The sequence below is a fragment of the Ammoniphilus oxalaticus genome (genome assembly GCF_003609605.1).
Lineage (GTDB): Bacteria > Bacillota > Bacilli > Aneurinibacillales > RAOX-1 > Ammoniphilus > Ammoniphilus oxalaticus.
This window is the reverse complement of the sequence record NZ_MCHY01000011.1, coordinates 55,801-113,471: the sequence shown is the minus strand read 5'-3', so window position 1 is coordinate 113,471 and position 57,671 is coordinate 55,801. Positions and strand designations below refer to the sequence as shown.

General features: G+C 44.4%; 59 protein-coding genes, 1 pseudogene and 3 riboswitches (2 of these 63 only partly in view). Of the genes and pseudogenes, 48 read left to right on the top strand and 12 right to left on the bottom strand.

Annotated elements, in window-relative coordinates:
* The 3 genes in view from pxpB to BEP19_RS15745 are tightly spaced (each overlapping or abutting the next) and all read left to right on the top strand, a layout consistent with a single transcriptional unit that may run on beyond the window.
* On the top strand, positions 1-249 hold the 3' end of the coding sequence (pxpB, locus tag BEP19_RS15755; RefSeq protein WP_120190892.1) for a 5-oxoprolinase subunit PxpB. 489 nt of this gene lie to the left of the window's left edge; only the last 249 of its 738 coding nucleotides appear in the window; its start codon lies beyond the left edge, outside the window; its stop codon occupies positions 247-249.
* Positions 246-1,256 carry a 5-oxoprolinase subunit C family protein gene (locus BEP19_RS15750; protein ID WP_120190891.1) on the top strand — a complete coding sequence of 337 codons (1,011 nt, stop codon included), beginning with the start codon at positions 246-248 and terminating at the stop codon, positions 1,254-1,256. Before pxpB ends, BEP19_RS15750 begins: the two co-directional genes overlap by 4 nt.
* Complete coding sequence (locus tag BEP19_RS15745; RefSeq protein ID WP_120190890.1) at positions 1,249-2,007, top strand: LamB/YcsF family protein; 759 nt, start codon at positions 1,249-1,251, stop codon at positions 2,005-2,007. Before BEP19_RS15750 ends, BEP19_RS15745 begins: the two co-directional genes overlap by 8 nt.
* A gap of 62 nt (positions 2,008-2,069) precedes the next feature.
* Here the strand turns inward: BEP19_RS15745 and acnA are convergent, their stop codons facing one another.
* On the bottom strand, positions 2,070-4,772 hold the full coding sequence (gene acnA / locus BEP19_RS15740; protein WP_120190889.1) for an aconitate hydratase AcnA: 2,703 nt from the start codon (positions 4,770-4,772) through the stop codon (positions 2,070-2,072).
* Between the two features lie 250 nt (positions 4,773-5,022).
* Here acnA and BEP19_RS15735 point away from each other — a divergent pair, with 250 nt between their 5' ends.
* Positions 5,023-5,775, top strand: a complete 753-nt coding sequence (locus BEP19_RS15735; protein WP_120190888.1) for an IclR family transcriptional regulator — start codon at positions 5,023-5,025, stop codon at positions 5,773-5,775.
* Between the two features lie 98 nt (positions 5,776-5,873).
* Complete coding sequence (locus BEP19_RS15730; protein ID WP_170145402.1) at positions 5,874-6,356, top strand: MerR family transcriptional regulator; 483 nt, start codon at positions 5,874-5,876, stop codon at positions 6,354-6,356.
* A gap of 575 nt (positions 6,357-6,931) precedes the next feature.
* Here the strand turns inward: BEP19_RS15730 and BEP19_RS18295 are convergent.
* Positions 6,932-7,202: pseudogene (locus BEP19_RS18295) on the bottom strand (transposase); the annotation flags it as partial.
* Positions 7,203-7,470: 268 nt separating this feature from the next.
* A riboswitch (SAM riboswitch) is annotated at positions 7,471-7,581 on the top strand.
* 165 nt (positions 7,582-7,746) lie between these two features.
* Here BEP19_RS18295 and metH point away from each other — a divergent pair.
* From metH to BEP19_RS15665, 12 genes are all read left to right on the top strand, one after another.
* Complete coding sequence (gene metH, locus BEP19_RS15720) at positions 7,747-11,166, top strand: methionine synthase (protein WP_425452795.1); 3,420 nt, start codon at positions 7,747-7,749, stop codon at positions 11,164-11,166.
* A 173-nt stretch (positions 11,167-11,339) separates the two neighbouring features.
* Positions 11,340-12,371 (top strand): GTP 3',8-cyclase MoaA, encoded by a 1,032-nt coding sequence (gene moaA, locus BEP19_RS15715; RefSeq protein WP_425452792.1) that lies wholly within the window; start codon positions 11,340-11,342, stop codon positions 12,369-12,371.
* Entirely contained in the window at positions 12,371-12,730 is a 360-nt protein-coding gene (locus tag BEP19_RS15710; RefSeq protein WP_120190883.1) for a DUF1294 domain-containing protein, read from the top strand. Before moaA ends, BEP19_RS15710 begins: the two co-directional genes overlap by 1 nt.
* Before the next feature lie 96 nt (positions 12,731-12,826).
* A riboswitch (TPP riboswitch) is annotated at positions 12,827-12,940 on the top strand.
* A 73-nt stretch (positions 12,941-13,013) separates the two neighbouring features.
* A complete protein-coding gene (tenI, locus tag BEP19_RS15705; protein WP_120190882.1) occupies positions 13,014-13,625 on the top strand; it encodes a thiazole tautomerase TenI in 612 nt (203 codons plus the stop codon).
* A gap of 146 nt (positions 13,626-13,771) precedes the next feature.
* Complete coding sequence (gene thiS, locus BEP19_RS15700) at positions 13,772-13,975, top strand: sulfur carrier protein ThiS (protein WP_120190881.1); 204 nt, start codon at positions 13,772-13,774, stop codon at positions 13,973-13,975.
* A gap of 2 nt (positions 13,976-13,977) precedes the next feature.
* On the top strand, positions 13,978-14,745 hold the full coding sequence (locus BEP19_RS15695; RefSeq protein WP_120190880.1) for a thiazole synthase: 768 nt from the start codon (positions 13,978-13,980) through the stop codon (positions 14,743-14,745).
* Positions 14,742-15,758 (top strand): thiazole biosynthesis adenylyltransferase ThiF, encoded by a 1,017-nt coding sequence (locus BEP19_RS15690; protein WP_120190879.1) that lies wholly within the window; start codon positions 14,742-14,744, stop codon positions 15,756-15,758. The genes BEP19_RS15695 and BEP19_RS15690 overlap by 4 nt, the downstream gene beginning before the upstream one ends.
* Positions 15,759-15,790: 32 nt before the next feature.
* A riboswitch (TPP riboswitch) is annotated at positions 15,791-15,893 on the top strand.
* A 238-nt stretch (positions 15,894-16,131) separates the two neighbouring features.
* Positions 16,132-16,839 carry a thiaminase II gene (gene tenA, locus BEP19_RS15685; RefSeq protein ID WP_120190878.1) on the top strand — a complete coding sequence of 236 codons (708 nt, stop codon included), beginning with the start codon at positions 16,132-16,134 and terminating at the stop codon, positions 16,837-16,839.
* Positions 16,814-17,584: an ABC transporter ATP-binding protein gene (locus BEP19_RS15680; RefSeq protein ID WP_120190877.1), complete on the top strand. Its 771-nt coding sequence runs from the start codon at positions 16,814-16,816 to the stop codon at positions 17,582-17,584. The genes tenA and BEP19_RS15680 overlap by 26 nt, the downstream gene beginning before the upstream one ends.
* Positions 17,574-18,326: an ABC transporter permease gene (locus tag BEP19_RS15675; protein ID WP_120190876.1), complete on the top strand. Its 753-nt coding sequence runs from the start codon at positions 17,574-17,576 to the stop codon at positions 18,324-18,326. Before BEP19_RS15680 ends, BEP19_RS15675 begins: the two co-directional genes overlap by 11 nt.
* Before the next feature lie 21 nt (positions 18,327-18,347).
* Positions 18,348-19,367, top strand: a complete 1,020-nt coding sequence (locus BEP19_RS15670) for an ABC transporter substrate-binding protein (protein WP_120190875.1) — start codon at positions 18,348-18,350, stop codon at positions 19,365-19,367.
* Positions 19,368-19,439: 72 nt separating this feature from the next.
* Entirely contained in the window at positions 19,440-20,069 is a 630-nt protein-coding gene (locus BEP19_RS15665; protein WP_245983642.1) for an NUDIX hydrolase, read from the top strand.
* Positions 20,070-20,165: 96 nt separating this feature from the next.
* Here BEP19_RS15665 and BEP19_RS15660 read toward each other — a convergent pair whose 3' ends face one another.
* On the bottom strand, positions 20,166-20,498 hold the full coding sequence (locus BEP19_RS15660) for an ASCH domain-containing protein (RefSeq protein ID WP_120190874.1): 333 nt from the start codon (positions 20,496-20,498) through the stop codon (positions 20,166-20,168).
* A 99-nt stretch (positions 20,499-20,597) separates the two neighbouring features.
* Between BEP19_RS15660 and pepF the strand changes: the two genes are divergently transcribed.
* The 6 genes from pepF to BEP19_RS15630 all read left to right on the top strand — a co-directional run bounded on the left by pepF (position 20,598) and on the right by BEP19_RS15630 (position 27,121).
* Entirely contained in the window at positions 20,598-22,466 is a 1,869-nt protein-coding gene (gene pepF, locus BEP19_RS15655; RefSeq protein ID WP_120190873.1) for an oligoendopeptidase F, read from the top strand.
* Positions 22,467-22,595: 129 nt separating this feature from the next.
* Positions 22,596-23,813, top strand: coding sequence for an MFS transporter (locus BEP19_RS15650; RefSeq protein ID WP_120190872.1), 1,218 nt, complete (start codon positions 22,596-22,598; stop codon positions 23,811-23,813).
* A 126-nt stretch (positions 23,814-23,939) separates the two neighbouring features.
* Positions 23,940-25,061 (top strand): alanine dehydrogenase, encoded by a 1,122-nt coding sequence (ald, locus tag BEP19_RS15645; protein ID WP_120190871.1) that lies wholly within the window; start codon positions 23,940-23,942, stop codon positions 25,059-25,061.
* A 70-nt stretch (positions 25,062-25,131) separates the two neighbouring features.
* Positions 25,132-25,788: a YigZ family protein gene (locus BEP19_RS15640; RefSeq protein ID WP_120190870.1), complete on the top strand. Its 657-nt coding sequence runs from the start codon at positions 25,132-25,134 to the stop codon at positions 25,786-25,788.
* A gap of 118 nt (positions 25,789-25,906) precedes the next feature.
* Positions 25,907-26,059, top strand: coding sequence for a DUF2759 family protein (locus BEP19_RS15635; RefSeq protein ID WP_120190869.1), 153 nt, complete (start codon positions 25,907-25,909; stop codon positions 26,057-26,059).
* A 123-nt stretch (positions 26,060-26,182) separates the two neighbouring features.
* A complete protein-coding gene (locus BEP19_RS15630; protein ID WP_120190991.1) occupies positions 26,183-27,121 on the top strand; it encodes a 4-hydroxy-3-methylbut-2-enyl diphosphate reductase in 939 nt (312 codons plus the stop codon).
* 39 nt (positions 27,122-27,160) lie between these two features.
* Here the strand turns inward: BEP19_RS15630 and BEP19_RS15625 are convergent, their stop codons facing one another.
* Positions 27,161-27,478 carry a cupredoxin domain-containing protein gene (locus BEP19_RS15625; RefSeq protein WP_281269311.1) on the bottom strand — a complete coding sequence of 106 codons (318 nt, stop codon included), beginning with the start codon at positions 27,476-27,478 and terminating at the stop codon, positions 27,161-27,163.
* A 61-nt stretch (positions 27,479-27,539) separates the two neighbouring features.
* Positions 27,540-27,854 carry a DUF1811 family protein gene (locus BEP19_RS15620; RefSeq protein ID WP_120190867.1) on the bottom strand — a complete coding sequence of 105 codons (315 nt, stop codon included), beginning with the start codon at positions 27,852-27,854 and terminating at the stop codon, positions 27,540-27,542.
* 149 nt (positions 27,855-28,003) lie between these two features.
* Between BEP19_RS15620 and BEP19_RS15615 the strand changes: the two genes are divergently transcribed.
* Positions 28,004-28,291, top strand: coding sequence for a DUF2573 family protein (locus tag BEP19_RS15615; RefSeq protein WP_120190866.1), 288 nt, complete (start codon positions 28,004-28,006; stop codon positions 28,289-28,291).
* 42 nt (positions 28,292-28,333) lie between these two features.
* On the opposite strand, the gene BEP19_RS15610 is transcribed toward BEP19_RS15615, so the two are convergent.
* The 6 genes from BEP19_RS15610 to proB form a co-directional block, all read right to left on the bottom strand.
* A complete protein-coding gene (locus BEP19_RS15610) occupies positions 28,334-28,675 on the bottom strand; it encodes a spore coat protein (protein ID WP_120190865.1) in 342 nt (113 codons plus the stop codon).
* A gap of 37 nt (positions 28,676-28,712) precedes the next feature.
* Positions 28,713-29,003: a hypothetical protein gene (locus BEP19_RS15605; protein ID WP_245983639.1), complete on the bottom strand. Its 291-nt coding sequence runs from the start codon at positions 29,001-29,003 to the stop codon at positions 28,713-28,715.
* A 112-nt stretch (positions 29,004-29,115) separates the two neighbouring features.
* Positions 29,116-29,946 (bottom strand): Asp23/Gls24 family envelope stress response protein, encoded by an 831-nt coding sequence (locus BEP19_RS15600; RefSeq protein WP_120190864.1) that lies wholly within the window; start codon positions 29,944-29,946, stop codon positions 29,116-29,118.
* A 49-nt stretch (positions 29,947-29,995) separates the two neighbouring features.
* Complete coding sequence (proC, locus tag BEP19_RS15595; protein ID WP_120190863.1) at positions 29,996-30,835, bottom strand: pyrroline-5-carboxylate reductase; 840 nt, start codon at positions 30,833-30,835, stop codon at positions 29,996-29,998.
* Positions 30,836-30,855: 20 nt separating this feature from the next.
* Positions 30,856-32,103: a glutamate-5-semialdehyde dehydrogenase gene (locus BEP19_RS15590; protein ID WP_120190862.1), complete on the bottom strand. Its 1,248-nt coding sequence runs from the start codon at positions 32,101-32,103 to the stop codon at positions 30,856-30,858.
* A 2-nt stretch (positions 32,104-32,105) separates the two neighbouring features.
* Positions 32,106-33,245, bottom strand: a complete 1,140-nt coding sequence (gene proB, locus BEP19_RS15585; RefSeq protein WP_281269308.1) for a glutamate 5-kinase — start codon at positions 33,243-33,245, stop codon at positions 32,106-32,108.
* A 502-nt stretch (positions 33,246-33,747) separates the two neighbouring features.
* Between proB and cyoE the strand changes: the two genes are divergently transcribed.
* The 22 genes from cyoE (at position 33,748) to yunB (ending at position 55,289) form a co-directional block, all read left to right on the top strand.
* Positions 33,748-34,698, top strand: coding sequence for a heme o synthase (cyoE, locus tag BEP19_RS15580; RefSeq protein ID WP_120190861.1), 951 nt, complete (start codon positions 33,748-33,750; stop codon positions 34,696-34,698).
* Positions 34,699-34,950: 252 nt separating this feature from the next.
* The gene (locus BEP19_RS15575) at positions 34,951-36,120 is read left to right on the top strand and encodes an MFS transporter (RefSeq protein WP_120190860.1); all 1,170 of its coding nucleotides are present in this window, start codon (positions 34,951-34,953) and stop codon (positions 36,118-36,120) included.
* Entirely contained in the window at positions 36,117-36,848 is a 732-nt protein-coding gene (locus tag BEP19_RS15570; protein ID WP_120190859.1) for an amino acid ABC transporter ATP-binding protein, read from the top strand. Before BEP19_RS15575 ends, BEP19_RS15570 begins: the two co-directional genes overlap by 4 nt.
* A 78-nt stretch (positions 36,849-36,926) precedes the next feature.
* The gene (locus BEP19_RS15565; RefSeq protein ID WP_120190858.1) at positions 36,927-37,718 is read left to right on the top strand and encodes a DUF2797 domain-containing protein; all 792 of its coding nucleotides are present in this window, start codon (positions 36,927-36,929) and stop codon (positions 37,716-37,718) included.
* 78 nt (positions 37,719-37,796) lie between these two features.
* Positions 37,797-38,177 (top strand): glycine cleavage system protein GcvH, encoded by a 381-nt coding sequence (gene gcvH / locus BEP19_RS15560; protein ID WP_120190857.1) that lies wholly within the window; start codon positions 37,797-37,799, stop codon positions 38,175-38,177.
* 248 nt (positions 38,178-38,425) lie between these two features.
* Positions 38,426-38,845, top strand: coding sequence for a hypothetical protein (locus tag BEP19_RS15555; RefSeq protein ID WP_120190856.1), 420 nt, complete (start codon positions 38,426-38,428; stop codon positions 38,843-38,845).
* 175 nt (positions 38,846-39,020) lie between these two features.
* Positions 39,021-39,827: an RNA polymerase sigma-I factor gene (gene sigI, locus BEP19_RS15550; RefSeq protein ID WP_245983637.1), complete on the top strand. Its 807-nt coding sequence runs from the start codon at positions 39,021-39,023 to the stop codon at positions 39,825-39,827.
* Complete coding sequence (locus tag BEP19_RS15545; RefSeq protein WP_120190854.1) at positions 39,796-41,214, top strand: anti-sigma factor domain-containing protein; 1,419 nt, start codon at positions 39,796-39,798, stop codon at positions 41,212-41,214. The genes sigI and BEP19_RS15545 overlap by 32 nt, the downstream gene beginning before the upstream one ends.
* A 258-nt stretch (positions 41,215-41,472) precedes the next feature.
* Positions 41,473-43,068: a phosphoenolpyruvate carboxykinase (ATP) gene (pckA, locus tag BEP19_RS15540; protein ID WP_120190853.1), complete on the top strand. Its 1,596-nt coding sequence runs from the start codon at positions 41,473-41,475 to the stop codon at positions 43,066-43,068.
* A 291-nt stretch (positions 43,069-43,359) separates the two neighbouring features.
* On the top strand, positions 43,360-44,148 hold the full coding sequence (gene sufC / locus BEP19_RS15535) for a Fe-S cluster assembly ATPase SufC (RefSeq protein WP_120190988.1): 789 nt from the start codon (positions 43,360-43,362) through the stop codon (positions 44,146-44,148).
* Positions 44,149-44,160: 12 nt separating this feature from the next.
* A complete protein-coding gene (sufD, locus tag BEP19_RS15530; RefSeq protein WP_120190852.1) occupies positions 44,161-45,462 on the top strand; it encodes a Fe-S cluster assembly protein SufD in 1,302 nt (433 codons plus the stop codon).
* Complete coding sequence (locus BEP19_RS15525) at positions 45,459-46,688, top strand: cysteine desulfurase (RefSeq protein ID WP_120190851.1); 1,230 nt, start codon at positions 45,459-45,461, stop codon at positions 46,686-46,688. The genes sufD and BEP19_RS15525 overlap by 4 nt, the downstream gene beginning before the upstream one ends.
* On the top strand, positions 46,675-47,109 hold the full coding sequence (sufU, locus tag BEP19_RS15520) for a Fe-S cluster assembly sulfur transfer protein SufU (protein ID WP_120190850.1): 435 nt from the start codon (positions 46,675-46,677) through the stop codon (positions 47,107-47,109). The genes BEP19_RS15525 and sufU overlap by 14 nt, the downstream gene beginning before the upstream one ends.
* A gap of 66 nt (positions 47,110-47,175) precedes the next feature.
* Positions 47,176-48,573, top strand: coding sequence for a Fe-S cluster assembly protein SufB (gene sufB, locus BEP19_RS15515; protein WP_120190849.1), 1,398 nt, complete (start codon positions 47,176-47,178; stop codon positions 48,571-48,573).
* A gap of 481 nt (positions 48,574-49,054) precedes the next feature.
* Positions 49,055-50,491 carry a bifunctional metallophosphatase/5'-nucleotidase gene (locus BEP19_RS15510; protein ID WP_245983652.1) on the top strand — a complete coding sequence of 479 codons (1,437 nt, stop codon included), beginning with the start codon at positions 49,055-49,057 and terminating at the stop codon, positions 50,489-50,491.
* A gap of 26 nt (positions 50,492-50,517) precedes the next feature.
* Positions 50,518-50,772 carry a DUF6154 family protein gene (locus tag BEP19_RS15505; protein WP_120190847.1) on the top strand — a complete coding sequence of 85 codons (255 nt, stop codon included), beginning with the start codon at positions 50,518-50,520 and terminating at the stop codon, positions 50,770-50,772.
* 73 nt (positions 50,773-50,845) lie between these two features.
* Positions 50,846-51,148, top strand: coding sequence for a YunC family protein (locus BEP19_RS15500; protein ID WP_120190846.1), 303 nt, complete (start codon positions 50,846-50,848; stop codon positions 51,146-51,148).
* Positions 51,149-51,441: 293 nt separating this feature from the next.
* Positions 51,442-51,906, top strand: a complete 465-nt coding sequence (locus tag BEP19_RS15495; RefSeq protein WP_211329366.1) for a flavodoxin — start codon at positions 51,442-51,444, stop codon at positions 51,904-51,906.
* A 186-nt stretch (positions 51,907-52,092) separates the two neighbouring features.
* A complete protein-coding gene (locus tag BEP19_RS15490) occupies positions 52,093-52,869 on the top strand; it encodes an IucA/IucC family C-terminal-domain containing protein (RefSeq protein WP_147393813.1) in 777 nt (258 codons plus the stop codon).
* Positions 52,870-53,850, top strand: a complete 981-nt coding sequence (locus BEP19_RS15485) for a thymidylate synthase (RefSeq protein WP_120190844.1) — start codon at positions 52,870-52,872, stop codon at positions 53,848-53,850.
* Positions 53,851-53,931: 81 nt separating this feature from the next.
* The gene (locus BEP19_RS15480; protein ID WP_120190843.1) at positions 53,932-54,426 is read left to right on the top strand and encodes a dihydrofolate reductase; all 495 of its coding nucleotides are present in this window, start codon (positions 53,932-53,934) and stop codon (positions 54,424-54,426) included.
* Positions 54,427-54,554: 128 nt separating this feature from the next.
* The gene (gene yunB / locus BEP19_RS15475) at positions 54,555-55,289 is read left to right on the top strand and encodes a sporulation protein YunB (RefSeq protein ID WP_120190842.1); all 735 of its coding nucleotides are present in this window, start codon (positions 54,555-54,557) and stop codon (positions 55,287-55,289) included.
* A gap of 10 nt (positions 55,290-55,299) precedes the next feature.
* On the opposite strand, the gene BEP19_RS15470 is transcribed toward yunB, so the two are convergent.
* Positions 55,300-56,313 (bottom strand): M23 family metallopeptidase, encoded by a 1,014-nt coding sequence (locus BEP19_RS15470; RefSeq protein WP_120190841.1) that lies wholly within the window; start codon positions 56,311-56,313, stop codon positions 55,300-55,302.
* Positions 56,314-56,482: 169 nt separating this feature from the next.
* Between BEP19_RS15470 and lipA the strand changes: the two genes are divergently transcribed.
* Positions 56,483-57,349 carry a lipoyl synthase gene (gene lipA / locus BEP19_RS15465; protein ID WP_425452791.1) on the top strand — a complete coding sequence of 289 codons (867 nt, stop codon included), beginning with the start codon at positions 56,483-56,485 and terminating at the stop codon, positions 57,347-57,349.
* A 44-nt stretch (positions 57,350-57,393) separates the two neighbouring features.
* On the top strand, positions 57,394-57,671 hold the 5' portion of the coding sequence (locus BEP19_RS15460) for a YutD family protein (RefSeq protein ID WP_120190839.1). Its footprint extends 34 nt past the window's final position; 278 of the gene's 312 nt are visible here — the first part of the coding sequence; it begins with the start codon at positions 57,394-57,396; its stop codon lies off the right edge, out of view.

Genomic DNA, 57,671 nt, shown 5'->3' with positions numbered 1-57,671 from the left:
CGTATAGCTACTCCCCGAAAAAAATCCCCTCGTCTGGTCATTCCCGCGGGCAGCGTTGGGATCGGCGGAGAACAGACAGGTATATATCCAATCGCAAGCCCAGGAGGCTGGCAACTTATTGGGCGAACCCCTTTAAGGCTTTTTTGCCCTGATCAGCGCCAACCCAGCTTGCTCCAAGCAGGTGATCGTGTACGATTTCGCAGGATTGATCGGGAACAGTATGAGCGATTAAAGGTGAACGAAAAATGAGTTTAAAAGTCATCGATGGGGGTTTATTAACAACGGTTCAGGACTTAGGAAGGGTTGGATATCAAAAGTATGGTGTTATCGTCAGCGGCGCAATGGATTCGATCGCCTTTAGTATTGCGAACCTGCTCGTTGGTAATCGAGAAAATGAAGCTGCGCTTGAGATCACCATGTTGGGGCCAACACTTCAATTTCAGAAAGATCACCTGATTGCGATTTGTGGAGCCAATCTTCAGCCAACGATTAATCAACGATCCGTTCCCCTTTGGCGCCCAGTTTGGGTGAAAAAGGGCAGCATTCTTCAATTTGGTCAGCCGAAATTAGGTTGTCGGGCTTACCTCGCCGTAGGCGGCGGACTCGCTCTGAGAGAGACACTTGGGAGCCGTAGTACGTATTTGCGAGCTGCGTTAGGCGGATTTGAAGGCCGTTCATTACAGAAGGGTGACTGTCTTCAAGTGAAACCGCGTATAACGAATTACGATGAAGTTGATTGGGTTGGAGTAAAACAGTTTGAAACGGTGAACTGGGCCATCGCATATGAACAATTTATGGCTTATCAGTCTAAACCTTTAATTCGAATCATTCGAGGACCACAGTTTGAATCCTTTACAGAGGAAAGTCAGCGGCAATTTTTTTTACAGTCCTTTCAAATTAATCCGCAATCGGATCGGATGGGGTACAGACTTTCGGGCGCAAATCTAAAATTAAAATCCCCTTTAGAAATGCTATCGGAACCGGTTACTAACGGTACGATTCAGGTTCCGCCTAGTGGAGAGCCCATTTTGTTATTAGCGGATCGTCAGACAGTTGGCGGTTATCCGAAAATTGGCTATGTAATCACAGTTGATCTACCGATCGTCGCTCAATTAAAACCAGGGGATCACATTTATTTCCGAGAGGTTAGTTTAGAGGAGGCGCAACGTTGCTGGTTAGAGCGTGGAAGATCAATGAAGATCTTGAAACTAATGATACCAAGATTACTTGCGGGAGGGACGGAGCGCGTTGGTTAACATTGATTTGAATAGTGATTTAGGAGAAGGTTTTGGTCCTTATCAAATGGGAAATGATGAAGAGATCATGAAGATTGTTACATCTGCAAACATTGCTTGCGGATTTCATGCGGGTGACCCGACAACGATGCGTCGCGCTGTAAAGCTGGCCTTGGCTAATGATATCGCAATAGGGGCTCATCCAAGCTTGCCTGATTTAGTCGGTTTCGGCAGGAGAAATATAGCGATATCACCTGAAGAGGCTTATGATCTTGTCGTTTATCAGATTGGCGCGTTGGCAGGTTTCGTTCGGGCGGAGGGGGGCATATTACGACATGTTAAACCGCACGGCGCTTTATACAATATGGCCGCAGCGGATAAGGGGTTAGCAATGTCAATCGCTAAAGCCGTATATAGAATAGATCCGCAACTCGTTTTATTTGGTTTATCAGGAAGTGAATTGGTGAAAGCAGGAGACCAGATTGGGCTACAAGTTGCCCATGAAGTTTTTGCAGATCGAACGTATCAGGAAAATGGAATGCTCACATCCAGGCAAGAAGCAGACAGTTTGATTACTGATGATCAACAAGCTGCTAAGCAAGTGATACGCCTAGTTAAGGAGGGGAAGGTTCGTTCTGTCCAAGGAAAGGATGTTGAATTACGGGCAGATACGATCTGTATTCACGGAGACGGGGCGCAGGCTTTGAGCCTTGCTCAAACTATTCGTCAATCGTTAGAGGCGCAAGGCATTCGCATACAATCGATAAATTGAAAAAGAAGAACCAGCATGGCGAACGATCGCTTGCTGGTTCTTCTTTTTTATATTATTCTTTTTTATTTTGCTAATTGACGTAAAACCGTCTGCAAAATACCGCCATTGCGGTAGTATTCGATATCTACACTGCTATCTAATCGGGCAATTACATCAAATTCAAAGCTACTTCCATCTTCGCGAGTTGCTTTTACTTTTAGTTTTTGACTCGGTTTAATCTGATTGTTTAATCCGATAATGTCAAAAGTTTCTGTTCCAGTAATTCCGACCGACTGGGCGCTTGTCCCATCAACAAATTGCAGGGGCAGAATTCCCATCCCAACCAAGTTGCTACGGTGAATCCGTTCAAAACTTTCCACAATAACCGCTTTTACTCCGAGTAGTAATGGTCCTTTGGCAGCCCAGTCACGCGAACTTCCTGTCCCGTATTCTTTACCAGCGATAACAACAAGCGGTGTTTTATCCTCTTGATATTTCAGAGACGCATCATAAATCGACATCACATCTCCTGTTGGCAAGTACTTTGTAAAACCGCCTTCTGTGCCTGGCGCCATTTGATTACGGATTCGAATGTTTGCAAACGCGCCGCGCATCATCACTTCGTGGTTACCGCGTCGGGAGCCGTAAGAGTTGAAATCTTCCCGTTTGACCCCTTTGTCTTGTAAATAACGACCAGCTGGACTGTCCGCGCTAATGCTACCTGCTGGAGAAATGTGGTCTGTTGTAACAGAGTCCCCAAACAGCGCTAGGGCGCGAGCTCCTTTGATATCCGAAATATCAGCTAGTTCCGTAGATAACTCTTTGAAAAATGGGGGTTCTGCGATATAAGTCGATTGAGGATCCCATTCATAGAGCTCGCCTTCTGGCGCGTTGACTTCGTTCCATCGTTGATTCGCGTTAAATACGTCTTTATAACGTTTTCGGAACAATTCTGGGCGGACAGCCTTACTTAACGCTTCGTCAATTTCTATAGAAGTAGGCCAGATGTCTTTCAAATAAACAGGCTGATCGTTCGTATCAAAGCCGATCGGTTCATTTACCAAATCGATATCTACCGTTCCAGCAAGCGCATAGGCGATCACAAGCGGTGGGGATGCAAGGTAATTTGCCTTGACTTCGGCATGAATGCGTCCTTCAAAGTTTCGGTTACCAGATAGAACAGCGGCAACAGTCAAATCTTCTTCATCGATCGCTTTGCTCACTTCGCCTGGAAGAGGACCGGAGTTTCCGATACAAGTCGCGCAACCATAACCAGCCACGTGGAAACCAAGCTGTTCTAAAGGATCAAGCAATCCAGCTTCCACTAAATAATCTGTAACGACCCGTGAACCAGGCGTTAATGAAGTTTTTACATAGGCAGGTTTTTTCAACCCTTTTTCAATTGCTTTCTTTGCAACCAATCCGGCGCCGATCAGTACGCTTGGGTTGGATGTGTTTGTGCAACTCGTAATAGCGGTCAAGACGACAGCGCCATTCTTTAAGGAAGTTTTTTCGCCGTTCGGATGTTGTAAAGCCACTTCTTTTTTCAGATCATCATTAGACAAACCATAACCGCCTTTTTCAATCGGATCACGCGCGACCTGGTTGAATGATTGCTTCATTTCGGTCAAGTCTACTCGATCCTGCGGACGCTTCGGTCCAGCCAAAGAAGGAGTCACAGTGGAAAGGTCCAGTTCAACGACTTCAGAATACGTTGGCTCAGGACTATCTGGCTCTAGGAACATGCCTTGCGCCTTGTAGTATGATTCAACTAACTCGATTTGTTCCTCGCTGCGTCCGGTTAAACGCAAGTAATTTAACGTTTCCGCATCAACAGGGAAAAATCCAACGGTTGCTCCGTATTCAGGGGACATGTTAGCGACAGTGGCGCGGTCCGCTAAACTCATCTCGCTAACACCGGGTCCGAAGAACTCTACAAACTTCCCAACGACGCCTTTTGTTCGAAGTAAGTTTGTCACTGTCAAGGCAAGGTCTGTCGCGGTTGCTCCTTCCGCAAGAGTTCCCGTTAATTTGAAACCAACGACCTCAGGCGTAATAAAATATAGAGGTTGACCAAGCATTCCTGCTTCGGCCTCAATTCCGCCAACCCCCCAACCAACGATACCAAGCCCATTAATCATCGTTGTATGCGAGTCGGTTCCAACTAGGGAATCAGGGAAAACGTGTGTTTCTCCGTCTACCTCTTTCGTTGCTGCCACCGAAGCCAAGTACTCTAAGTTCACTTGGTGGATAATCCCCGTGGATGGCGGAATCGCGCGGAAGTTATCAAAACCAGTTTGCGCCCAACGCAGGAAGCGATACCGTTCAGCGTTTCGCTCAAATTCGATCTTTTCATTTAACTCCAAAGCATCGTCACTTCCAAAGTTGTCCACCATTACGGAGTGGTCGATGACGAGGTCAACAGGCACAAGCGGATTAATTTTGGAAACATCTCCGCCCATTCGATCCATTGTCGCGCGCATCGCTGCTAAATCGACGACTGCCGGGACTCCCGTAAAGTCTTGAAGTACGATTCGCGCGGGCTTGAATGGCACCTCTTGATTTGTATCGCGGGAAGCTGTCCAATTGGCAAGTTTGTTTACGTGTTCTTCTGTAATTGCTTTTCCATCGAACTGACGCACAGCAGCTTCGAGAAGAACTTTCATTGAATACGGTAACTTGGACACAGGTCCAAGTTTTTCTAGATCAGCTAAGGAAAAGTAGGTGTAAGATTTACCGCCGACTTTTAGTTCTGCCTTAGCGCTAAAATGATTATTGTTTGACATGTTGTATCCTCCTTCTCAGGCAAATAGATGAAATTTGTTATTTTTAGAATTGGGTTTCACCTAATGGAACCTAGATTATCTAATTAACATTATACACTTTGATTTTCCAGCCGTACATAGTGATTTGCTTTTGTCTCACACAGTGACACCTATTTTTGTTGTTAATATTTACGAAGAACAGCGGCTAGCCTATAATGTTATCAGTTAAAACTTAGTTTCATAGAATGAAACAATTAAGGAGGCGCGCAAGGTGGGGGATAAAAAGTTAACGGTTCGCGCGGTTGAGCGCGCATTAGATATCCTGCTTTGTTTTACCGAAGAAAGTGAATTGAGTCTAACAGAGATTGCCGTCAAGGTGTCTTTGAATAAAAGTACAGTCCACCGATTACTAGCGTCATTGGAGGGAAAAGGCTTCTTGCGTCGCGACCCATTGTCAGATCGATACCGACTAGGATTAAGTTTATGGGAATTATCGTCAAACCTGGTCCATGAAGATGATCCGGCCCAACTATTTTATCCTGATATGCGAAAGTTGCGTGACGCGCTAGGAGAGACGATTAGTTTATATGTGCGTGATGAAAGGGAGCGGATCAGGATCCAAGCGATTGAAAGCAACCACCCGATTCGTCGCGTCGCTCGTATTGGAATCAGATTGCCTTTGTCTGTCGGAGCATCGGGCAAAGCGCTAGTTGCATTTTCCGATTTAGAAACTCAAAATTATATCTTAAGAGATCCAGGTTGGCCGGAGTTGGTTGATTTGAACCGGTATCGCCAACAACTGGAGCGGATCAGTCGCGATGGCTATGCGACGAGTCTGGAAGAACGGGAATCAGGAACGAGCGCTGTTGCGGCTCCGATTTTTGATCGTCACAGGCAACTGCTCGGGGTCTTATCTGTTTCAGGACCAGTTTCTCGTCTAACAGAGGAAAAAATGCGAGAAATCGCTCCGATTGTGATGGATGCGGCAATGAGAATGGGGAGAATGACATTGATCCGACAATAGCGAACAATTTCTTACACAAGTGTTATCCACTATCTGACATAATTCTCGCAACATCTTTGCTAGAATAGATTTAGAATCTTCTGGAAAGGATGAGTAGTTTGGCGGAACAGTGGTACTCCTTAAAAGATATGGCAAAGGAATTGAATACGACGTGGCAAAGTGTTCGTAGCTGGAAGGATCAGTTTTACCAGTTTGTTCCGATGGATATCGAGGGAAAACAGGTTCGGTTTAAAAAGGACGCATTAGTTGTTTTTCAATTTATACAAGAAGCAAGGGATAATGGCTTAGATCAACATGATATTCGTGAAGGATTAGGCGAAAAATTTGGACAAGCTGAGCATTCTTTAATCCAAGCCGGCATCTCGGTCGGGGATCTTGCGATAGATTCCAAAATGATTGAGGAGATGAAGCAAACGATAGAATTACTACAACATGAAATTGCGGATTTAAAAACAAGGATGCAAGAGGTTGAAATCGCAAAACGGGATCAAGAACTGATGGATAATCTCGGTAAGATTCGAGAAGAGAGAGAGAAGAAGAAAAAAGGAATCTGGTCTCGGGTCATGAACTTTACTTTATAAAAAGCGCGATTGATGAAAGGGGCTGCCAATGGGTAGTCCTTTTTTAATCACGTTTGGAATGGTATTAATGCATATGAGAGGCGGGTTATAATCTTAAATATTTTCGTATAGCTATCGAATGTTGTTGATCGGTCATTTTATCTAAAAAGGAGATTTAATTTTAATAGTGTTGTATGTTTGAAGAAGCGGTTGGGAACATGCCGAAAATAGCATAAATTTAATTTTGTCCAGGTCCGAATCCGTGTCTAGTTTTTCGAGAAATTGGAACCAAGCGAGATAGCGGTCAACAAACCTTCTTGCGATCCATTGAAATGATTGGATCCAATTAGTAAATTTGAGTCCATCCTCTGAATCTCCAATCAGCTGTGGTGGGTGTTGGCGGACACAGAGATACGGGTATTTAGAGTGGATTAGGATCGTTTGTTTCGGATCGGGGTTGACGTGGGCTAAAGCATGAATGATTTTATGCCGCCAGAAATAAGCAGTAGAATAGCAGATATCTACATCTGAAGATGAAAAAGCCAATGTTTGTTTGCAAATAAGGCTATAGATAAATTGAATCCATTTATAAGGTGAATGGGTGTAGTGTAGAGGGGTATTGGTTAAATCATTAAAAGTTCTACAGCACTCCTTGCATTTGTAGCGTTGGCGATCACGGTATTTCCCGTAACGAACAACTGTTACGCTTGCGCAATGCGGACATTTGTGTTGTTGTTTTTGCTTAAAAATAATGAGTTGATTGAGGACATGTCTGCAAGTTTCTTCTTTTTTAAAACGATTAAAATGCTGTTGGAGACGTTCGAGGCGGACATTTTGATTGACAAAAAAGTCGCGTTTTTGAAGCATGTGGAATCCTCCTTTTAACCCAATAGGGAACACCTGTTCCTATCTTAACTTAAACAAGTTAGTTTGTCCATCCACAAATTTAAATAACTATGGAAATAAAGAGCTGCGCGCCAATCTCTTCTTTTTCATCAACAACATTCCATAACTATGTCTGCTGCCCCCCTGATCCCCGTCTATCTTTTTTCCAGCAGCGCACCGAACTGTTTCGAACATCGTTATATTGACAATATATATTTTCAATGATAGTGTACTACTAACAATTAAACTTGACTTATCTAGAGAGGTGGAGGGACTGGCCCTTTGAAGCCCAGCAACCGTTAGGATACTAGCAGGTGCTAATTCCAGCAGAACGACGGTCGAAGGTTCTGAAAGATAAGAAGACGTAGACAAATCACTCCTTCTTATACGAAGGAGTTTTTTATTTGTAAACCGTTAAAAACAGACAGTACTAGCATTGTATCTGGTACACTATGTAAAAAGACAGATTACAATGAGTAGGTGGAGGGAGTGGAAGGAATTGTCTGAGCAAAGTTTGAAGCGACAGATGGAGAAAAAGATCTTAATTCTTGATGGGGCGATGGGGACAATGCTTCAGCAAGCGAATCTCACCGAGGAGGATTTCGGTGGAGAAGAGCTAGATGGCTGTAACGAGAACCTTAATATCACCCGTCCGGATGTTATTTTACAGATCCACAAAGAGTATTTGGCAGCGGGCGCAGACATCATCTCAACGAATACATTCGGATCAGCAACGGTTGTTTTAGCTGAATATGATCTTGAAGAATATGATGAGGAAATTAATATAGCCGCGGCTCGAATTGCGAGAGAAGCGGTTGACGCATACTCGACGCCAGAGTGGCCACGTTTTGTTGCGGGCGCGATGGGTCCGACGACGAAAACGTTATCTGTAACGGGCGGCGTTACTTTTGATGAATTGGTTGAATCGTACCGATCACAGGCCAGGGCTCTAATTCAAGGCGGGGTAGACCTCTTGCTGCTTGAAACGGCTCAAGATATGTTGAACGTTAAAGCAGCCAGCATCGGGATTAAAGAATCATTCAAAGAACTTGAAAAAGAACTGCCTGTGATGATCTCGGGGACGATCGAGCCGATGGGAACAACGCTTGCGGGGCAAAACATCGAAGCGTTTTATATTTCGTTAGAACATTTAAAACCGCTTTCCGTTGGTCTAAACTGCGCTACAGGTCCGGAGTTCATGCGAGACCATATCCGAACCGTTTCCGAATTGGCCCAGTGTGGGGTGAGCTGTTATCCGAACGCGGGGTTGCCTGACGAAAACGGGCATTACCACGAATCACCGGAAGCGCTGGCAACCAAGTTGGCGGATTTTGCAAAACAAGGTTGGTTGAATATCGCCGGTGGCTGTTGCGGTACAACGCCAGAACACATTCGGGTATTAGCTGAAAAATTAAAGGATTACAAACCGAGGACGGAAGCTGAACCGCACGGTCATGTTGTGTCAGGAATCGAACCGGTTTATTTGGAAGAGGACAACCGACCGTTGTTTGTCGGGGAGCGAACGAACGTGATCGGCTCTAGAAAGTTTAAAAACTTAATTAAAGAAGAAAAGTACGAGGAAGCTTCCGAGATTGCTCGCGGCCAAGTTCGAAAAGGGGCTCATATTATCGACGTTTGTTTAGCGGACCCTGATCGAGACGAAGCGGAAGATATGAGTAAGTTTTTGGACTATGTCGTTAAAAAGGTGAAAGTCCCGCTGATGATTGACTCAACTGACCACGAAGTAATTGAACTTGCTTTGAAATTTTCACAAGGAAAAGCGATCATCAACTCGATTAACCTGGAAGACGGGGAGGAGCGCTTTGAACAGGTAGCCCCGTTGGTTAAAACCTATGGAGCGGCCGTTGTTGTTGGAACGATCGATGAAACGGGGATGGCGGTGACGCGTGAGCGTAAGTTGGAAGTGGCGCAGCGTTCCTACGATCTGTTGGTGAATAAGTACGGTCTCGATCCGCGTGACCTTATTTTTGACCCGCTCGTTTTCCCAGTTGGAACAGGTGATGAGTCGTACATTGGATCAGCGAAAGAAACCGTCGAAGGGATTCGAATGATCAAAGAGGCCATGCCTGAATGTCAAACGATCTTAGGTGTGAGCAACGTGTCATTTGGTCTGCCGCCTGCTGGTCGCGAAGTGCTAAACGCGATCTATTTGTACCACTGTACAAGAGCGGGATTGGATTATGCTATCGTTAATACCGAGAAACTCGAGCGGTTTGCTTCGATACCGGCGGAAGAGCGTCAAATGTCAGAAGAGCTTTTGTTTGACACAACGGACGAAACGCTTGCTACGTTTACTGCCTTCTACCGGGAAAAGAAGGTAGAGAAGAAAATAGAAATTTCTAATTTGACGTTAGAGGAGCGGTTAGCGCAATATGTCGTCGAAGGCTCAAAAGACGGGCTGATCAAAGACTTAGACGAAGCGCTTCAAAAATATCCGCCGTTAGAAATTATCAACGGACCGTTGATGAATGGAATGAGTGAAGTCGGGCGTCTTTTCAATAACAATGAGCTGATTGTGGCGGAAGTGCTGCAAAGCGCTGAAGTGATGAAAACCTCCGTTTCCCACCTTGAACCCTTTATGGAAAAGGCGAGTTCATCGACCAAAGGAAAGATCATTTTGGCGACGGTCAAAGGGGACGTTCACGATATTGGGAAAAATTTAGTTGAAATCATTTTGTCCAATAACGGATATGAAATTGTTAATTTGGGAATTAAAGTTCCACCGGAAGATTTGATTCGCGCCTATCGAGAAACCGAAGCGGATGCGATCGGTTTGTCAGGGTTGCTCGTAAAATCAGCTCACCAAATGGTCACAACGGCTCAAGACTTGAAGGCGGCGGGGATCGATGTTCCAATTTTAGTCGGAGGCGCTGCTTTATCTCGAAAATTCACTGAAAACCGAATATCACCCGAGTATGATGGGTTGGTCGTATATGCGCGGGACGCGATGCGTGGACTTGATTTAGCCAATCAAATCATGGATTCAGAAGGACGACAAAAGTTAGTCGATGAATTGCGTGATAGGCAGTTAAACGATCTGAAAGAAGAGGAAGCGGCGAAAGAAGAGAAGAGCGCTAGCGATGATGGTCAGCCGAAAATCTCGGATATCGATCGAACATTGCCCATTTATGAGGCTCCTGATTTCGAGCCGCATGTGCTTCGAAATTATCCGCTTACCCATTTAGAACCGTATATTAATTGGCGGATGTTGCTCGGAAAGCACATGGGGCTTCGCGGCAACGTGAACAAATTGATTGAAGAACAAGATCCAAAAACGCTTGAATTAAAAGAAGTGATTGATACGCTGTTGCTGGAAGGAAAACAGAAAGGGACCATTGAAGCGAGTGGAGTATACCGATTTTTCCCTGCTCAAGCGGATGGCAATGACGTCATTATTTACGATCCGAACGACCATTCGAAAGAACTGGAGCGGTTTTCTTTTCCTCGTCAACCACGGGCTCCTTACCTGTGCTTAGCAGACTTTGTAAAACCGATCGACAGTGGAGTCATGGACTATGTTGCGTTCTTGGTCGTTACCGCAGGGAAAGGAATCCGCGAGATCTCCGAACGGTATAAGGAGCAAGGCGAGTATGTTAAATCGCACGCGGTACAGTCAGTCGCATTAGAATTATCCGAAGCTTTTGCGGAAAGATTGCATCATATCATCCGCGATAGTTGGGGCTTCCCAGATCCGCTCGAGATGACAATGGCAGATCGGTTTGGCGCCCGCTATCATGGGATTCGCGTGTCCTTTGGATATCCGGCCTGTCCTAATTTGGACGATCAAGAACAGCTATTCCGTTTGTTGGATCCGAGTCAAATCGGTGTGGAATTAACGGAAGGTTCGATGATGGAACCAGAGGCGTCTGTTTCTGCGATGGTGTTTTCGCACCCGCAAGCGCGTTATTTTAGCGCGGATAACTAGTGAAGGAAGGAGCATTCACGCTCCTTCTTTTTCCTTTTTTGGTGATAAACTTCCTATTACTTCCTATTATATAGTGTTGAGCGCTTTTTACTTCCATTATCATCAGGAATAGAGTTAAAATAGAGATAGAGAAGGTAACTACTAGAATGACCTTGTGGAGAGGTGAGAAAGAAGTGTCCCAATTTTTAAATAACGGCATTGTCGATACATTAGGTCGACCGCTGAAGGATTTGCGAATTTCTGTTACAGATCGTTGTAACTTTCGTTGTCAGTACTGTATGCCAGCTGAATTATTTGGACCAGACTTTGCGTTTTTGCCAAGGCAGAAATTGTTAAGCTTTGAAGAGATGACAAGAGTTACGCGTGTTTTTGCTTCGTTAGGAGTAGATAAGTTACGTATTACAGGCGGGGAACCGTTGATGCGTAAAGACCTCCCGGAATTTATTGAAATGATCAGCAAAGTAGAGGGAATTCGGGACATTGCTATGACCACCAACGGCTCGTTGCTCGCGCAGCAAGCCCAGGCTTTGAAAAAGGCGGGACTACATCGCGTGACGGTCAGTCTAGATAGTTTAGATGAAGAACGGTTTGGTAAAATGAACGGAAGAGGAATTTCGGTTACCCGCGTGCTCGAAGGGATCGAAGCGGCGGCTAGCGAAGGGCTTGGCGTGAAAATTAATATGGTTGTGCAAAAAGGGGTCAATGAACAAGATGTTGTCCCAATGGCCAAATACTTTTATGAAAAGGGACATACGCTTCGCTTTATCGAATTTATGGACGTAGGAAACAGTAATGGCTGGCAGCTCGATCAGGTTGTGCCCAGTCGACAAATTATTGAAGCGATTGACCGTGAATTACCACTAGAACCAATCGACCCCAATTATTACGGCGAAGTCGCCTCCCGTTATCGATATAGAGGAACGACGAAGGAAATCGGTTTGATTTCTTCAGTCACGCAAGCGTTTTGTTCGACTTGCACCCGAATGAGGATTTCCGCTGAAGGTAAGATCTACACATGTTTGTTTGCGTCTGAAGGAACGAATTTGCGTGAACCGTTACGCGAAGGGATCAATGATCAACAGTTGCGTCAAATGATTGTTGACGTTTGGGAAAATCGCGGCGATCGATACTCCGAAATTCGGTTAACGAATACAACTGAACTGAATCAACGAGAAAAGATCGAGATGTCCCATATCGGCGGCTAATGAGCTGGTTGAAGTGGGTTAGCGGTTATTGGTTTGTCCTTAATATTGTCACTTATTTTTGTTTTGGATTGGATAAGCGTCGCGCTCGTCGCGGCCGTTGGCGAATACCAGAAGCGACTTTGTTTTTGCTGACGGCTTGCGGCGGTGCGCTTGGCGCTTTACGAGGGATGAATGATTTTCGGCACAAGACGCGTAAATGGCAGTTTAAGCTTGTTGTCCCTCTATTCATAACCCTTCATGTCCTCGGATTTTATTGGTTGGCTTTTCGTTGGAATGGTCCGACGTTGACCGCTTTTTGGATCACATTAGTTACGCTTTTGGTTCACCTCATTTTCTTCCTGATTGTTAAGAAAAAGTGAACGATTCGAGCGAGGACGAGGTAAATGTTACGTATTAGGATGTTGACAAGCGAAAAAATCATGTTTAAGATAAAAGTACTAAAAGATCCGAAAATAACATATCACTGGGGGAGCTATGGACGAGCAGTCTTAGCTGAGATGGATGATTTATTCCGACCCTTTGAACCTGATCTGGGTAACACCAGCGAAGGGAAGTGGATCGTTCAACGAATACGAATATCTAGCCACTTTCTACTGTAATAAACTGAAAGTGGCTTCTTATTTGCTATGGAGTGATAGATAGATGTCAGGTCCAGAGCTTCACTTAATTAGTGATGGGAAGAAGACTCTTACCCAATTTGCAAAAATCGCGGCTGAAGTCCAGTCGTTTGTTACTCATTTTCATTTGCGTGAGAAAGCGAAATCGGCAAAGGAGATTTGGGATGGAATTCAAATTCTTCTCAAATTAGGCATTCCAAAAGAGAAGATTGTCGTTAACGATCGCGTCGATCTCGCTTTAGCCGCGAATGTAAGCGGCGTCCAACTCGCATATCACAGCTTGGAGCCACAATTTGTCAGACAGAGGTTTCCGCAACTTCGGATCGGGTGTTCGGTCCATTCTGAACAAGAAGCAATGGAAATGGAACGACAACAGGCGGATTATGTGATCTATGGCCACATTTTTGAAAGCGGATCAAAGCAAGGCCTAGAAGGGCGCGGGATTGAAGCATTAGCTAGTGTTGTTAATAGTGTCCGTATCCCTGTTATTGCAATTGGCGGCATCAGTCCGATAAACGTCCCGCTTGTGTTGCAAGCGGGAGCGGCGGGGATCGCGGTTATGTCGGGGATCCTCGACCATGTTGATCCTACTGCGGTTGCTGAGCAATACGCGCTGGCATTACGGATGCAGCGTTGATGTCGTAGATTTATCAAGAAGGTATTCCGATGGGTCGTGTTGTCTGGGCGAACTTGAGGGAACCTGGGCGTGGCGATATTAAAGCGTAATAGATTATACTAAAATTAAATTATACTAAAATTAAAGGCCTGGAGGTGGAGATTTTTATGAACTTAGTCATTAACGGAGATCAAATTGAAGTTCCTGATTCTCTAGAATTCATCTCTGATTTACTCCAGCATTTTGAGCTTGGAGAAAAAGTGGTCATTGTTGAAGTGAATGCGAGCATACTTGAAAAAGATCAACATGCTAAAACACGATTGACGAATGGTGACCGAATTGAGATTGTACACTTTGTGGGAGGCGGATGAACATGTTAACCATTGGACCCTATGAATTTAATTCTAGATTGCTGTTAGGCACAGGGAAGTTTGAAAGTTTTGAAATTCAAAAGGAAGCGGTAGATGTTTCAGAATCTCAGATTCTCACATTTGCGGTCCGCCGAATGAACATATATGAACCTAGTCAGCCTAACTTTTTAGAGATGTTGGACGTGAATAACTATACCTTGTTGCCGAATACTGCGGGCGCTTCTACTGCGGAGGAAGCGGTGCGTATTGCTAAGTTAGCGAGGGCATCGGGATTGTGCGACATGATTAAAGTCGAAATCATCGGTGATGAAAAGACCTTGCTGCCTGATCCAATCGAAACGTTGAAGGCCTCTGAGATTTTATTAGAGGAAGGGTTTACGGTATTGCCCTACACTTCAGACGATGTCTTGTTGGCAAAAAGGTTACAAGAGCTTGGGGTCCATGCGGTTATGCCTGGCGCGTCGCCAATCGGTTCTGGTCAGGGGATCATAAACCCGCTAAACTTAAGTTTTATCATTGAGCAAGCGACTGTGCCGATTATCGTTGACGCCGGGATTGGTTCGCCTTCTGATGCGGCAATCGCGATGGAAATGGGAGCTGATGGTGTGTTGCTGAATACAGCAGTGGCCGGGGCAAAAGATCCAGTGAAAATGGCAAAAGCGATGAAACTAGCAATTGAAGCGGGACGACTTGGATATGAAGCTGGGCGAATCCCAAGAAAAAGATATGCTTCTGCGAGTAGTCCACTGGAAGGGTTGAGCACAATTTGAGCGATCGGTATTCACGGCAAGAATTATTTCAACCCATTGGTAAAGAAGGACAGCGTAAGTTATCTCAGAAGCATGTCCTTATGATCGGAGCGGGCGCGTTAGGGACAGGAGCCTCTGAAACGCTCGTTCGGGCAGGCGTCGGAAAATTGACGATTGTCGATCGGGACTATGTAGAGTGGAGCAACCTGCAACGGCAGCAGCTTTATACAGAGCAAGACGCAACTGAGCGGATGCCAAAAGCAATTGCGGCTTACAATCGATTGAGCGCAGTGAATTCGGAAGTGGAGATTATCGCTAAAGTTACCGACGTAACCACGGAAGAGATTGATGAGCTTGTCGAAGGCGTTGATTTAATCATGGATGCCACAGACAATTTTGATATACGTTTATTGATTAATGACGCGGCGCAAAAGTATCGAATTCCTTGGATTTATGGCGCTGTCATTGGAAGTTATGGTTTAACGTATACGATTCTGCCGGGACAAACACCGTGCTTGTCTTGTTTGCTAGAAAGTGTGCCGATGGGCGGAGCGACGTGCGATACTGCGGGAATCATTAGTCCGAATGTGCAAATGGTTGTCGCCTATCAAACGGTAGAAGCGATGAAAATATTAGTAGAAGACTTTGATGCGGTTCGTCCCACGTTACTGTCTTTTGATTTATGGACGAATCAACACACGACGATTCGAGTCGATAAATTAAAAAAAGATGATTGTCCATCTTGCGGAAAACAGCCAAGTTTTCCGTTTTTGAGCCAAGCAAACCATACGAAAACAGCTGTGCTGTGCGGAAGGGATACGGTTCAAATTCGTCCGCCTGTTCCGATGCAAAGGGATCTGGAGCAATTGGCCCAATCACTTGCTGTTCACGGCCAGATAGAAAAAAATCCATATCTCGTATCGTTATCAACAGGCGCGCACCGTTTAGCGATTTTTCAAGATGGCAGAGTTCTCGTGCATGGCACAAAAGATGTTACTGAGGCGCGTACGCTTTATCATCGATTTTTAGGGTAATCGTCTTGAAATTACTAGATTAATTGAATAGATAGATCCACTAGGGGAGTCCGAAGGTCTGAGATGGAATGATAATTCCGACCCTTTGAACCTGATCTGTATAAAAACAGCGAAGGGAAGTGGTGAGAAAATACATGATGCATGTGCGTATCTTGCCACTTTCAATTTGTGAAAGTGGCATTTTTTATTCAATCGTTTCTTGTTTGATGCATATATGAACGTGAATTTACGGATTTGAAAGGGGTGATTGCGGCTTCTTTATTTGCCATTAGAGTCCTCGAATAATCTTGCTGTTCTAGGTGAGTGAATCCACAGATGTCATGGCATGAATCTATTATAAAATGGTGTGATACCGAAAGGAGCAATAAATAAAATGAGATTTTCAGAAAGATTACATGAGAAGGTAAAGCCGATTTGGGAACAAAAGCATGCGCATCCGTTTGTGCGAGGTCTAGGGGACGGAACGTTAAATCGTGAAGCATTCGAATTCTATATGAAGCAGGACTATGTATACTTGGTCGACTACACGAAAATGTTTGCTCTTGGAGCGGCAAAAGCGCGTGATTTAGATACAGCCAACTGGTTTAGTAAGTTGCTCCATGAGACATTGCACTTTGAGATGGATTTGCATCGTAAATATGCGGCGCGTTTTGGCATCTCAAATGAAGAGTTAGAGTCAACGATCCGCACACCAACCAACATTGCGTATACGCACTATATGTTACATGTGGCCTATAGCGGCACAATTGAAGAAATAGCTGCCGCAGTCTTACCATGCGCGTGGGGTTACTGGGAAATTGGCGCGCGCTTGGCGGAAACGAATCCAAAATCACTTGAACATGAATTTTATGGTGATTGGGTAAAAACGTATTCATCCAAGGAGTTTGGCGATCTAGCCCAATGGTTGATCGGTTTTATCGATCGGGCGGGTGAAGGAAAGCCTGAGCGTGACTTGGCTGTTCTAGAAGAAATTTTCTTGAACACATCTCGATTTGAGTATATGTTCTGGGATATGGCATACCACGGACATGACTGGCCAGCGGAGATCAAGGCTAATGGCAACGTTACTCAAGTTCGATAATATATCATTCACATACGATTCGGAACGTGAGCGAACCACGATTCTCTCCCAGCATGATTGTGAAATCAAAGAGAACGAATTTGTTAGTTTGGTTGGGTTAAGCGGTTGCGGAAAGAGCACGGTCGTCAAATTGATGGCCGGGCTCTATCAACCGACCAGCGGAGAGATTGAGTTTAACGGTGGAGCGAACGAACGCTTAGGACATGTGAGCTTGATGCCGCAACAGGATATGCTAATGCCGTGGCGAACGATTACAGAAAACGCGGCTCTGCCATTGGAAATCCAGGGTGTTCGAATCAAGGAAGCGGAGCAGCAGGTACATGAATATCTTCCTTCCTTTGGTTTGGAGGGCGTTGCTCAAGCTTTTCCCGACCAACTTTCAGGAGGTATGAGACAGCGGGTTTCCTTTTTGCGAGCGATGCTTGGCGGGCATCACTTGCTATTGTTAGATGAACCATTTAGCGCCCTTGACGCGTTTACGCGTCGAGAAATGCAGCTGTGGTTGACCGATACGTGGCAAGAATGGGGACGTTCGATCTTCTTGATTACGCATGATATTGAAGAGGCAATCTTTTTGTCGGATCGAATTTTTATCATGGAAAAAGGCCAGACAGGCCCGTTTCAAGAAATTGTTGTGCCGTTTGAACGACCGAGGCCAAATAATCTTCATCTAACGAAAGAATTTATTGAACTGCGTTCAAAAATAACCGAGTTGTTATTTAAGAAGGAAACCAATGAAAAATAGTCGACTCTTACTCATCATCACAGTTGCGTTTGGGTTAGCGTGGGAAGGGATTGTCCGACTGTTGAATGTGCCAGTGTTTATTTTACCTCCGCCAAGTCGCATTTTTGCGGCATTAGGAAAGCATTGGGAACTACTCTTGTTTACACATTTGCCTGTGACGCTGTGGGAAGTTATTCTCGGTTTGTTTTTGTCGATTGTCATTGCGGTCGGGGCGGCAATGTTGATCCATTTTTCAGAAATCGGCGAAAGAGTGCTTTATCCGATTGTGATTGCTTCGCAGACGATTCCAATTGTTGCTTTATCGCCGATCTTGATCATGTGGTTTGGTTACTCGATTTGGGGAAAAGTAGCCGTTACTATTTTGATCACCTTTTTTCCGATTGTCGTTGGAGGGGTTGATGGATTGCGGGCGACCAATCAAGAGTGGGTTAATCTGATGAAAACAATGGGAGCGAATAGTAGACAGATCTTTTTTAAAGTCCAAATACCCCAAGCGTTACCCGCTTTTTTCTCCGGGCTAAAAGTAGCTGCGACAGCGAGTGTGATCGGGGCAACAATTGGAGAATGGCTAGGCGCAAGCGCGGGTTTGGGTTTTTTTAGCAGGCGAGCCTCTCATAACTTACAGGCTGATTTGTTGTTTGCTACGGTGTTTTTACTATCCATAGCAGGTTTTGTCTTGTTTTATACAATTCAATGGATCGAGAAGAAATCGATTCCCTGGTTTTATGAAGAAAAAAAATAAATGTAAAGGCGTTGAATTTGTATGTTTAAGAAGTTAGGTATGGTACTCCTAGCATCCAGTATGTTGGCGCTAGGAGCATGCGGGTCAAATCCATCTAACGGTGGAGCGACAGAAGGGAAAGGTAACGGAGGAGCCACGGAATTAAAAAAGGTGTCGATCATGTTGGATTGGTATCCGAATGCGGTTCACTCGATTCTTTACGCGGGGATCGACCAAGGGTATTTTGAAGAGAAGGGGTTAGAACTTGACATTAAAATCCCAGCTGATACGACAGATCCTTTAAAAATGGTAGCAACGGGCGATGTTGACTTTGCGATGAACTATCAACCGCAAGTGGTCATGGCTCGCGCGGAAAACATCCCGGTCGTTGGCGTAGCTCCGATCGTACGTCACCCACTAAACTGGCTGATGGCGCCAGAAGATAGCGATGTGGAATCACCAAAGGATTTAGAAGGAAAAACAATCGGTTATCCAGCGATTCCGATGAACGAAGCGTTGGTGAAAACGATTATCGAAACGGATGGCGGGGATTCAAGTAAAGTAAACCTCGTTGATGTGAACTGGGATCTAATGCCAGCCATTACATCTGGCAACGCGGATGCAATTAGCGGTGGTTACATCAATCATGAACAAGTATTGTTAAAGAAAAATGGTCATCCTGTACGCGCGTTTAACCCTGTTGAATATGGTGTGCCGGATTATCACGAATTAATGTTGGTAACAAGTGAAAAATTAGCGGAAGAGCAAGCGGATCTGGTTAAGGATTTCGTAGAAGTTATGACCAAAGGGTTCGAGTATGTCCAAGCGAATGCTGATGAGGCATTAGATAAGCTGCTCGAAAGACAGGATGCGTCTTTCCCGTTAGAAAAAGATGTTGAAGAAGAAAGTCTAAGCGTACTGTTACCGCTAATGACTTCAAACGGAGAAGCCAAGTTTGGGTCGCAATCGGTGGAATCATGGGCTGCAGTAATCGATTGGATGAAAGAACAAGAACTGATCGAAGTTGACGTTGACGCCGACGCTTGTTTTATTAAGCTATAAGACTATGACTGGAGGGCCACCCATGATAAGATATGGTACAGGAAGATTAAACGTAAATTGGGGGGCCTGACCGTGATCCAACAGATTAAGTCGATGTATGAGAATCGAGCGCCCAGTGTAATGGGTCTTGATACTGTGTCTAAAGCGGCAGTAATGGTTCCCTTAGTCAAACAGAATGGGGAACTGGGTGTATTATTTCAAGTGAGAGGGCGCAACCTCCGTTTCCAACCCGGAGAAATTTGTTTCCCAGGGGGAAGAATGGAGCCGAACGATCTTTCCGAAGAATCGGCGGCGATTCGAGAAACGTGTGAGGAATTGGGGATTCATGCTGATGAGATGGTAATGATTGGACCGCTAGATATTTTAGTGACCACGCACTCGATTATCTATCCGTTTCTTTGTCAGTTGAAGGACGGCGCTCCATTACACCCCCATCCTGATGAGGTTGAGGAAGTGTTCATTGCGCCGCTATCACACTTACTTGAGTATGAGCCCGAAGTGTACCATGTGCCGATTGAAGTAAGTCCGCCAGCAGATTTTCCATTTGAATTGATTCCAAATGGAAAGTATTATAAATGGAGAAAGGCCAACATGGCCGAGTATTTTTACCGTTATCAAGACTATGTTATCTGGGGATTAACAGCCCGTATACTCCATGTTTTTATAGAGCAAATTAGAGGACAACACATTGGATTAGAGTGACCGATCGGGTCACTCTTTTTTATTTTGTTTCATAACAAAGCCACTTAATGTTCATAATACAAACAAAAATAGAGCGCAAGGCTCTATTTTTGTGTTTTACTCTACTTCTTTAAATTCGTGGACCCAAACGCGCATGTGCGGTAAGAATGGCATTCCTTCATGAAGAGAAAGGATATGATTTTTGTAGGCTTCCATGTTTTCATAACCTTCCGCTTGGGCATGCTGATCTGTCATCTCGCCAAGTGTTTGTCGGTACACGTCAGTCACGACAAATTTTTTGCCCGCAAGTTCAAACGGTTCACCAGGATCTGCATAGCGACCATTACGTCTTGTGGCCAGTTTTTTTCCTTCAATGACAAGTTTGACATCGCCTTCATGCGTAACCATTCTTTCGATTGTGCATGTTTTAGGGGGTAATGTGTTTGACATACGTATATCCTCCTACATTGAATTAAGCTTGATCCTTCATTATCATACCATTTACTACATTTAAAGGGAAAGGAGAGATCAATTCTGCGAAAACTAAGGATGACCTTTGTTAGTGTTTTACTTGCCTTTAGTTGTGTGTTTACTGGAAGCCCCTTGCAAATCGAGGCCGCTGTTAAATATGAAACGCGCGAGGAGATTCCAACCCAGTATAAATGGAGAATGGAAGATCTTTATTCGACACCGGAAGCGTGGAAGGAAGATTTAGCAAAAAGTGAACAATTAGCCGAGAAATTATCTAAGATGTCGGGAAAGTTGGACCGAACCGCGGATCGGCTTAAGGATGCGATTGATCTGTACGTAGATTTAAACCGAACATTTGAAAAGGCGTATGCGTATGCGACCCTATCCTTTCATACGAACAAGGCAGATTCTGAATATCAACAGTTCGTGGCTCAAGCGGGCGATGTAGCGATTAAGATTAGTGAAAAGACTTCTTTTTTTACACCTGAGTTACTGGCGATCCCAGTTGATAAAATGAAGTCGTTGTTGAAGGATCCGAAATTAGCCGATTATCATCGGTGGATCCAAGCGAAAATTGATAGTAAGGATCATACCTTGCCGAAGGAGATGGAGCAAGTATTGGCTAGAAGCGGCGTATTAGCAGAAGCGCCTGGCAGTATTTTTGGGATGCTGACAAAAGATATGACGTATCCCACGATTAAAGATGAGAGCGGCAAAGATGTGACGCTTACTCCTTCAAATTATGCTTCGTTTATAAAAAGTGAAAATCGCGAGGTGCGTAGGCGCGCCTATGATGCTTATTATCGAACGATGCTACAATTTCAGGACACATTTGCTCAAGTGCTCACGGCAGAAGTTAAGAAAAACGTTTTCTATTCGGATGTAAGAAAATATCCGACATCGCGTCAGGCAAGTTTGGAATCGAATCAAATTCCGATCTCAGTTTACGATAACTTAATTAACAGTGTGAACAAGCATTTACCGGAACTGCATCGCTATATTGACCTTAAAAAGAAGGTCGGTCGGCTGGACAAGCTACGCCTCTACGATTTGTATGTGCCATTTACGCGGGGAGGGGAGGAGTATATTCCGTTTGAAAAAGCAAAGCAACGCGCGTTAGAAGGATTAGGCGCGCTTGGCGATGAATACAATGAGATGTTGAAAACGGCCTTTAACGAGCGGTGGATCGATGTCTACCATACGCCTGGAAAACGGGCGGGCGCTTATCAATGGGGGGCCTATGACACGCATCCGTTTATTTTGCTCAATTACCAAGGAACAATGGATGATGTATACACGCTAGCTCATGAGCTTGGCCATGCTGCGCATACGTACTTTTCAAATAAACAGCAGCCGTACTTAAATGCCGGCTATCCGATCTTTACTGCAGAAGTGGCTTCAACGACAAACGAAGCGCTGTTATTTGAAGAGATGTACAAACAGGCAAAAACAAAGCAGGAAAAAATAAAAATCTTAAATCAACGGTTAGAGGACTATACGGGCACATTGTTTTTACAAACAATGTTTGCTGAGTTCGAACAACAAATTCATGAAAAAATTGAAAAGGGAGAGGGACTGACGGCTCAAACGCTAAAAGACTTATACGGCTCTTTGATGCAAAAGTATTTCGGACCGAGTTTGGAAGTCGATGAAGCGGCTACATTAGGCTGGGCCCGCATCCCTCACTTCTACCGAAACTATTATGTGTATCAATATGCGACGGGCTTTGCCGCGGCGAACGCATTTGCCCAGCAGATGAAAGAAGTAGGAAAGCCGGCTGTTGAGCGATATCTGAATGTTTTTTTGGCAGCGGGTGATTCAGATGAACCGATCGCTATTTTAAAGGCAGCGGGGGTCGATATGACTTCAGCAAAAGTCATGAAGCAAGCGTTGCAAGGTTTTAGTGAAACGTTAGACGAGTTAGAAAAGCTGCTACAGGAGGAGTAGGCGGGTGTCCGCTTACTCTGCCTCCTTTAAGATTTATAACAATTGTTCACAATTTGCGAACACTTATTGGGAATAATCATGCTATTATTGTTACATACATTTGGTCGTAAACGGGAAGGTGGGACGAACGTGATCGAACAAGGAACAAAAGCATATTGGAGAGCAGTGATCGCTTTAAGTTTGGCCTCCTACTTTGTGTTTGCGATGATCTATTTAACACAGCCATTGTTGCCTCTGTTCACCGATCAATTCCAGATCAGCCCGGCCACGGCCAGTCTCTCTTTGTCGATTGTAACATTTAGTATTAGTTTGTCTCTGTTGATCTACGGCCCAATCTCAGATGCCATTGGACGAAAATCAATTATGAATTGGACGATGTTCGGAGCAGTGGCGATGACCGTTGTATGTGGTTTCGCAACGAATTATTATTGGTTGCTCACTTTCCGGGCTCTGCAAGGATTTTTTCTGGCTGGCTTGCCAGCGATCGCGATGGCCTACATGTCAGAAGAATTTTCCCCGGGCGCGTTGTCGCTCGGAATGGGTATGTATATTAGCGCCAATAGTTTAGGCGGGATGTCGGGCCGACTCTCTAGTGGCGTGATTGCCGATCTATGGGGTTGGAAAGCCTCCTTTTTCGTAATTGGGATCATCAGCCTCGGGTTCGTCTTTAGTTTTCATAAGTTGCTGCCTCCTTCTAAGCGATTTCAAAAAATACCGTTTCACTTTCGTGAAGCGACGAACGCGATGATAGAGCATGTGAAAAATCGAACATTGCGGGTCGCTTTTTTAATTGGCGGGCTTCATTTTTTTGTTTTTTTAGGCAGTTTTAATTACATGACATTTCGGTTAAGCGCCGATCCGTACAACTTATCGCCTACATTTCTCGGATTGCTTTTTTTGACTTATTTTGCGGGTTCAATCGGATCGACGGTAGCGGGGAGGTTGTCCCAGCGTTGGGGGAAGATGAGTTGTTTAAAAGTTGGGATTATTCTGCTTGCCCTTGGTTTGATCTGTACGCTGCACCCATCGTTAATTGTCATTTTAATTGGGTTAATTTTAATCTGTTTTAGTTTCTTTTTTTCCCATTCGTTATCCGCAAGCTGGGTGAACAGTCATGTGATGTTTGCTCGAGCGAGCGCCTCGAGCTTATACCTTGTTTCTTATTATTTAGGGGGGAGTCTAGGCAGTGTTTATCTCGGCTGGTTTTGGAATGTGTGGCGTTGGCCTGGGGTCGTGCTTGGAGATTTGCTCATTTTGACAATTACGTTTACAGGTTGCTGGTATTTACGTAATGTGGAAAAGCGTGAAGAACAAACAGAGGATTTTATGTTGCGGCGATCCGGCTAAAAGGTCAAATTGCGTAATTTTCAAAAAAAGTGTTAAATTTTGTCCTTGACACAGGTTAAGAAAACGTAGATACGTTATAATAAAAATATTGTACCAGTGAAATTATTTGAGGGGATGATGGAAGTAATGATTATTGGCGTTCCTACAGAAATTAAAGATAATGAGGATCGAGTTGGATTGACACCTGCGGGGGTCGTCTCATTTGTTGGCAGTGGACACGAAGTGCGTGTACAATCAAACGCGGGAATGGGCAGCGGTTTTACAGATGAGAATTATCGAGCGGCGGGAGCGACGATTGTCCCTGACGCAAAACAAGCGTGGGCCGCGGATATGATTGTTAAAGTAAAAGAACCGCTTGCGGAAGAATATGATTTTTTTCGCGAAGATATGATTATTTATACATATCTTCATCTTGCTCCGGAGCCAGCATTAACGAAAGCGCTTGTGGACAAAAAGGTAACGGCGATTGCTTATGAAACAATTCAATTAGACAATGGCGCTTTGCCGTTGCTGACACCGATGAGTGAAGTGGCGGGCAGAATGGCCGTTCAAATTGGGGCTCAGTTTCTTGAGAAATCCAAAGGTGGAAAAGGTGTGCTGCTTGGAGGGGTTGCAGGAGTTGCCCCTGGGGAGGTCGTTATTGTTGGCGGCGGGATTGTTGGCGCCAATGCGGCAAAAATGGCAATCGGTCTAGGGGCGAATGTCACGCTTTTAGACATTAATGTGGATCGCTTGCGCCAGTTAGACGATCAGTTTCAAGGTCGTTTAAAGACGCTTATGTCTAACAGCTACAATTTAGCGGAAGCGGTCAAAAAAGCGGATTTACTCGTAGGCGCTGTATTAATTCCTGGATCGCGGGCGCCGCGGTTAGTAAGCGAAGAGATGGTAAAAACAATGCAACCAGGTTCTGTGATTGTTGATGTGGCGATTGACCAGGGTGGTTCAATTGAAACGATTGATCGGATTACGACGCATAGCAATCCAACCTATGTAAAGCATGGCGTTCTTCATTATGCTGTAGCGAATATTCCTGGAGCGGTTGCGCGCACATCGACAGTCGCATTGACGAACGTGACGGTTCCATATGGCGTGCAAATCGCGAACAAAGGGTGGAAGCAAGCCGCTCGAGATAATCGTCCGCTCGCTAAAGGCGTGAACATTGCTGAAGGCCAGGTTACTTACCGCGCTGTCGCGGAAGCGCATGGTTTGCCGTTTACACAACTTGAAGCGCTTTTAAGCGACTCCTAAGCGAAGCATCTGCCTCGCCGCGCGCTCTATGCTATAATTGAAGAGGCGCTGCGAAGGGGTGTGAAACGGATTGATCAAAAAATATTTAACCGTAGCAGGCTTTGGCGAAACGGAGATCGAGATCAATCGATCCCGCTTTATTTGCTATGCGCAACGCGCAGAGTCTGAAGAGGAAGCCCGCGCGTTTATTTCTACCATAAAAAAGAAGCATTGGGATGCAACACATAATTGTTCTGCCTATCTTGTAGGGGAACACGACGATATTCAAAAAGCGGATGACGACGGTGAGCCGAGCGGAACCGCGGGGAAACCGATCCTAGAGGTGTTGAAAAGAAATCAAGTTAAAGATACCGTTGTCGTTATTACGCGTTACTTCGGGGGTATTAAGCTTGGCGCTGGGGGACTTATCCGAGCCTACGGCAGAAGCGCATCAGAAGCATTGAAAGCAGGCATGCTTGTCGAACGGGTGTTGCATGAAACATACCAATTTGAATTGGACTACACTTTTTTGGGTAAGATTGAAAATGAATTGCGGGCTCGCCAAGATTATATTATCGATGAGATTACGTACCTGGAGTCGGTTGTTGTTACTGTGCTGGTGGAATCAGGTCAAGAACAACCGTTACTTCAGTGGATTACGGATGAGACGAGCGGTCAAGTACAGATTACACAGGGCGAACCAAAGTATGTGGAGTTTGAATGCGCTGCAAACGAATCACCGTCTTAATCATTATAAAAACATAACCAAATTGTTAAAAGTAGTTTACTCTTTGTCCTAAAAATTCTACAATAGAGAAGATAAGTCTGATCCAAGTATCGTTTGATGGATAGAGAGGTGAACTTTCATGGTCATGATTGTGATTTTAGCGCTTGTTACTTTACTATGCGCATATGGGCTGAAGCAAACAAAGCAACAAGGGAACGTCTTCGGCTTTGCAGTGTCCGCAATCTCCACTTTAACCTTCGGATTTACAACTGTGTTAGCTATCTTAATGTAAAAAAACCGCTCTTTTTGAGCGGTTTTTTGCCCTTTTTCTTCCGCTAAAAAAATTCAACATGTTTGAAGATGCGGTCTCGCTGTGAAACAGCTATAATAAATGATTGAAAGGGGAGGGATGAAGCTGGAAGTATTAAAAATTAGCCCAAGAGGGTACTGCTATGGTGTCGTTGACGCGATGGTGTTGGCCCAGCAGACGGCAAGAAACTTTGATTTTCCTCGACCCATATACATTTTAGGGATGATTGTGCATAATAGTCACGTTGTTGACGCTTTTGAGCGCGAGGGGATCATTACGTTGGACGGCCCTGATCGTTTGAGTATGCTTGAAGAGATAGACAAAGGAACGGTTATTTTTACGGCTCACGGCGTCTCTCCTCAGGTTAAGCAAAAGGCCCGCGAAAAGGGGTTAATGGTCGTTGATGCTACCTGCCCTGATGTGACGAGGACGCATGATTTAATTAAAGAAAAGGTAGCGGACGGTTTTGATGTGATTTATATCGGTAAGCGGGGTCATCCTGAGCCAGAAGGGGCCTTAGGCAACGCTCCGCGGGAGGTTCATCTTGTTGAAACATTACAAGACGCGGAACAATTGCAGCTGGAGAACGATAAGATTATCGTCACCAATCAAACGACAATGAGTCAGTGGGATATAAAAGATATCATGAATCGATGTATTGCGAAGTACCCCCACGCTGAAATACACAATGAAATTTGCTTGGCTACCCAAGTTCGCCAGGAAGCCGTCGCTGAACAGGCGAAAGAAGCGGATTTATTGATTGTGGTTGGGGATCCGATGAGCAACAACTCAAATCGACTAGCTCAGGTTTCGAAAGAAATTGCGGGCACTGAAGCGTATCGGATCGGAGATGTAACGGAGATAGAAAAAGAGTGGTTGTTGGGTAAGAAAAAAGTGGCTGTCACCTCTGGGGCCTCAACTCCAACACCGATCACGCGCGAAGTGATACGTTACCTTGAACAATTTGAGGAAGCGGATCCGAGTACGTGGGCAACGTCGCGCACGGTGAACATGTCAAAGATTTTACCTACAGTAAAATCATAAGTTAGATGAAACAGGCAGAACCAAGTGGTTCTGCCTGTTTCATTCCGTTATGACGAAGGAACCGATCAACGGGTCTTCTGCGGTATGGGATGTCGCGCCTTGAATCGGGAAGCTGCCCGTTTGATTCGGTATAAAACGAATAGAAGCCATTTCTCCCTCCATTAAAAATGGGGAAGTGACGGCAAAGCCAGGGATAACGAAACGGCGCGCCAGTTTTCCCTGATTGTGTACAATCAATTCGACCTGGGCTCCTTTTTTAAAAGCCATCTGTTGCGGAATGAATCCTTGCTCTGACATCACAATTATTTTTGGCTGAGCCGCTTCCATGGGATTTGTCCACAAAGTCAGTAACAACATGAGAATCAAAATAGTGAGTTTGGTTTGTTTTACGTTATTCATACGGTTAGTATGAGGAGGTTTAGCTTTCTTTACGCGCTAATTTTGCGATTGGAAATGCGATTTCTTCAGTTGAGTCCGCGAAATGTCCCCAGGCCATTCGACCGCGTATGTAATGTAACGTAAAAGGTTGTTCTTCTCCGATGACGTAGTACTCTGTATTCACTTGAAAGCGCGTAGTGTCGATCAGGTAAGATTTTGCAAAGTAAAACTTTTGTTCGTAAACAGCCGCTTCAGAATAGAAGCCAGCCTGATGCTTTTTCATAGCCGATTCTTTTAAGTGTAGAAGTTGACGATCTAATTCTGCCTTGCTCATTTCGCTAAATCTTTTTTCCATATAAAATCTCCTCTTTTTCTAATTATTTGTTTAATGTGTGAAATAGCTGCCTCTAGAGTTGACAAAAAAGCGAACTATTGAAAGAATGTAATTAACTTAAGTATAGTGCAAAAGGTATAATAATCTGTAGATATGGGGGTGTTGATGGAATGGAAACGAATAAATTGGTGCCTGAGTTAGATGGCTTGATTTATAAATTTACAGAGTTGTTGACAGGTGAAGCAACCGATGAAAACATCGAGATGGTGAAAATTTGGTGTATGTATAGCCATATGTTAAAGGTCATGCCGCCGCTCGTCAAACATTGGACATCGATTGAGGAGCATCAAGATGCGAAGCGAAAAGTTCGAGAAATATTTGAGCAAATCCAGCGTCAAAACGAGGAAAATAAAAAGCAAATTCGAGCGCATCAAGCTACATTAAACCAATCGAAATAAAAAAGGTAAACGATGTAAATCGTCTACCTTTTTTTTATTGCTTTATTGTACAGGATATGGGAATTGTGTGGAATAATTACTAAACTGTTGGTAGGCTTGGTCCAATTTTTGTTGTTCCTCAGCCTCCAACTTATACCAGCCCTTTTGGAACATTAATAAGAAGGATTGACGCGCTGCTTGATGTGTTTCATTTAAGATCTTCATATAATCTTGATGAAGCGCATCAAAGCTTGCTTCGCGGACGGCGATGTTAAAACTATCCGTTAAATATTTGGCTCCGGCTAACGCATCATTTAAGCGATCACGGTCATTCATTTCTGGTCCTTTAACTTGAGGCTCATTGGCCGGCGGCGGGTTTTTAATTACGTTCTGATTTTGTTGCATGCGTAAAGGGCCCCTTTCATAAAATGATTGTTTTGTTTTATTGTTGCGGGATGTGTGGAACCTGCGCCATCTGCTGGGTGTTGTTGTTTTGACAATGACGCAATAACAATTTGTAATGTTTTAAGTGTAGTTGACCCATTTGATTTAACATTTGTTGAACTTGAGAACATTCCGCTTCATTGGCATAGTGCGCGCATTTTTTTGCAGCCAAAAGCAACCATGACATTCCGTCTTTTAAATACATTGAGTCTTTCGTGGTCACCACGGCAGGTGGCGTCATGATCAGCGGTTGTTGATTATGCATAGGATTTTGCGTTGTCATTTGCATTAACGATAGACCTCCCCAACCCTCAAATTTTTAGATGCACTTATGGTTTTCCCGATTACCGCCTAGATTAAGCTGGTAAATTAAACATACAATAAAAAAGAGGTTATCAGTGTTAATTGATAACCTCTTTTGGCGAAGCCGTGAATTCTATCCGCGTAATTCGAATATTCGTTTGTTCTAATTCCAAATCTAAATGGCGCAAGAAGGCGTCATGAATGGCTGCTTGGATTTGCGCGGTAACTTGTGGAATGTTGTCCTCAAGTCTAAGTGTTAAGCTCAATTCTACTTGAGCGGTTGGAACGTGATCGAAGTCGAGCCTGACCTTATTTATTTTTGCCACTGAACGAAACGGATTGCTGCTGTGGATTACGATCTTTTTTAGGGCCTGTTCCGAAATGTGGATTTTTCCAATTTGAAAAGGGGGGTGGACGATTGTTGTTTCTCCTAGTTCCTCCTTTTTAGCGGAAAAAATTTTATCAACCTGGGCGATCAAACGATGCATCAGGTCTTGTTCTACTTGTACACGCGGGATCGGAATTAAGTGCTTGCCTTGTATGCCGCGATGAAAACGGGCAGTCCTGATTTCAGAAGGCCCGCGAATTTCAGTAATATCGATAAAATGATCGATTTCAGGTAGTTCAAGCGCCTGTTGAATACGGCGTGTCATCCGTTTAGAAGTGCCAATGATCAATAAACGTTTAACTGGATATTGGCGCAGCGCTTGTTTCACTTCCTCCGCATGGGCCTTGTTCAAAAAGATGGCCCGTTTAACTGCAGCGACGGTTGTGTTCTCATATTTCGCTGATTTGCCAGCGATTTTTTTGCCGTGATAGATCAGCAGCCCATCATCAATGATCGCCTCAATCTGATGTTCATGGGCCAAGCCAAGGGCGCTGGCGCTTTTGCCAGTGCCGCTTGGACCATGTAATGCAAATATTTTCACGAATAAAATTCCTGCCTTTATCTCAAATAGTTTAACGTTCTATTCATGTTTAAGCTTTGGAACGGGTGAGTTCAGTTCCAAGTTCAATTGAGCGTTCTTTTGCTTTAAGGATGCAGGAAACGATGGCTTCATCGACTTTGTGTGAACGCAACGTATCTAATCCTGCCTGTGTTGTGCCGTTCGGGGAAGTTACCTTTTCGCGCAGCGCGGTTGGGGTTTCGCCCGTTTCATGTAACATTTGAGCTGCCCCGATGATTGTTTGTAGGGTGAGCTCGCGCGCCATCTCCTGATCGAGCCCGGCTTCCATCGCGCCTGCCAATATCGCTTCCGCTATATAATAGATGTAAGCGGGACCGCTGCCAGAGACGCCAGTAACCGCATCCAACTGCGCTTCTTCAACAGTCACAACCATTCCAATCGCTTCAAAAATGCGCGAAGCGGTTGCAAGGTGTTCGGACGTGGCCGTCGCCCCTTGGCAAAGTCCGGTCGCTGACTGTCCAATCGTCGCCGATGTATTCGGCATCGCTCGGACAATTGGCGCATGATGGCCAAATTGCTTAGAAATAAACGTTGTTGTAATCCCGGCGATTACGGAAATGATAAGCTGATCGGAATGGGTGAGCGCTTTGATTTCCGCAATGGCGCTCTCCACATCGTTCGGTTTCATAGCTAATATCAAAATGTCGGCTTCGCGAATGTATTTTTCTTTTTGATCGGCATCGGCAACGACTCCAAAGTTATAAACGAGTTCATCCAAGCGGAATCGGTCGCTGCGGTTCGTAATACTAATCGCGCCGGGTTTGACGATCCGTTGGTTAAGTATACCGGCCAGCACCGCTTCGGCCATTGACCCTGCGCCGACAAAACAGATTTTTTTATTTGTTAGCATCTGAATCTCACGTCTCCTCACTATGATCTGATTTGTCCCGTTCCTTGTAAGATGTACTTGTAAGAAGTGAGTTCTTTCAATCCCATTGGGCCGCGCGCATGTAGTTTTTGTGTGCTAATGCCAATTTCTGCGCCGAAGCCAAATTCAAATCCGTCTGTAAAGCGGGTGGATACATTGTGATACACAGCTGCGGCGTCAACTTCATTCAAAAATTTACGGGCATGTTGCTCATTTTCCGTTACGATACATTCTGAGTGCCCGCTGCCGTACTGATCGATATGTTCAATCGCAGCCTCTACGGAATCAACCAATTTTAACGCGACGGTTAGATCAAGGTATTCTGTTGCCCAATCAGATTCATCTGCAGCATCAAGATCGCTGATCGTTTGCTTCGTTTGTGAGCAAGCCCTCACTTTAACCTTTTGTTCATTTAACGCTGAAATTAGTTTGTTAAGGGATTCGACTCCCCAATCTTTGTGTACCAAAAGGGTTTCAACAGCGTTGCAGACGCCAGGTCGTTGTGTTTTTGCGTTGAGGGCAATGTTGACCGCCATCGTCGGTTCCGCCGCCTCATCGATATAGACGTGACAGTTACCGATTCCGGTTTCAAGCACAGGCACTGTCGCGTTTTTGACGACATGCTCAATTAATCCCGCTCCGCCGCGAGGGATCAATACATCTAAGAATTGATTCATTTGTAACATTTGATCAGACGTCTCGTAGGACGTATCTTCAAGTAATTGAACAGCTGTCGCAGGTAAGCCAACGCTCGTTAGCGCTTCTTGAACCACTTTCACAATTGCTTTATTCGATTCAAGAGCGGAAGAACTGCCGCGCAGGAAAGCGCAGTTGCCCGTTTTCAAGCACAGCGCCGCCGCGTCAGCAGTTACGTTTGGACGGGCCTCGTAGATTATCCCGATAACGCCTAACGGCACTCTCACTTTATCAATCTTAATTCCGTTTGGACGGTCATATGACTCCATAATTTCACCAAGTGGATCCGCTAACTCAATCACTTGCTTGACGCCGGTGACCATATCTTGTATCCGTTGTTCGGTTAGAATGAGTCGATCTAAAATAGCGGCTGACGTGTTGGCTGCTTTGGCCCGCTCCACATCTTGTTTGTTTGCCGCGAGGATCGGAGTATGATTGGCTGATAATCCATCCGCAATCGCTTGTAATGCTTTATTTTTCAATTCAGTTGATGCTTGTCCTAATGTTTTTGCGGCTTGTTTGGCCGCTTTCCCTTTTTGTAAAAGTTCACTCATGTTTATTCCCTCCATTCATAAGATACCCATTCATCGCGATGAATGATTTCGGGTCGGTTGTTTCCCGAACCGAGTGACATTGCATATTGTGAATCGTGTCCCATCGCTTGTTCAATTAGATCGGATGCGTAATTAACGACTCCTTTTCCAAGACGGTCACCGTAAGCGGTGATCACTTCAACGATATCGCCTTGCGCAAATTGGCCGCGCACTTCGATGATTCCAGACGGGAGGAGGCTCTTTCCCATTTCCATTAACGCCATTTTTGCCCCGCCGTCGACGACTAGGCATCCTTTAACATCCGCGTGAAAAGCAATCCACTGTTTTTTGTTATTCATCGTGGAAAGTTCGGTTGAGCCAAAGTAGGTTCCGTTTCCATTCCCCTCGAGGATTTGATACAGCTTTTCCTGGCCAACCCCTTCGCCGACAAATACTTTCACGCCGAAGGATAGAGCAGTTTTAGCGGCGATCACCTTGGATCTCATGCCGCCTGTGCCGACATCAGAGCCAGCCCCGGAGGCCATTGCCTCAATTTCTGGCGTAATCTTTTCCACGAGCGGAATTTTTTTAGCGGTTGGATCTGTGCGTGGATTGGCGTTATACAGCCCGTCTGTATCCGTCAAAATGATTAGCAAATCAGCGTGAATGGCTCCGGCGACAAGGGCGGACAACATATCGTTATCGCCAAAAGTTAACTCATCGATTGAGACGGTGTCGTTTTCGTTGATGATTGGGACCGCTCCACGTTGCAGCAGGGCAGTTAGTGTATTATGGGCGTTTGTAAATTGCTGCCTTGTTGAAAAATCGCGTCGTGTCAGCAGCAATTGAGCGACCGGAATGTGAAATTTTGAAAAAGCCTGTGAATACGTATAGATAAGCAACCCTTGTCCGACAGCGGCGGTAGCTTGTATCATTTCCATAGATGAAGGGCGTTGGGCAAAGCCAAGCGAATGAAACCCGGCGGCAACCGCCCCTGATGAAACTAAAATGACTTCATGACCTAACTGTTTCATATAAGCGAGGGCGTCGACATGGTCTGTTAACTTAGAAAGCGAAATGCCGCCCGCTTTCTCTGTTAAGGAACTGCTTCCAATTTTAACGACAATCCTACACCTTTTTTTCTCCTGCAGAATTTGCAGCACGTCTGATCACACCTTCGGTTGGAGAGTTTTAGTAAAAAACCCTTTCATCCTTAAAAAATAAGGACGAAAGGGTTCTTCCGCGGTACCACCTTGATTGGCATTTACTGCCCACTTTACGTTGATAACAGGGTCGTCCCTGTTCAGGATTCACTCCTGAAAAGCTATGGGGCAGGACAGACTAGGCATAATGGCGATGGTTTTCAGCCGCGACCATCACTCTCTGCGACACATGACACTTGATCCGATTCCCCAATTATCGCTATTAGATTAGTGTTGACTCTATCATTTATAAGCAATCTTTTTTTAAGTTCATTATGCATGAAAACAGCGAAGATAGTCAAGCGAAACAACGGGTATTGCTTGCTTGACATCGAGCCAAGATCATTTTACAATTAAATTAATATATTAAAACTATATTCATAGGTATAAACTATCTTTAATTGACAGTGACAACAGTGTAATATGAACGGGTTGGATGAAAGCAGAGATAGTTGGAAGGAGTATGAAATTGGAAACATCCGCGACTTATTCTCAGGAACAAGATACGGTAGAGGCGTTATCTTCGGTTGAACAAGATTTGGGGCCGTTGACGTGGCGTGATTATGTCCAAGTGACCAAGCCTGGGATTGTCAGGTCGAATTTAATTGTAATTGTAACCGGTTTTTGGTTGGCTTCCGCTTGGAAGGGATCATTTGATTTTATGTTGTTATTGTATACGATCCTTGGCGGCTCACTTGTTATGGCAGGTTCCTGTGTGTTAAACAACTATTTAGACCGCGATTTAGATATTAAAATGGAGCGAACGATGGAGCGGCCGATTGCGACAGGTCGAATGTCGGCGAAAACAGCATTAGGTTACGGCATGCTTCTAATCATTGCGGGGACAACAGTGCTTGGTTTAACCGCAGAAAACGGCTTGGCGGCTTTACTCGGTATAATCGGCGCTTTCTTCTACGTCGTTGTCTATACGGCTTGGATGAAAAGAACAACCCACTTGAATACGGTGGTCGGCGCGATCTCAGGGGCAGTCCCGCCAATCATTGGTTGGGCGGCAGTAACGGGCAATTTGGAACAAGGCGCTTGGCTCTTATTTTCATTTCTGTTTTTATGGCAGATTCCGCACTTTCTTGCCTTAGCGATGATGAAGGCGGATGAGTACCGTGAGGCTGGCTATCATATGTTGCCTGTTACGAACGGATTTCTTGAAACAAAGCGTCAAATTTTACTTTGGACGGCAGCGTTGGTTCCTGTTTCTCTGTTCATGTATGAAGCGGGTATCGTTGGGAAGTTGTACTTTATTTCCGCTGCGGCGCTCGGACTTGGGTGGCTTGCTTTAGCTGTTAAAGGTTTCTTCGCAAAGGATGATATGAAATGGGCTCGTTCGATGTTCCTGTATTCTTTGCTGTACTTAGTCGTTTCCTGTGTGATTATGATGGTGGATGTGGTCATTTAAGGATCCGCTAGACCATTGAAATTGTTTTTGTGTAAAATAAAAGAATAGGTTAAACTAATAAACAAAGTGATCTGAGTAGGAATAATTCATTTATCCTACTCTTTTTTTTGTTTAAAGTTACCTTGCTGAGGGCAAAAGCAAGCGATGATAGCAGATTGTATGGGGACGATTTCGGGTAGGCGTAAGGTCCACTGAGGATGAAATTATGTTAAGAAATAGGTAGATTTTTGAACGACAGACGGAGTGGTCAACATGGAAAGCAGAAAGTTTTTTACGTTAGTGTTAGCCATCGCGATTGCGGGGATGAGTCAAGGGTTAACATTGCCCTTGCTTTCGATTATGATAGAAACAGCGGGATACTCATCCACGTTAAACGGCTGGAATGCCGCAGCCTTATATATTGGGATGTTCTTCGCTTCTTTTTTCGTAGAGAAGCCGTTGCGAAGATTTGGCTATAAAAAGATGTTGTTATTTGGTGTTATCGTTGTTTTCATCGCCTCGGCAATGATCCCGTTTTGGGAGCATCTGTGGTGGTGGTTTATGTTGCGGTTCATGATCGGGGTGGGCGATAGCGCGCTCCATTACACGTCGCAACTTTGGATTACATCAAGCAGTCCCGCGCATTTGCGGGGACGAAGTATTTCTATCTACGGATTAGCGTATGGAAGCGGCTTTATGATCGGTCCGTTTGGCGTTAACCTTTCATTTATTAACGAATACCTCCCGTTCATTGTTGTCTGCGCGTTATATTTTATTTCCTTCCTTTTTGTAATTAGATTGGAAAACGAGTTCCCTGCCCAAGTAGAACAACGCAGCCGAGTTGGCTCTTATCGGACGGCATTCGCGATCGGTTGGTTTGCGCTTATTCCCGCCTTTATGTACGGTTATTTGGAGGCGGTATTGAATGGAAGCTTCCCGATTTATGCTTTGCGAACAGGAATTGGCGCCGAATGGGTCCCAATCATTTTGTTTTCCTTCGCGGCTGGAGGGATTATAACCCAACTTCCGCTGGGGATGTTAAGCGATCGAATCGGTCGGAAGAAGGTGTTGATGGGAGCCGCGTTGATCGGATCTCTCGCTTTCTTGGCAGTTCCTTTAATGGATGGTCAGGTGAGCGGTATCCTCATTCTAGCCATATTGGCGGGCAGTGTCGTTGGTTCCTTTTTCTCACTGGGGCTTGCTTTTTTGGCGGACACGCTTCCGGGGCGATTGTTGCCAACAGGGAATGCGCTGGCAGCTATTTTGTTTAGTATAGGCAGTATCATCGGCCCGAGTGTGACGGGAACAGGGATTGAACATATTCACCCAAATAGTCTGTTTTACTCCTTGTCGCTCGTGTTTATCGTCTATTTCCTACTTGGACTGCGACCGAGCAAGTCAAGTGGGTCGTATAAACAACCATTGAAAGGGTGTGAACCATGATGATTCAAGTGAAAGAACTGCATAAATATTATGGCGATTTGCAAGTGCTGAAAGGAATCGATTGCGAGATTAATGAAGGTGAGTTGGTCTGTGTGATCGGCCCGTCAGGTTCAGGTAAAAGCACATTTTTGCGTTGCCTAAATGCCTTAGAAGAAATTACGAGCGGGCATGTCATTATTAATGGGAAAGATTTGACGGACGCCAACATCGACATCAATAAGGTGCGGACGGAGGTCGGCATGGTGTTCCAACAGTTTAATCTTTTCCCGCACAAAACCGTTTTGGAAAACATAATGTTAGCTCCGATGAAAGTTCTAAAAAAGCCAGGCGCGCAAACAAGGGAGCAAGCGATGCTATTGTTGGGTAAGGTGGGTTTGGCTGACAAGGCCGACGTTTATCCAGAAAAATTATCTGGAGGTCAAATGCAGCGGGTGGCGATTGCTCGCGCGTTGGCGATGGACCCGAAAATCATTCTATTTGACGAACCAACCTCCGCGCTTGACCCCGAATTAGTTGGTGAGGTATTATCGGTTATGAAAGATTTAGCGAAGGAAGGGATGACGATGGTCGTTGTCACCCATGAAATGGGTTTTGCCCGCGAAGTGGCCGATCGAGTCATCTTTATGGATAAAGGTGTGATTCAAGAAGAAGGACAACCTGTTGATATTTTTTCAAATCCACAAAATGAACGCACAAAGGAATTCTTAGGAAAGTTACTGTCTCATTAGAGAGACAATCGAGATCATAACAAGTCTTGCTAGGTTGAAAGCCTATGAGCAAGACTTTTTCTATTGGGAGGGGAAGAAATGTTTGTTCGTGGTTTTTTACAAGGATTAAAGCATGAGTACTCAAGTCCGATCACATATTACTTGCCGCTTGGGGATGAACAAGTTACATTAAATGATCTATTAGGAAGAGAAGTCCGCGTCTCTTTTTTAGGGGAAATTGAATGCGTGAAATGCGGACGCAAGATTAAAAAGACGTATCAAAGCGGCTACTGTTATCCGTGTGTGATCTCTTTGCCTGAGACAGATTTGTGCATCGTTCGACCCCATGACTGTCATTACGATGAAGGAACGTGTCGCGATGCTGAATTCGGCGAAGCTTATTGTATGATCCCGCACTATGTGTATCTCGCGGTAAGCAGCGGTATTAAAGTCGGGGTTACGCGTAAACAGAATGAAATGAAACGATGGGTGGACCAGGGAGCAATTCAAGCGATCCCGATAGCGGAAACACCCAATCGCAAAACAGCGGGCGAGCTTGAGGTTGCCTTGTCGCAACATTTGCCAGATAAAACAAATTGGCGCAAAATGTTGCGCGGGGAAGCGGAACTGCTTGATCTGCTTGAACTACGCGAGCAAGCCTTTTCGTATTTTCCAGAAGAGTACAAGCGCTACGCGATTGAACAGGAAGATTGGATCGAGATCGTCTACCCGCTGTTAGAGAGTTTGGAAAAAGTGAGGACCTATAACCTGGATAAACAACCGTTGTTACAAGATAGATTAATTGGGATTAAGGGGCAATATTTATTGTTTGAAGGCGCAGTTTTAAATGTAAGAAAATATTCGGGCTATAAAATTGAAATTGGCTATTAATTACGCCGTGATGGAATCGCCAATAACTGGTTAGATGTGGTAAAATAAAGGGGACCATACATAAAGGAGGAACAATACATGAATTTGCCTACCCAGTTAAAGTACAGTAAAGAACATGAGTGGGTTCGTGTAGAAGGAAACAAAGCTTACATCGGCATTACTGATTTCGCCCAATCTGAGTTAGGGGACATTGTGTTTGTTGAGTTGCCATCTGTCGGAGATGAGATCGCCGTGAATGATACGTTTGGCACGGTTGAGTCCGTTAAGACGGTTTCAGAACTTTATTCCCCTGTCAGCGGCAAGGTAGTAGAAGTGAATGCTGAGCTTGAAGACTCTCCTGAATTTGTGAATGAATCGCCGTATGAGAAGGCGTGGATGATCGCGGTTGAATTAGCCGATGCCGCGCAAGTGGATCAATTATTATCTGCGGAGCAATACGAAGCTTTTGTTAAAGGTTAATGGAGGAGGTGACTTGGACAAGTCACCTTTTTCGTTTTTATGTTTGATCAAGGTAAGTGGATGATTTCTGCGGGATGGGTAATGATACCAGCGCAACCATCCATTCCCAAGGGCTTCTTTTTTTAGCCATTCAATCCAACATTTAAGTCTATGAAAAGTAGATATGCTCAACTACAATTGAATATAGATGAAAATAGTGTCGGCTACACCATCGTGTGTTGTTCCGGTGGGGAGGGAGGAAGTGTCTTATGAGTTTTTGTTGCGGAGCTAGCATGATTGGCGCTTTAGGGAGTTTGCGCCATTATCGAACTTACATTAATAATGTGCCAATCCTGCACTGTCCAGTTTGTAACCGTATTGACGTACATCCGAAGGTGGAGGAAGAGTACGAGATTATATGCGAGTACGCGCAAACTGACGATATCCCTGAGATTGACTTTAAAGAATATATAAGCAAAGAATCGTTGCAAAATATATTTGAAAATTGCACCGTTGTTGATGAAGGAAGCATCGAGCAGGTTTTCCGCCAACAGATTGATAGCGCCCTCGACTTGCTAATCGTGGCCAAACAGATCAAAGACCGCGAGTGGGAAGAAATGTTGAAAAAGCGACTCAATCGTCTGAGCGAACGGTTAAGCCGATGGCAAACACGCGAAAAACAAAGATAATTACATTTAGGGAGATCTTACAATCGTGAGATCTCCCTTTTATTTTTATACGAAACGATAAAAAGTGGACGCGCTTCCCTTGTGTTGGATAAAATGATTTGAAAGGTGTCGATTTATAACGGACATAAAACAATAAAGTTACCGAATGGTTATATTGTGAGGTGAAAGCATGTTTTTGAGTCGCTTCATAGGAAGGCGTTCTTCAAATCCCTCATTTACTGGGCGTGATTTAACGTCTGAGGTTGTCTTTGCTCAACAGGGAGACGTGGAAACGCGCAATGAATTATTGCGCCAGTATACCCCTTTTATTTCTCAAGTCGCTGCAAAGGTCTGCAAAAGATACATTGATCCAAAGCAAGATGACGAATTCAGTGTAGCCTTAGAGGCCTTTGATGAAGCGATTACGAATTATAGCGAGGGGAAAGGAAGCTCATTTTTATCTTTCGCTAATCTTGTGATCCGACGCAGGATTATTGACTATATACGCAAAGAAGCAAGGCATCGTGGCAGTCTGGCGTTTGAGCATACGATTGAGGGAGAGGAAGATTCCGATCAATCTCCTGTTGAAGTCCAAGCCTCGCTCGAACAATATCAGTTGGATTATGAGTCTAGTTTAAGAAGAGAAGAAATCCAACATTACAAAGAGAAGCTTGAAGAATACAAGATCGATTTAATGGAATTGCCAGATCTATCTCCTAAGCATGTTGACGCGAGAAGGAACGCTATTTCCATCGCCTCAATTGTAGCGAATAACTCGCAGTTACGAAATTCTTTTTTAGCTACGAAAAAGTTGCCAATGAAAGAATTAATGGGACATGTGAAAGTAAGCAGAAAAACTGTGGAACGAAATCGAACGTATATTGTCGCTGTGATTTTATTATTAGTAGACGATTATCGCTACTTGCATGATTATTTAAATATTGAACCTGAATCTGAAAGGGGGGAACGTATTGAAGAAGGGCATCGTGATGCAGGCTACTGACAAATGGACAGTTGTAATCACCCCCGAAGGAGAGTTTATTAAAATACCTCACCAACCGAACCATCTAGAGGGTGTTGAGGTCCTATTTTCCGCATTTGAAACGAGCCGACAAGAAGGGAAACGGATTTGGGCTCGCCGCTTGCTGCCCGCTTTTTCAATTGTGAGCGCTTGTTTGTTATTCTTTTTGATCGTTACTCCCTTTTTAGGAGAGAAGGAAACCTATGCCGCTGTAACAATTGATATTAATCCGAGTGTCGAATTTGAGATCAATCGGCGAACGCAAGTAATCGGAGCCGAGGCGTTTAATGATGAAGGCGAACAATTGTTGCGCAATGTTAAGTGGAAAAGTCAATCGCTTGGAAGTGTAACCGTGAACGTAATTCATCAGGCGCAAATGCTCGGCTATATAAAAGATGAGCAACAAGTCGTGATTACGACGACCTATTTGCAAGAGGAGCGATCGGAAAATATAGGTCAGTTAATTGAAGAGACGCCGTTAGATCAAGAATTGACGGTCTTGTTTGTCGAAGGAGATGAACAATGGCGTAACGAAGCGAAAAGTCAGCAGCGTTCCCCAGGCTTTTATATTTTAGAAAAGAAGGCGCAACAAGCGAATATATCGATGACAGAGCAAAGTTCGCATCAATTGAATGTGAAAGAGTTGCAGCCTGTCGAAGGATTTAAGGTTCTAGAATTTCACCCTCGAAATGATCTAGCTTCGGTGGCTAACAAAAAGACACAGAAACAAGTGAAAGAGAAAAAGAAAAAAGAAGAGTTGAAAAAGGAGGATAAAAAGGCAAAGAAAGAGAAGGAGCGCGCTGAAAAGGAGCAGGCACAGAAAGAGAAAGAACGTTCTAAAAAGGAGCAGGAGAAGAAAGAGAAGGAGCGCGCTGAAAAAGAGCAGGAGAAGAAAGAGAAAGAACGTTCTAAAAAGGAGCAGGAGAAGAAAGAGAAAGAACGGGCTGAAAAGGAGCAGGAGAAGAAAGAGAAAGAACGGGCTGAAAAGGAGCAGGAGAAGAAAGAGAAGGAGCGCGCTGAAAAGGAGCAGGAGAAGAAAGAGAAAGAACGCTCTGAAAAGGAGCAGGCAAAGAAAGAGAAAGAACGCTCTGAAAAGGAGCAGGCAAAGAAAGAGAAAGAACGTTCTAAAAAGGAGCAGGAGAAGAAAGAGAAGGAGCGCGCTGAAAAAGAGCAGGAGAAGAAAGAGAAAGAACGTTCTAAAAAGGAGCAGGAGAAGAAAGAGAAGGAGCGCGCTGAAAAGGAGCAGGAGAAGAAAGGGAAGGAGCGCTCTGAAAAAGAGCAGGCAAAGAAGGAGAAAGAACGGGCTGAAAAGGAGAAGGAAAAGAAAGAGAAGAAGCAAGACAAAGACGAAGATGATGAGGACGATTAAGCGTTTGAGAAGAGTCACATCTTAAATCCTTGCTTCATATTATGTGGTAACTTCCATTTTTTAAGGGAGTGAACGCATGTTTAAAAGGAATGAGCAGGATTGGGTGATCTTTTGGATTTCGGTCGCTATCTTCATTGCGTTAGTAGCAGGGACGGTGTTTACGAAGTAATCGCTTGAGGTTATAAGCAAGCCATTACTTCTTTTTTATTTTTTAAGCTAACGGCATATACTCCACTAATTGTAAGGAGGCAAACAAAAATGGAGGGGAAGCCTAGCTTGCAATTGCGTCAAATACTACAGTCGGAACGGGTATATTTTAATTTATCTACACCACAACTGATAGAAGAGGTAATTCAAAGAGGAGAAGGCATGTTAACGGTCAGTGGCGCGTTGAGTGTGTCAACGGGAAAGTATACAGGACGTTCACCAGGTGACAGGTACATTGTTAAGGAAGGTTCCGATCGCGATCACATTGCTTGGGGACCATCTTCTGCCCCTGTCCCGATCAACCAATCGATCGAGGAAATCAAGTTTGAGAGGTTGTACCAAGAACTGTTGCAATATTTGGGAGGAAAGCAGTTATATGTTTTTGAAGGGGCTGCGGGAGCGGATGCTGTCCACCGTATACCGATTCGAGTTATAAATGAATATGCATGGCAAAATTTATTTGCCCAACAATTGTTTATCCACCCCTCCCAAGAAGAACCTTTTGAGCCGAATCGCGCGTTTACAATTGTTTGCGCCCCGGGCTTTGAAGCTGATCCCGCTCAACATGGCGTGAATTCAGAGGCGTTTATTATAATTCACTTATCGAAGCGGTTAATTATTATTGGCGGCTCCTCTTATGCGGGGGAAATGAAAAAGTCCATTTTCAGTGTATTGAACTACCTGTTGCCAAAACAAAATGTATTATCGATGCACTGCTCAGCTAATGTTGGAAAAAAGGGGGATGTCGCTTTGTTTTTCGGGTTATCCGGCACGGGTAAGACCACGTTATCGACGGATAGCGAGCGGCGTTTGCTGGGAGATGATGAACATGGTTGGTCTGAGCGTGGCGTGTTTAATATTGAAGGTGGTTGCTATGCAAAGTGTATTCACCTGTCTGCGGAACAGGAACCGCAAATTTGGAACGCAATTCAATTTGGGTCTGTTTTGGAGAATGTGATCATCGATAAGGGAACGAGGGTCCCAGATTACAACGATGGACAGTTGACAGAGAACACGCGTGTCGCCTATCCGCTTTCGTTTATTCCGGGTTCGATTCGTTCAGGTGTAGCCGATCATCCGCGCGTGATCATTTTTCTGACTGCTGATGCGTTTGGGGTGCTTCCTCCGCTTGCGAAGTTGACAAAAGAGCAGGCCGTATATCACTTTTTGTCAGGTTATACGTGCAAGTTGGCTGGAACAGAACGGGGTGTTACGGAACCAGAGGTGACTTTTTCTGCTTGTTTTGGCGAGCCGTTCTTGCCCTTGGATCCGCTTGTTTATGCGCGGTTATTTGTGGAGAAGATAGAGAAACATGCCACTCAAGTGTATTTAGTGAATACAGGTTGGACGGGTGGATCCTATGGAACGGGCTCAAGAATCCCGCTAACCTATACGCGAACACTTATTAAAGCTGCAATTAATGGGACTATTCAGCAAGATGCTTACGTGGTCGATCCCATTTTTGGTCTATCTGTTCCACAAGCTGTAGCGGGTGTTCCAAGCGAACTATTGGTTACTAGTAACGCATGGAAAGACTTAAATGCTTATGAACGAGCCGCAAAAAGGCTGGCGCAACGATTTGTCCAAAATTTCATGAGGTTTAAAAATGTAGATAGAAAAATAATTGAGGCAGGACCGACTATATAAACAATCAAAACAACGATCCTTTTTATAAAAAAGGGTTTTTGTTTTGTTATTTGCGCTTACTTCCACAGTTCATCATACTATTTAATGAGGCTAGATCACCGAATAGGACAAGCTTTATAGTTATAAACCATACTTACTAAACAAAAGTATATAAAAAATATGAAAATAGTGTTTCTTTGCTAAATTCCATGTTATACTATAATATAAGAAGAAGATGATAATCAACTGAGAATGAAGAAGCGAATAGATTCTTCACTCTTTGTTCAAATAGGAATGGAGGAATAGATGAATATGGCAAATGTACCACATTTAAAAATAGAAGATCTTAAGGTGTCGATCGAAGATAAGGAAATCTTGAAGGGTGTTAACCTAGAAGTGAAGGGCGGAGAAATTCACGCGATCATGGGGCCGAACGGAACCGGGAAAAGCACACTATCCGCAGCGATTATGGGACACCCAAACTACAAGGTAACAGGCGGGGATGTTACTTTAGACAATGAAGATGTGCTGGAAATGGAAGTGGATGAGCGGGCTCGGAAAGGGATTTTCTTGGCTATGCAATATCCGAGTGAGATTAGCGGTGTTACAAATGCTGACTTCTTAAGAAGCGCGATCAATGCTCGCCGTGAAGAAGGCGATGAAATTTCTTTAATGAGCTTCATTCGAGAAATGGACAAACAAATGGGCGCGCTAGAAATGGATGAGTCTTTTAGTCACCGTTATTTAAACGAAGGATTTTCTGGCGGAGAGAAGAAAAGAAATGAAATTTTACAAATGATGATGCTAAAACCGCGCCTTGCGATTTTAGATGAGATCGACTCGGGTTTAGACATAGACGCTTTGAAAGTAGTTGCCCAAGGAGTTAACGAAATGCGTTCTCCAGAACTTGGCGTGTTGATTATCACTCACTATCAACGGTTACTGGACCATATCACGCCTGATTTTGTTCATGTGATGATGCAGGGTCGGATTGTGAAGTCTGGTGGTCCTGAGCTGGCGAAACGCCTAGAAGCTGAAGGGTACGATTGGATTAAAGAAGAATTAGGAATTGTTGACGAAACCGTTGGCGCTGAAATATAAGGGGGTGCTGAGATGACTGTTGAAACAAAATTGAAATTTAACCATGAAATGATCGCTCAATTTTCTCAGCAAGCTGGAGAACCCGATTGGATGCTTCAGTTGCGACTGAAAGGGCTGGAGTTACATGAGCAGTTACCCCTTCCAAAAGTAGAGAAAACAAAGATTGACAATTGGAATATCGACGGGTTTATCCCGTTTAAACAACATGATCCTGTAACAAGCTTTGATGCATTGCCGGAAGAAGCGCAAGCATTGTTGCAAGGGGATGGCGAGAAAGCTGTTCTGGTGCAAAAGGACGCATCGGTCATTTACACTTCGATCCCGGAAGCGTTACAGAAACAAGGAGTTGTGTTTAGTTCGTTACAATCTGCGCTAAACACGCATCCTGAACTTGTTCAAAAGTATTTTATGAGCAAGGAAGTCAAGGTAGACTCCCATAAAATAGCGGCATTGCATGCCGCGGCCTGGAGCGGAGGCGTATTCCTCTATGTTCCGAAAGATGTAAGGGTTGAGATTCCGATCCAAGCTCTTTTCTGTTCTTCCGAGAATGAAGCTGGATTGTTCCCGCATGTGTTGATCATCGCTGAGCAGCATAGCTCTGTTTCATATACAGACGCGTATGTTAGTTTAGGAGATGCAACCGCGGTTCAAAACGGAATTACGGAAGTTTATGTTGGAGCTGGCGCGAAGGCGCGCGTCAATTCGATTCGAACGCTAGCTGAGCAAGTAACAGACTTTATCTACCGCCATGCTACCGTGGAAAGAGACGGCAGAGTGGAGTGGGTGCTTGGCGAAATGAATGATGGAAATACAGTAACCGAAAATATGAGTCACCTATTAGGCGACGGTTCCACGTCTGATTCGAAAGTGATTACAATTGCGTCAGGCGCTCAACGGGAAAACGTTGTGAGTCGGGCTGTGCATACAGGGAAACATACAGATAGCCAAGTATTGATCAAAGGCGTAACGAAAGATGAATCATCGGCTATTTTGAACGGGATTACATTCATTGAAAAAGGCGCGATCCGAGCGAATGGGGAGCAAACAGAACGTTTATTGATGCTAAGCCCAGATGCTCGCGGTGATGCTAACCCAATCTTATTGATTGATGAAGATGATGTTACAGCGGGCCACGCAGCGAGCGCGGGTCAACTGAATCCGATGGAAATTTTCTATCTCATGTCTCGCGGATTGAGTCGATTGGAGGCTCAACGCTTAATCATCGATGGATTTGTTGCTCCAGTAGTAGACGAACTAGAAAGTGGTCTGAAGACGCACTTGCAACAGACCATTGAGAGGAAAGTGTCCATATGAATGTAAAAGAAATTAAAGCGCAATTTCCAATTTTACACCAAGAAATTAACGGGCATCCGCTTGTTTATCTGGACAGCGCGGCATCGACACAAAAACCGATACAAGTGATTGAGGCGCTTGATCATTATTATAGAAAGATTAATTCCAATGTGCACCGTGGAGCGCACACGCTGGGGACCTGGGCGACAGACGCTTATGAAGGCGCCCGAGAAAAGGTCAAGCGTTTTATCAACTCTCGTGAAACCGCGGAAATTATTTTTACGAGAGGGACAACGACGTCACTTAATATTGTGGCCCAATCTTATGCTCGTGAGTTTCTTAAAGAAGGCGATGAGATTGTCATCACCTTGATGGAACATCATAGTAATTTGATTCCTTGGCAACAAGCAGCGAAAAAAACAGGGGCGACGCTGAAGTATATTCCGATACAGGAAGATGGCACGATCAAACTCGAAGATGTCGAGAAGACGATCACGCCAAAAACGAAGCTCGTTTCGATCGCTTATATTTCGAACGTGCTCGGAACAATTCATCCGATTAAAGAGATTACGGAAATCGCCCATCGTAATGGCGCGGTGATCTGTGTTGACGGGGCGCAAGCAGCCCCGCACAAGCAGGTCGATGTGCAAGCCTTAGATGTTGATTTCTTCGCTTTTTCTGGACATAAGATGCTCGCTCCTACGGGAATCGGTGTTTTATACGGCAAACGGGCATTACTAGAAAAGATGGCGCCATTTGAGTTTGGTGGCGAAATGATCGATGATGTTGATTTGTATGATTCAACATGGAAGGAGCTTCCTTGGAAGTTTGAAGGAGGCACACCGATCATTGCGGGGGCGATTGGACTTGGAGCCGCGATTGATTTTCTGCAGGATATCGGCATGGAGAACATTGAGCGTCATGAACAACAGCTTCTCACCTACGCAAATGAGCAGTTGCGCGCAAATTTAGGCGATGGTTTAAAGATTTATGGCCCTGAACATCGCGCGGGTCTAGTCACATTTAACTTAGAGGGAGTACATCCTCACGATGTGACAACGGTGTTAGATGCTGAAGGAATTGCAATACGAGCTGGTCATCACTGCGCTCAGCCTCTAATGAAGTGGTTGAATGTCGCGGCGACTGCTCGCGCTAGTTTTTACCTGTACAATTCTGAGGAAGACATCGACGCTCTGATCAAAGGACTAAAAAAGACTAAGGAGTATTTTGGCAATGTCTTCTCTTGATGATTTATACAGAAGAGTTATAATGGATCATTACCAGCGCCCGAGAAATCGAGGCGAACTAAATGGCGAGGCTTTGACAGTTAATTTAAATAACCCATCTTGCGGGGATAAGATCCAGCTACAGATGTTAGTCAATGACGATAAAATTACAGATGTTAAATTCCTAGGGGAAGGATGTTCGATCAGTATGTCATCGGCATCGATGATGACCCAAGCGGTGAAGGGTCTTTCTGTTGAAGATGCCCTTCGGATGGTCGAGATCTTCACCGGGATGATGAAAGGAGCCGAACCCGAAGATGTAGATATTGATTTAGGCGATATCGAGGCTCTACAAGGGGTCGCCAAGTTTCCAGCCCGAATCAATTGCGCGATGTTAGCATGGAAGGCGCTACAACAAGGCGTTCGTGAAAAAGCCGAATAACGGCGAGAATCATAATCCCGTTTTTAAAACGGAATGATTCATCTTTTAAGGAGGTATATAATAAAAATGGCTAAAAAAATGCCTGAGCTTTCAGAATATCAATATGGTTTCTATGACAAAGATGTTTCTGTGTTCCGAACGGAAAAAGGACTTACAAAAGAAATTGTTGAAGAAATATCTAGAATGAAGCAAGAACCAGAGTGGATGTTAGAATATCGTTTGAAAGCTCTTGAAATCTTCTACAGCATGCCTATGCCACAATGGGGCGGCGAGTTAGGTGAGTTGGACTTTGATTCCATCACTTACTACGTAAAGCCGTCTGAAAAAATGGGTAAGACATGGGAAGAGGTACCTTCTGAAATTAAGGCTACTTTTGACAAATTAGGAATTCCTGAGGCGGAACAAAAGTACCTTGCGGGAGTGTCGGCTCAATATGAGTCTGAAGTTGTTTACCACAATATGCAAGAAGATTTAGAAGAGCAAGGGATTTTATTCTCAGACATGGATTCTGCTTTACGCGATCATCCTGAGATTGTTAAAGAATATTTTGGAACCGTCATTCCAGCGACAGACAACAAATTTGCCGCTCTGAATACAGCAGTATGGTCAGGTGGAAGCTTCATCTATGTGCCGCCAGGCGTATCGAGCGAGCAACCATTACAAGCGTATTTCAGAATCAACACGGAGAACATGGGACAGTTTGAGCGCACATTAATTATCGCTGATGAAGGAAGCTTTGTTCACTACGTTGAAGGCTGCACTGCGCCGATTCACTCGAGTGATTCCTTGCACAGCGCGGTTGTTGAGATCATCGTTAAAAAAGCGGCGCGCGTTCGTTACACGACGATTCAGAACTGGTCCGCAAACGTTTATAACCTTGTTACGAAACGAGCGATCGCTCATGAAGACGCGACAATGGAATGGATCGACGGGAATATCGGTAGTAAGGTGACGATGAAGTACCCTGCGGTTGTTATGGTTGGACCGCGCGCGAAAGGTGTGGTTATTTCAATCGCCGTTGCGGGTAAAGGAATGCACCAACACTCTGGAGCTAAGATGCTTCATATGGCCCCAGATTGTTCATCAACGATAATTTCCAAAAGTATGAGTAAAGACGGTGGGAAAGTAACCTACCTTGGACTATCCAAGTTCGGTAAAAACTCTGCTGGTTCCAAGGCCAATATCGAATGTGACACGATCATCTTAGATGATATATCTACATCCGATACGATTCCTTACAACGAAATCTTAAATGATAATGTGACGCTTGAACACGAAGCATCCGTTTCAAAAGTAAGTGAAGAACAACTATTCTACTTGATGAGCCGTGGACTAACTGAAGAGGAAGCAAAGCAAATGATCGTAATGGGCTTTATCGAGCCGTTTACGAAAGAGCTTCCAATGGAGTATGCGGTTGAAATGAATAGATTAATCAAGTTTGAAATGGAAGGCAGTATTGGATAATACGCTTGACTATTGGGTTTGTGGGCAATCGCTTCGGCGATTGCCCACAATTTACCCACTTTATTAAGCTAAGCGAGAAGTGATTTCGTATATTTATTTTGTAGGATCTTAAACTGTGTTTGCTGAAGAATTTTAATGGATGTTTTTGGGTTTTTCCGCAAGTACAGTTGCCCCCTTTTGGGTTGTTAGGCCTTATGTTAGAATGAATGGCAACCAGCATCATGTTTAATAAGAAACAAAAATAAGCATATTAGGAATGCTTCACTTAAACCGATCTTTTGAGTTATCATAAGGTCGGTTTTTATGATATATGGAGCGACAATGATTTTAGTGTATGACTTTTAATCGAATTTTGGCTTGTTTTTAAGATTTTGTAGGCTCGCATGGTTTATTCTTCCATGCTGATTTAGTATGATAGAGGGAATACATACTAAAAGCTTATGGATGGGAATTGGCTTGAAGGAGGAGAAATTGCTTGCGAATGCGCAAACTGCATATTTTACATACGAATGATTTACATAGCCATTTTGAACAGATGCCATTATTAGCAGGCGGCATTCGCGCGTTGCAGAGCAGTTGCGAGCAACGGGGGGAAGATGTGGTGATCGTTGACCTTGGAGACCATTCGGATCGGATGAGCCCGCTCACGGAGGGAACGTGGGGAGAGGCGAATGTCGCGGTCATGAACCAAACGGGCTATCAATTTGCGGCGATCGGGAATAATGAAGGGCTCACTTTTCCAAAAGAAAAGCTGTTATCCCTCTATAATTCGGCCAATTTTCAGGTCATTTGCTGTAATTTAAAAGACGAGGCAACCGCTGATTTTCCACCGTTTGTAAAGCCTTACGCGATTCAGGAGATCGACTCATTGCGGATCGGTTGGATTAGCGCCACCGCCCCCTATCCTGTCTATGAAATGTTAGGCTGGCAGATTCTTGATCCGTTCGATCAGATTGAACAGATAGTTGCGCAAATACGTCAACAGACAGATGTCATTATCGTGTTGTCTCATTTGGGCTATAAAATGGACCGTGAGCTAGCCAATAGATTAGAAGGGGTCGATCTCATTATCGGGGCGCACAGTCATCATCTTTTACAATCGGGTGTCGTAGAAAATGGAACATTTATCATTCAAGCTGGAAAGTTTGGGAACTATCTCGGACATACGACAATCTCAATTGACATGAATACAAAGCGTGTTATAGGCGTGTCAGGCATTTGCCGCGAAGCGACGCAATTTGCTCCCGATCAACAACTATCCGCGTTGATTGAGCAAAAAAGACAGGAAGCGGACCACACACTGAACTCTTTAGTTACAGAATTGGCCCACCCGCTGGTGAACGATTGGGAGGAGGAATCACCGCTTGGTAATTTGCTTGCGGAAGGATTGCGTAGTTGGGTTGAGGCGGAACTATCAATGGTCAACGCTGGACAGCTTCTATTTTCATTACCGCAAGGAAGAGTGACGAGAAAAGATCTGCTCGCGTTATGTCCTCATCCGATTAATCCGTGTAAAGTGATGATTAAAGGAAAGTATATAAAGCAACTGTTAGAACAGGCGCTTGATGAAGCGGTGATTCATCTTGAGGTGCAAGGACTCGGTTTTAGGGGAAAAGTGATGGGGTGGATGTGTATCGATGGCCTATCCGTCCATTATCATCCGCGGCGACAGGTCGGGCGGCGCATTACGGAGATGTATGTGCAGGGCGTGCCTTTTCAAGATGAACGAGTTTACTCAGTAGGCACGGTTGATATGTTTACGTTCGGATGGATTTTCCCGCTGTTCAGGGAAGCGGAAGAGATCGAATACTTTTTTCCAGAATTTATCCGTGATGTATTAGCGAAGGAATTGAGCAGCGTTGATGCTCTAGAACGGAGCGCTAAAAAAAGATGGATTTTAATGAATGAGGGGCGTTAAGAAGTAATGTTGATGGAGGGTGAAAAATGAAGTTTATCGATGATCTTTACAATCTTTACCGCGACCATTTAACCGGTGATGAAGAAGATGCGATTGCGATCGTGCTTGGCGTTTTACAAGATCAGGATGAAGAAGATTTGCTTAATTTAATTAAGCAAATGAATGAAGGGGAAGTATTTCAAATGCTGAGTATGTTTCTTGTAGAAATGATGAGACGAAAGATGGCAACCGAAGGGGTAGGCAATACAACGCTCGATACGCCCCCAAATACATATCATTGATCTGTTGTTGCACCGATTCTCTTCTAAGAACATAGACTAACCATAATGTTATGTTTCTTGGAGGGGATCAAAAGTGGTTGAAGTGAAACCCATCATCGTTGAAGGACACCAAGTCGTTTCCATTTCTGTGCAATTGCCAAAAACAAATCTGTTGATCGTTACAACCGATCGCGGTTATATTATGTGCGGAGCGCTTGATGTCGCTCTTTTGAATGAAAAATTGAGTGATCGAAATATTATTGCAGGCCGTTCATTAGGCGTGCGCACGATTGAACAATTGCTTGAAGCCCCGCTAGAGTCCGTGACAAAGACGGCGGAGGATTTGGGAATTAAAGCGGGAATGACCGGAAAAGATGCGATTCTCAAAATGGTATAAGCTTGGCAAGATGATAAATGGGCGAGATAGAAGGGTTGGCATAGCTAGCTTCTCTAGATCGTCCATTCTTTTTTGCCAATTTAGTGAAAAATAACTCCGCTAATACAATGCTTACATTTCCGATCAAAACGACACCCTGCTCTAATCAGTCGTTTGCTTCGAATTGGCTTTTAATAACGGTACATAATTTGAAAGAATGCGCGCAAACTAATTGACAATCATTATCAATGATTGTATTATATAGATGAAGGTGATAATCATTATCACCTTCAAGAAGAGAGGGGGAAGGAAACATGACTGTGCCTAAACTACTCATTGTTTATGCAAGCTTATCTGGAAATACAGAGGAAATTGCGAGCGTGATTGCAGCCGGCATTCATGAAGATGGCTTTGAGGTTGACATGAAGGAAGTTGAGTCTGTAACACCGGAAGAACTGCTGGAGTATGATGGTATTTTGTTAGGATCCTACACCTGGGGCGATGGAGAGTTGCCTGATGAATATATAGAGTTTTATGAAGGGTTGGACGCGTTGGACTTAAGTGAGAAAAAAGCGGCTGTGTTTGGTTCAGGAGATACATCCTATGAGCATTTTTGCGGGGGTGTCGATGTTCTGGAGGAAAAATTAACGGAACTAGGAGCCGAGTTAACCCTTGAAGGCCTAAGAGTTGAATTTGCGCCAGACGGGGATGAAGAGGAAGAAAAGTGCAAACAGTTCGGAAAAGATTTTGTAACAAGTCTATTCGCGGTAACCGCTTAAAAATATAAAATGGATCAGACAATGACAAGGCTTTAGGATCCACTAGAGCCTTGTTTTCGTTTTTCAGCGGGGGGTGACCCACGATACATAAATGCTCGTAAGCGTGCTGCGGTGATGGTACAATTGAGATGCGTTAAATGCCTATTCGGCGTGATCGCTTGAGACCAATGGAGGGGAAAGGTGACGATGGACAAAATAATGGGAGCAGCTTCCTCTCTTCATACGGAGGAAATAGCCGACTTAGAAAATAAATTCAGTGTTAAAATTGGGCAACCTAAAGACCAAACTCAGGTGTTGGTGACAGGAAACGATTTGCTTGATGGGAGTCAACTAAACACTTACTTAGATGAACTGACGGGGAAATTAGGTTCTCCGTCTCGTTTTGTAACAGGTTCACAATTTGCCAAGCGGTTTGCTTTGTTTGCGATTGTTCCTAATCTATATGCAATGACGATGTTTAATAAAGGGATGCATATTTCTTTGCAAAATTGCCAACTGGAAACAGACCAGCCATCCGACTGGTTATCTCATGTTCGATTAATACCTATGCAAATCTCTCAGCCGATCTCTGAACAGGGGCGCGCCGCATGGCGCGATGCTTTGATCAAAAGTATGTTTGTTGATCAACTTGAGCCATTGTGGCAGTCCTTGTCCGCTTCGGCGCGTATTCCAATGGAACTTTTATGGGAGAATACAGCGGTGCGCCTGTTCTCGCTATATGAACGAAGAATAGGAGCAGAACGAACCGAGTTGCAACAACGACGGATTGAACAGGACTACCATTATCTTGTTCACGAAGCGCCTGGCGTCTTATTTGGTCAATCGCAAAATCCACTCACGAAGTTTTATAAGCCGATTACCGTGGAACAGCCAGTACGCATTCGAAAAACGTGTTGCTTTTATTATGAAGTGTCCGCGGACAGAGAGTATTGTTCGACTTGTCCGAATAAAAAACGCGGCTAAATGAAGGAAGGCGAAAGGGAGGGTAAAGTGGTGAAGGCTTATTTAGATTTACTGCAATATATAGTTGAACATGGTGTAAAAAAGGACGATCGAACAGGGACAGGAACGATCGCCACCTTTGGGTATCAAATGCGATTCGATCTCAAACAAGGTTTTCCCTTGCTGACAACCAAAAGGGTTCCCTTTCGATTAATCGTTAGCGAGTTGCTTTGGTTTATAAAAGGCGATACAAATATAAAGTATTTATTGGAACATAACAATAATATTTGGAATGAGTGGGCCTTTAAAAAGTGGGTAGAGAGCAGCGATTATACAGGCCCTGATATGACGGATTTTGGTCACCGTTCGCAAACAGATCTATCTTTTAAACAATCGTATGAACAGCAGATGGATCTTTTTAAACAAAGAATCTTGAGCGAGCCTGAGTTTGCCCGCGTTTATGGTGAATTAGGCAACGTATACGGCAAACAGTGGCGGAGTTGGGAAACTTCGCGAGGGGAAACGATCGACCAATTTAAAAATGTGATTGACGAAATTAAGACGAATCCTGATTCGCGTAGACTCATCGTATCGAGCTGGTCTCCTGAGGATGTGCTCCCCGCTCGAGCCGCATTACCGCCCTGCCATACGCTGTATCAGTTTTACGTTGCCGACAACAAGCTCTCTTGTCAGCTGTATCAGCGAAGTGGAGATTCATTCCTAGGCATTCCGTTTAATATAGCAAGCTATGCCTTGTTGACTCACCTTGTCGCCCATGAATGCGGGCTAGAGGTGGGGGAATTCGTGCATACGATTGGCGATGCGCATATTTATCTGAATCACCTTGAACAGATTGAAACACAATTAGGGCGTGAACCGAGGAATTTGCCTACATTAAAGATGAATGCGGCTATCGATTCTATTTTTTCATTTAATGTGGACGATTTTGAGCTTGTCGGTTACGATCCGCACCCTCCCATCTCCGGCCCAGTCGCTGTATAATCAGAAGCCTGAACATTGTTTCAGGCTTCTTTTTTTTGTATGATGAGAGCATATAAAATCGGATGATAGGAGTTGGCATAAATGATTTCCTTTATTGTTGCTATGGATAGAAATCGGGCGATCGGCGTTAATAATGAGATGCCTTGGCATTTACCAGCCGATTTGGCTTATTTTAAACGGGTGACAATGGGTAAGCCGATCATTATGGGCAGAAAAACACATGAATCGATTGGACGGGCCTTGCCTGGCAGGGAGAATATCGTGTTGACGCGCGATCCATCGTATACTTCCCCAGGTTGCAGGGTGATTCATTCGGTTGCCGAACTGGAAGCGCTGTGTGAAGCAGAGTTTAAAAATCAAGAGGTTTTTGTAATTGGCGGCGCCGAACTGTTTCGGCAGACGTTGGAGATTGCTGATCGCCTTTATATTACGACGATTGATGAAGTTTTCGCGGGCGATACGTTTTTTCCTGAGGTAACAGAAGCGGAATGGGAATTGACCGCAAGTGAACCAGGTGTTCAAGACGAAAAAAATCAGTATCCGCATCAATTTTTAGTTTACGACCGAAAAAAATAATACGGAGTCTGCTGCCAAGTTGAACGATAAGCCACTTACTCCTTTTCCTCGGAATTGACAGGCATATGCTTCTTCCCAAATAGCATACACATGAATGAGCAGTTTTTTTCGGGGAGGAGGGAGCTTTTTTGGCGGGGTTTCGAACAAGAAAAAGAATAAAACCATTAAGCTTTAAGACAGCGATCTTGATTTCCCTTGCCATTTTTTTAGTGATCTCCATCCAGACCTTCCTCTTTATTGAGAAAAGGATTGAGCCTGCAATGCTAAACATTGCAAATACGAAAGTGGAACAATTAGCGGCGGGAGCCATTAATGAAGCGATACGGATGAAGATCGCGGATGGGACCGATTTTAAAGATCTCGTCTATTTTAAGCAAGATGGCGACGGCAAAATCAAAGCGGTCCTGTTTAATTATAATGAACAAACCCGAATTGTGGGGGAAGCGACAGCGCGAGTGAGCAATACCTTGAAGGAATTAGAAGCAGTTCCATTAGTGATACCGCTTGGGCAGGCTTTAAACAGCAATATATTGGCGACGATTGGCCCCGATGTACCGATCACAATGGTTCCGATGGGTTCGGTTAAAGTGAACCTCATCCCGGAAGTGCGTGAGGTGGGGATTAACGGAGTCCATGTGAACGTGCATATGGATGTGGAAGCAAAGGTCAATGTTGTGATTCCATTCGCGACGAAACCAACAATCGTCAAAACGCAAATACCGTTAACGCAAGGCTTGTTTATGGGGGAAGTTCCTGACTATTATTTTAAAGGCGATACGGGTGGTGATGGCCATTCCAATCCATCCTTGTTACCGCCACTTCAAATGGATGATACTGATTTAAAAAAGGAGGAGAAGAAATAAGCGAGATTGCTTATTTCTTCTTCCTCCTCTTATCCCATTCTTGGCGTTCCCATCGTTTCAAGGACGGGAAAGGGTCAAATGCCCATTCCGTTTTTCCATTATATTTGTACATGCCATAATGGAGATGCGGTGGGAATTTCCCAGACGTCCCAGGGCTCCCATATCCGGAACTACCGACCCAACCGACGACATCTCCCGGCTTAACGACATCGCCAATGTTTAGGTCCTTATTAAATCCGCCAAGGTGGGCGTAATAATGATACACATTGTTTAAGTCCCGAATGCCAATGCGCCAGCCGCCAAACCGATTCCACCCTTTGACTTCCACTACGCCATAGCAAACACTTTTTACAGGGGTTCCATAATGCGCGAACAGATCGGTTCCCTCATGAATCCTTCTGCCGCCCCAACCTCTGGCTGCTCCCCAGGTACTTCTGTAACTATAAGTTGAATGAATCGGCAAAGGAAAGGCCCGCTCCTCAAGTTTAATCGTATTAAACGTTTTATACACTTTTGCAAATTCCGAGATGAGTTTTACGGCTTTATGGCTGCGATAATGTTCCCATATACCAATGCGGATATCATCTTCGGTAAAGCCATGTTGAGCGAGACGAGTGGCGACTGTAAATAATAGATCAAAATCGTTTGTTGGGTCCGCGAGTCCGTCCCCATCCCCATCCATCCCAGCTCCATTAAAGAATTCGATGCTGGCCAGCGAGGTATCTTCGGCATCTGGATTCTGCGGCCCTACCCATTCCTCGGGAGGAATTTGAATCGATAACAATTGCTTTTTTTCTTTATCTTCCTGTTGAGAAGGGCGAATGTTTTTTTCGTATTGATCCATCGCCGCTAAATAGAACCAAGGAACGTTTGTCAACATTTCCATCTGGTGAAAGAGATCTAATTTTTGTTGCGCGGGATCTGTCTGTTCTGTTTCTTGCGCGGCGCTAATATCTTGACCGCTTGTCCATGAAACGCTAACGGAAAGACCAATGATTAGCAAGAAAGATACCAACTTAGGCATTCATTCACCTTCATCCCAATGTCTTTTCACCAAATAGTTTTGCTTAGTTCTCATTTTATAATGCGAGGAAAAAAGCGGAAAGACAGTTTTAACTTGAACCGTAGCTCTGTTGCAATTTAGAACAGCAAGCTCTAAAATGAGTAATAAGGCAACGATAGGGGGGATTGGGTTGAAATTTGAACGCAAACCAGACTGGTTGAAGATCAAGTTAACAACAGGCGAGAATTTTACAGAAATTAAAAACATGATGCGAGGGAAAACGTTACATACCGTTTGTGAAGAAGCGAAATGCCCAAATATATTTGAATGCTGGTCCCATGGCACGGCGACATTTATGATTAATGGAAAAATTTGTACGCGGGCTTGTCGCTTTTGCGCGGTTAATACAGGGCTCCCAACTGAACTTGACTTGGCTGAACCAGAAAATGTCGCGGAGGCGGCAGAGAAGATGGGCTTACAACACGCAGTTGTAACAGCTGTAGCTAGAGATGATTTACAGGATGGCGGGGCTTCCTTATTTGCCGCGACGATTCACGCGATCCGTAAGCGACTGCCGCTTTGTAGTGTAGAAGTGTTAATCCCAGATTTCCAAGGTAATTGGGACGCTTTGCGGACGGTCTTAGACGCGAACCCGCAGATATTAAATCATAACATCGAAACGGTAGAACGTTTATCGGACCGCGTTCGTTCAAAAGCGACTTATCGTCGATCGCTTGAACTTTTGGAAACGTCCAAACAAATCAATCCAACGATCCCAACAAAATCAAGCATTATGATCGGAGTCGGCGAAACGGCGGAGGAAATTAGACAAACGATGCGGGACCTACGCGCTGTTGGTGTGAATATCGTGACAATCGGTCAATATTTACAGCCAACTAGACGACATCTTTCTGTTGAAAAATATTGGCATCCCGATGAATTTGCTCGTTTTAAGGAAGAGGGCATGGAAATGGGATTTGACCATGTTGAATCGGGTCCGCTTGTGCGAAGTTCCTATCGCGCCCATGAACAAGGGCAATTAGCGGGGCATGTATAAAAAAGAGATACGATGTAATTTAGGGCAGATTGGGAGGAAAAAATGTGATACGCATTCAAGGCAATTCCTTCAAATTGCTGGAAAATTTCCGCGAAGGATGGAATCCAGACGTTTTTAAAGACCGCTACAGTGATATTTTAAGCAAGTTTGATTATATCGTTGGGGACTGGGGATATGGGCAACTCCGTCTGAAAGGATTTTTTGAAGATAGTCATCCAAAAGGGACGTTCGACAACCGGATTAGTTTTAAAGATGAGTATATATTGGAATATTGCAACTTTGGTTGTCCTTACTTTTTGCTAAAAAAGGTAGAAGAGCAAAA

What these genes read in the sequence shown, in the direction of transcription:
- BEP19_RS15555 (WP_120190856.1), top strand. Translation starts at nt 38,426, where the DNA reads ATGAGTTTTTGTTGCGGAGCTAGCATGATTGGCGCTTTAGGGAGTTTG.
- BEP19_RS15490 (WP_147393813.1), top strand. Translation starts at nt 52,093, where the DNA reads ATGGACAAAATAATGGGAGCAGCTTCCTCTCTTCATACGGAGGAAATA.
- gcvH (WP_120190857.1), top strand. Translation starts at nt 37,797, where the DNA reads ATGAATTTGCCTACCCAGTTAAAGTACAGTAAAGAACATGAGTGGGTT.
- pepF (WP_120190873.1), top strand. Translation starts at nt 20,598, where the DNA reads ATGACCTTTGTTAGTGTTTTACTTGCCTTTAGTTGTGTGTTTACTGGA.
- acnA (WP_120190889.1), bottom strand. Translation starts at nt 4,772, where the DNA reads ATGTCAAACAATAATCATTTTAGCGCTAAGGCAGAACTAAAAGTCGGC.
- BEP19_RS15495 (WP_211329366.1), top strand. Translation starts at nt 51,442, where the DNA reads ATGACTGTGCCTAAACTACTCATTGTTTATGCAAGCTTATCTGGAAAT.
- BEP19_RS15625 (WP_281269311.1), bottom strand. Translation starts at nt 27,478, where the DNA reads ATGTTGTTACTGACTTTGTGGACAAATCCCATGGAAGCGGCTCAGCCA.
- sufB (WP_120190849.1), top strand. Translation starts at nt 47,176, where the DNA reads ATGGCTAAAAAAATGCCTGAGCTTTCAGAATATCAATATGGTTTCTAT.
- BEP19_RS15620 (WP_120190867.1), bottom strand. Translation starts at nt 27,854, where the DNA reads ATGGAAAAAAGATTTAGCGAAATGAGCAAGGCAGAATTAGATCGTCAA.
- BEP19_RS15660 (WP_120190874.1), bottom strand. Translation starts at nt 20,498, where the DNA reads ATGTCAAACACATTACCCCCTAAAACATGCACAATCGAAAGAATGGTT.
- tenA (WP_120190878.1), top strand. Translation starts at nt 16,132, where the DNA reads ATGAGATTTTCAGAAAGATTACATGAGAAGGTAAAGCCGATTTGGGAA.
- BEP19_RS15480 (WP_120190843.1), top strand. Translation starts at nt 53,932, where the DNA reads ATGATTTCCTTTATTGTTGCTATGGATAGAAATCGGGCGATCGGCGTT.
- BEP19_RS15590 (WP_120190862.1), bottom strand. Translation starts at nt 32,103, where the DNA reads ATGAGTGAACTTTTACAAAAAGGGAAAGCGGCCAAACAAGCCGCAAAA.
- BEP19_RS15675 (WP_120190876.1), top strand. Translation starts at nt 17,574, where the DNA reads ATGAAAAATAGTCGACTCTTACTCATCATCACAGTTGCGTTTGGGTTA.
- ald (WP_120190871.1), top strand. Translation starts at nt 23,940, where the DNA reads ATGATTATTGGCGTTCCTACAGAAATTAAAGATAATGAGGATCGAGTT.
- thiS (WP_120190881.1), top strand. Translation starts at nt 13,772, where the DNA reads ATGAACTTAGTCATTAACGGAGATCAAATTGAAGTTCCTGATTCTCTA.
- BEP19_RS15565 (WP_120190858.1), top strand. Translation starts at nt 36,927, where the DNA reads ATGTTTGTTCGTGGTTTTTTACAAGGATTAAAGCATGAGTACTCAAGT.
- BEP19_RS15570 (WP_120190859.1), top strand. Translation starts at nt 36,117, where the DNA reads ATGATGATTCAAGTGAAAGAACTGCATAAATATTATGGCGATTTGCAA.
- tenI (WP_120190882.1), top strand. Translation starts at nt 13,014, where the DNA reads ATGTCAGGTCCAGAGCTTCACTTAATTAGTGATGGGAAGAAGACTCTT.
- BEP19_RS15610 (WP_120190865.1), bottom strand. Translation starts at nt 28,675, where the DNA reads ATGCAACAAAATCAGAACGTAATTAAAAACCCGCCGCCGGCCAATGAG.
- BEP19_RS15710 (WP_120190883.1), top strand. Translation starts at nt 12,371, where the DNA reads ATGAGCTGGTTGAAGTGGGTTAGCGGTTATTGGTTTGTCCTTAATATT.
- BEP19_RS15605 (WP_245983639.1), bottom strand. Translation starts at nt 29,003, where the DNA reads ATGCAAATGACAACGCAAAATCCTATGCATAATCAACAACCGCTGATC.
- BEP19_RS15505 (WP_120190847.1), top strand. Translation starts at nt 50,518, where the DNA reads ATGAAGTTTATCGATGATCTTTACAATCTTTACCGCGACCATTTAACC.
- BEP19_RS15680 (WP_120190877.1), top strand. Translation starts at nt 16,814, where the DNA reads ATGGCAACGTTACTCAAGTTCGATAATATATCATTCACATACGATTCG.
- metH (WP_425452795.1), top strand. Translation starts at nt 7,747, where the DNA reads ATGGAGAAAAAGATCTTAATTCTTGATGGGGCGATGGGGACAATGCTT.
- BEP19_RS15750 (WP_120190891.1), top strand. Translation starts at nt 246, where the DNA reads ATGAGTTTAAAAGTCATCGATGGGGGTTTATTAACAACGGTTCAGGAC.
- sufC (WP_120190988.1), top strand. Translation starts at nt 43,360, where the DNA reads ATGGCAAATGTACCACATTTAAAAATAGAAGATCTTAAGGTGTCGATC.
- BEP19_RS15485 (WP_120190844.1), top strand. Translation starts at nt 52,870, where the DNA reads ATGAAGGAAGGCGAAAGGGAGGGTAAAGTGGTGAAGGCTTATTTAGAT.
- BEP19_RS15615 (WP_120190866.1), top strand. Translation starts at nt 28,004, where the DNA reads ATGGAAACGAATAAATTGGTGCCTGAGTTAGATGGCTTGATTTATAAA.
- BEP19_RS15510 (WP_245983652.1), top strand. Translation starts at nt 49,055, where the DNA reads ATGCGCAAACTGCATATTTTACATACGAATGATTTACATAGCCATTTT.
- BEP19_RS15470 (WP_120190841.1), bottom strand. Translation starts at nt 56,313, where the DNA reads ATGCCTAAGTTGGTATCTTTCTTGCTAATCATTGGTCTTTCCGTTAGC.
- proC (WP_120190863.1), bottom strand. Translation starts at nt 30,835, where the DNA reads ATGCTAACAAATAAAAAAATCTGTTTTGTCGGCGCAGGGTCAATGGCC.
- BEP19_RS15670 (WP_120190875.1), top strand. Translation starts at nt 18,348, where the DNA reads ATGTTTAAGAAGTTAGGTATGGTACTCCTAGCATCCAGTATGTTGGCG.
- cyoE (WP_120190861.1), top strand. Translation starts at nt 33,748, where the DNA reads ATGAAATTGGAAACATCCGCGACTTATTCTCAGGAACAAGATACGGTA.
- sufU (WP_120190850.1), top strand. Translation starts at nt 46,675, where the DNA reads ATGTCTTCTCTTGATGATTTATACAGAAGAGTTATAATGGATCATTAC.
- BEP19_RS15575 (WP_120190860.1), top strand. Translation starts at nt 34,951, where the DNA reads ATGGAAAGCAGAAAGTTTTTTACGTTAGTGTTAGCCATCGCGATTGCG.
- pckA (WP_120190853.1), top strand. Translation starts at nt 41,473, where the DNA reads ATGGAGGGGAAGCCTAGCTTGCAATTGCGTCAAATACTACAGTCGGAA.
- sufD (WP_120190852.1), top strand. Translation starts at nt 44,161, where the DNA reads ATGACTGTTGAAACAAAATTGAAATTTAACCATGAAATGATCGCTCAA.
- BEP19_RS15635 (WP_120190869.1), top strand. Translation starts at nt 25,907, where the DNA reads ATGGTCATGATTGTGATTTTAGCGCTTGTTACTTTACTATGCGCATAT.
- BEP19_RS15525 (WP_120190851.1), top strand. Translation starts at nt 45,459, where the DNA reads ATGAATGTAAAAGAAATTAAAGCGCAATTTCCAATTTTACACCAAGAA.
- BEP19_RS15695 (WP_120190880.1), top strand. Translation starts at nt 13,978, where the DNA reads ATGTTAACCATTGGACCCTATGAATTTAATTCTAGATTGCTGTTAGGC.